The following is a 57671-nucleotide window of genomic DNA, read 5'->3' on the forward strand; positions in this document are numbered from 1 at the left end:
ATAGCGTGAGGGAAACGCCCGGTTACTTTCCGAACCCGGAAGCTAAGCCTCATTGCGCCGATGGTACTGCGAGGGGGACCTCGTGGGAGAGTAGGACGCCGCCGAACAATCATTGAGAGCCGTGGGCCCCGATTTTGGATCGGGGCCCACGGCTTTTTCGCGTTCCGTCACCCGGAGTTCACGTCCACGCACCACCATGCCGGGCATGGGGAACGAACTGAGAGACGCCGGCGTCGTCGCCGGGGACGAGGTGATCCTCCCGGGGTTCGGCGGGGACGAGGCCGCCGAGCAGGTACGCCGCCTGGGCGCGGTACCGGTCGTCGTCGACATCGATCCGCACACCTACTGCATCGATCCGGAGAGCGTCGCAGGAGCGTTGACCTCACGCACCTGCGCTGTCGCCGCCGTCGACCTGTTCGGCCACCCGGCGCCCACGGCCCGGCTGGAGTCGGTCGTCGCCGGCCACCGCGCCCGGCTCGTGACCGTCGGCCGCGACGCCGCCGAGAGTGCCGGACCCACACCGCTCGAACTCGCCGCACGCCGCCGGAACGCGTCCCAACTGAACGCCCGCCTCCGCGGCGTCGTCACCCCTGTCACGGCTCGTGGCGCCCAGCACGCCTACTCGGCGTACGTCGTGCGCGTACCGGGGAACGGACGGCCGGACCGCGACGCCTACCTGCACGCCCTGCGGGCCAAGGGGGTGGAGTGCCACGTACCGGTGAAGGCGCCGGTGCACCGGACGCCGGGATTCCCTCCGGGTGTACGTCTGCCCGCGGCGGAGGAGGCAGCCGACACGTGTCTCGCCCTGCCCCTGCACGCGTCCCTGACGAAGCGTGAGCTCCACCGCATCGTCGCGGCCTGCAACGCGCTGGGCGGCCTGCTGCTGGAGCCCGCCTGCTGACTCCGGCCGATCTTCGCGGGCCTCCTCCTGGTGCGGAGCACCCGGTGCCGTCAGGTATGATCGACGACGTCGACGCGCCCCAATAGCTCAGTCGGCAGAGCGTCTCCATGGTAAGGAGAAGGTCAACGGTTCGATTCCGTTTTGGGGCTCCACGACGAAGGGCCTTCACCGCGCGCGGTGAAGGCCCTTCGTCGTACCGGAGAGCCGGCGACGTTCCCGCCCGTCAGCCGGGAGCGCGCATGGTCAGGATCGCCATGTCGTCCGAGAGCGGCACGCTGGCGAAGTGCTCGACGGTGCGCATGATGCGCGCCGCCACGGCGCCGGCCGTGAGTCCCGTGCACGTGGAGAGCGCGTCGGCGAGGCCGTCGTCACCGAGCATGCGGGTGCCCTCCCGGCGCTCCGTCACCCCGTCGGTGACGCACAGCATCACGTCTCCCGGCTCCAGCACGACGTGCTGCTCGTACAGTTCCAGGTCTTCCATGACGCCGAGCAGCGGCTGCGGTTCGGCCGCCGGTTCGACCGTGCCGTCCGGTCGCAGGCGGAGCGGCAGCGGGTGACCCGCGCACACCACCTCGAGCCGGGCGCCGCCGTCCGGCTGCGGCCACAACTCGCCGTACAGCAGGGTGAGGAAGCGGCTGCGGGCGCCCTCGTCGAGGATCGCGGCGTTGAGACGTTCCAGCACGGCGGGGCCGGCGAAGCCCTCGCGGGCGAGGAGACGCAGCGCATGCCGCGCGAGGCCGGTGACGGCGGCGGCCTCCGGGCCGGTGCCGCAGACGTCGCCGATGGCGAAGCCGTATCCGCCGTCGCGGATCTCGAAGAGGTCGTAGAAGTCGCCGCCGACTTCGTTGCCCTCGCCCGCGGCGCGGTAGATGACCTCGACCTCCATGCCGGGGACCTCGGGGAGGCCCGGGGGGAGCAGGCTGCGCTGCAGGGACTGGCTGATCGCGGTCCGCTCGGAGTAGAGGCGCGCGTTGTCCAGCGCGAGCGCGGCGCGGCGGGACAGATCCTCCGCCAGCTCGATGATCTCCTGGCGGAACCGTTCGTCGGTCGGCTTGCCGAGGACGAGCATGCCGATGACCCGGTTGCGGGCGACCAGTGGCATCACCACGGTCTCGCCGCCCACGGCGGCGGCGGTGGCGAGTCCGGAGCCCGGGGCGGGGCTGTCGTCCCCGCCGAGCGTCGCGCTGCGCAGCGAGGTGCGCAGCGCGGAGCCGTGCGCGGTGTCGGTGGGGGCGGTCCACAGCCGGGCGCCGGGCGCGGGCACCGGGTCCGGGGGATCGACCCTGCCGAGGAGGGCCTTGAGGCTGTCGATGCGCTCCTCGTCCTCGTGCAGCACGTAGGAGAGTGCGGGTTCCGAGCCCGGTTCGGCCACCGTGTAGACGGCGCACCAGGACGCCAGGGTGGGCACGGTCATCTGTGCCATCAGGGCGAGCGTCTGGTTGCGGTCCAGCGTGCCGGCCAGCAGGTCGGACGCCTCCACGAGGAAGGACAGCGAACCCCGGCGCAGCCGTTCCAGTTCGGTCAGCCGGGCCCGTTCCACGGCGAGGGCGATGCGGTCGGCGGCGAACTGGAGACGCAGTGCCTCCTCGTTGGTGTACCGGCCGGGCGACTCGGTGGCGACACCCAGCGAGCCGGTGAGACGGCCCTCGACCTTGAGCGGGACGATGACCACCGCCCGCATGCCGGTGCCCTCCAGCAGCGGCACGGCGCCGGGGACGACTGTCAGGTCCTCGTGCACCGACGGCATCCGGGCCGAGCCGTAGCGGCCGCTGCCCGCTTCGACGGGGACGCGGGCGAACCGCTGTCGCGCGGAGGGCAGCCCGGTCGAGGCGCGCACCTCGAGTTCGGTCTCGTCGTCGGTGGCCAGCAGCAGGTAGGCGGCGTCGCCGTCGAGCATGTCGCGGGCGCGCTCCACGGTGCGCTGGAGCAGGCCGTCCAGGTCGTCCGGGGCGGGTGAGCCGATGAACACCTCGAACGGGTCCGCGGTCTGGCCCTCCCGCCCGTTCTGGCGGTCGCCGTCCCCGCCGTGTCCGCGCGGCGGGGACTGGAGCACGGCCCGTTCGTGGTCCCGCACGAGCAGGCACACGGTGGACGGTTCGCCGTCGCTGTCGCGCACGCGCAGGTGCGAGGCGTAGACGGCGACCGTCCGGCCGTCGGTGTCCCGCATGCCGTACGACCCCTCCCAGCGGGAGAGCTGGAGGGCCTCGGCGATGCCGGTGCCCGTGCCGGGGGTGTGCGGCCAGGCGGCCAGGTCGGTGAGCGGCTTGCCCACGACCTGTTCGGCGGTGTAGCCGAAGAGTTCCGTCGCGTCCTCGTTCCAGGAGCCGACGGCGCCGCCGCGGTCGACCTGGATGACCGCGACGTGCACGCGGTGTGCGGCGACCGGCAGGGCGGCGTCGGGGAGGGCGGGGCCGGCGGCGCGGGTGCCGACGGGACGCTCCGGCAGGTCGAGGCGGAACCAGACGCGCTTGTCGGCCGCCGTGTAGTCGACGCCCCAGCGGGAGGCGAGCGCGGCGCACAGCAGCAGGCCGCGCCCGCCCTCGCGGTCGGGGTTGCCGTGCGGCTGGCCGGCGTCGTGCAGCGGCAGCTCCCGCTCGGGGTAGTGGTCGACGACCTCGACGCGCACGGTGTCCTCCTCGCGGAGGCAGATCACCTCGGCGGAGGTGCCGGCGTGGATGACGGCGTTGGTGACCAGTTCGCTGGTGAGGACGACCGCGTCGTCCACGATCTCTCCGAGGCCCCAGCCCTGGAGGGTGTCCCGTACGAAGCCGCGGGCCACCGCGACGGATCGGCCGACGGGCTCGAAGGTGGCCGCGGCTCGTGCGGTGATCACTGCTCTCCCTGAAGGTTTCTGTTCGCTGCCCGTGTCCGCGGGTGTGCGCTGCGCACCGATCGCCGCCGTCCGCCCCTGCTCGGCGCTCTGCTCTGGCATTCCCCGAGGCCCCTCCGTTGCCTTCCACTCACTCCACCGCCCCGGCCCGGTGCTGCGGGGCGTTGGACAGCCGGATGCCAGGTTACTTACGTTCGCAGGGTGCGCGGGTGCCGGTCGGGGGTGTTTCCCCCCTACTCGGCGCCCGGGCCCGGTGGTGTGCCATGCTGCCGAACTGTTATCGCCTCGTTCCGGCAGGGTGAAACACTGGGAAGGTTCGGAGCACCAGCCCGTTTCGGCGGTCGACCCTCGGGAGGGACACGGTGGAGTCTGGCGCAGCGGCGCGTGGCACCGGCACACGCGCGAAAGGCGGACGCACACGGAAGAGCGGGACGCTCGAGGTGGACGCCGCGGCTGTCAACAGACTGTTGACCGCGTTGACCGCCATGCGGGACGGGAACTTCCGCAAGCGTCTCACCGTGACCGGGGACGGTCCGATGGCGGAGATCGCCGCCGTCTTCAACGAGGTGGCGGACCGCAACCTGCACCTCACCAGCGAGCTGGCACGTGTCCGCCGGGTGGTGGGCCGCGAGGGCAAGCTCACCGAGCGGCTGGAGAACGGGGCCTTCGAGGGCGCCTGGGGCTCGGCCGTCGACGCGTCGAACGCCCTGGTAGACGACCTGGTGCGTCCGGTGTCCGAGGTGGGCCGGGTGCTGACGGCGGTGGCCGAGGGCGACCTGGAGCAGCGGATGGACCTGCGGGTCCAGGGCTCCGACGGCCCGGCGCAGCCGCTGCGCGGCGAGTTCCTCAAGGTCGGCAAGACGGTGAACGGGCTGGTCGACCAGCTTTCGGCGTTCACCGACGAGGTGACCCGGGTCGCCAGCGAGGTGGGCACCGAGGGCAAGCTGGGCGGCCAGGCGAAGGTGCGCGGCATGTCGGGGTCCTGGAAGGACCTCACGGACTCGGTCAACACGATGGCGTCCCGGCTCACCGCGCAGGTGCGGGACATCGCGCTGGTGACGACTGCGGTGGCGAAGGGCGACCTGTCGCGGAAGGTCACGGTGCACGTGGCCGGCGAGATGCTCGAGCTGAAGAACACCGTGAACACGATGGTGGACCAGCTGTCCTCGTTCCAGTCCGAGGTGACCCGGGTGGCCCGCGAAGTGGGCACCGAAGGTGAGCTGGGCGGCCAGGCGCGCGTCCAGGGCGTCGCGGGCGTGTGGAAGGACCTCACCGACTCGGTGAACCTGATGGCGGGCAACCTGACCTCCCAGGTCCGCGAGATCGCCCAGGTGACGACTGCGGTGGCGAACGGCGACCTGTCGCAGAAGATCACCGTGAACGCGCGGGGCGAGGTCGCGCAGCTCGCCGAGACGATCAACGCCATGACCGAGACGCTGCGGACGTTCGCGGACGAGGTCACGCGCGCGGCGAGCGAGGTCGGCACGGAGGGCGTGCTCGGCGGTCAGGCGCAGGTGCCGGGCGCGGCGGGGATCTGGAAGGACCTCACCGACTCGGTGAACAGCGCGTTCCGCAACCTGACAGCCCAGGTGCGGGACATCGCGCAGGTGACGACGGCGGTGGCGAACGGCGACCTGTCGCAGAAGGTCACCGTGGACGTCTCCGGTGAGATGCAGGAGCTGAAGAACACCGTCAACACGATGGTCGACCAGCTTCGCTCGTTCGGTGACGAGGTGACCCGTGTCGCCCGGGAGATCGGCGTAGAGGGCGAGCTGGGCGGTCAGGCCCGTGTGCCGGGCGCGGCGGGCACCTGGAAGGACCTCACCGACTCGGTGAACACCGCCTTCCGCAACCTGACCGGTCAGGTGCGGAACATCGCGCAGGTGACGACGGCGGTGGCGAACGGCGACCTGTCGCAGAAGGTCACCGTGGACGTCTCCGGCGAGATGCTCCAGCTGAAGAACACCGTGAACACGATGGTGGACCAGCTGTCCTCGTTCGCGGAGCAGGTCACCAGGATGGCCCGCGACGTGGGCACGGAGGGACGGCTGGGCGGCCAGGCCCGGGTGGACGGAGTCTCCGGTACCTGGAAGGACCTGACGGACTCGGTCAACTTCATGGCGGGCAACCTGACCTCGCAGGTGCGCCAGATCGCGCAGGTGACCACGGCGGTCGCGCGGGGTGACCTGTCGCAGAAGATCGAGGTCGACGCCCGCGGCGAGATCCTGGAGCTGAAGAACACCATCAACACGATGGTCGACCAGCTGTCCGCGTTCGCCGACCAGGTGACCCGGGTGGCGCGTGAGGTGGGCACCGAGGGCCGGCTCGGCGGCCAGGCCCAGGTGCCGGGCGTCGCCGGGGTGTGGCGCGACCTGACGGACTCGGTGAACGGCATGGCGTCCAACCTCACCGGTCAGGTGCGGAACATCTCGCAGGTCGCCACGGCCGTGGCGCGGGGTGACCTGTCGCAGAAGATCGACGTTGACGCCCGCGGCGAGATCCTGGAGCTGAAGACGACCATCAACACGATGGTCGACCAGCTCTCCTCCTTCGCGGAGCAGGTGACGCGGGTGGCCCGCGAGGTGGGCACCGAGGGCATCCTCGGCGGCCAGGCGGAGGTCAAGGGCGTCTCCGGCACCTGGAAGGACCTCACCCAGTCGGTGAACTTCATGGCGAACAACCTGACCTCCCAGGTCCGGAACATCGCCGAGGTCACCACCGCGGTCGCGCAGGGTGACCTGTCGAAGAAGATCACCGTGGACGCCAAGGGCGAGATCCTCGCCCTGGTGACGACCGTGAACACGATGGTCGACCAGCTGTCGTCGTTCGCGGAGCAGGTGACGCGGGTGGCGCGTGAGGTGGGCACCGAGGGCATCCTCGGCGGCCAGGCCCGCGTGCGGGACGTCTCCGGCATCTGGAAGGACCTCACCGACAACGTCAACCTGATGGCGAACAACCTGACCGGCCAGGTGCGGAACATCTCGCAGGTCGCCACGGCGGTCGCCAACGGCGACCTGACCAAGAAGGTCACCGTCGAGGCCAGCGGCGAGGTCGCACAGCTCGCCGACACCGTCAACACGATGGTGACGACGCTGTCGTCGTTCGCCGACCAGGTGACGCGGGTGGCCCGTGAGGTGGGCACGGACGGCGTCCTGGGCGGCCAGGCCCGGGTGGCCGGTGTGGCCGGCACCTGGAAGGACCTCACCGAGTCGGTGAACTCGATGGCGTCCAACCTGACTGGTCAGGTGCGCAACATCGCCATGGTCACCACCGCCATCGCCAAGGGCGACCTCACCAAGAAGATCGACATCGAGGCGAACGGCGAGATCCTGGAGCTGAAGACGACCATCAACACGATGGTCGACCAGCTGTCGCTGTTCGCGGAGCAGGTGACGCGGGTGGCGCGTGAGGTGGGCACCGAGGGCATGCTCGGCGGTCAGGCCCGGGTCCGCGACGTGGCCGGCACCTGGCAGGACCTGACCGAATCGGTGAACGAGATGGCGGGGAACCTGACCCGCCAGGTGCGCGCGATCGCCGAGGTCGCCACCGCGGTGACCCGCGGCGATCACAACGTGCGCATCGACGTGGACGCAGCCGGGGAGATCCTGGAGCTCCAGGGCTACATCAACACCATGATCACCAACCTGCGCGAGACCACCCTGGCCAACACCGACCAGGACTGGCTCAAGGGCAACCTGGCCCGGATCTCCGCGCTGATGCAGGGCCGTCGCGACCTGAAGGACGTCGCCGGTCTGATCATGTCCGAGCTGACCCCGGTGGTCTCCGCGCAGCACGGCGCGTTCTTCGTCGCGGTGCCCGGCAGCGACCCGGAGGACGCCCGGATCGGCGCCGACCGCATCGGCGCCGGCGACATCGGCGCCTCGGAAGGCGGCCAGGCCTCCTACGAGCTGCGGATGCTGGGCGGCTACGGCTATTCCATGGGCGGCATGCCCACCACCTTCGGGCCGGGCGAGTCGCTCATCGGCACCGCCGCCGAGGAGAAGCGCACCATCCTGGTGGAGAACGCGCCGCCCGGCTACCTGAAGATCTCCTCCGGGCTCGGCGAGGCGCCGCCGGCGCACGTGATCGTGCTGCCGGTCATCTTCGAGGGCCTGGTGCTCGGCGTCGTGGAGCTGGCCGCGTTCCAGCCGTTCACACAGATCCAGAAGGACTTCCTCAGCCAGATCGCCGAGGTCATCGCGACCAGCGTCAACACCATCAGCGTCAACACCAAGACCGAGGTGCTGCTGCGCCAGTCGCAGGAGCTGACGGAGCAGCTCAAGGAGCGCTCGGGCGAGCTGGAGAGCCGGCAGAAGGCGCTGGAGGAGTCCAACAGCCAGCTCGAGGAGAAGGCGGCGCAGCTCGCGCAGACCAACAGCGACATCGAGATCAAGAACCGGGAGATCGAGGAGGCCCGGCAGGTCCTCGAGGAGCGCGCCGAGCAGCTGTCGGTCTCCATGCGCTACAAGTCCGAGTTCCTGGCGAACATGTCGCACGAGCTGCGCACCCCGCTGAACTCGCTGCTGATCCTCGCCAAGCTGCTCGCCGACAACGCGGAGGGCAACCTCTCCCCGAAGCAGGTCGAGTTCGCCGAGACCATCCACGGGGCCGGCTCCGACCTTCTGCAGCTCATCAACGACATCCTGGACCTGTCGAAGGTCGAGGCGGGCAAGATGGACGTCAGCCCGACGCGCATCGCGCTCGTCCAGCTCGTCGACTACGTCGAGGCCACCTTCCGGCCGCTGACCGCGGAGAAGGGGCTCGACTTCTCCGTCCGGGTGTCCCCCGAACTTCCCGCGACGCTGCACACCGACGAGCAGCGGCTGCTCCAGGTGCTGCGGAACCTGTTGTCGAACGCGGTGAAGTTCACCGACGCGGGTGCCGTGGAGCTGGTGATCCGCTCCGCGCGGGAAGACGTGCCGAACGCCATCCGGGAACAGATGCTGGAGCACGGCGCGCTGCGCGACGCGGACGCGGAGCTGATCGCCTTCTCCGTGACGGACACCGGCATCGGCATCGCGGCCGGCAAGATGCGCGTCATCTTCGAGGCGTTCAAGCAGGCGGACGGCACCACCAGCCGCAAGTACGGCGGCACCGGCCTGGGCCTGTCGATCAGCCGGGAGATCGCCCGCCTCCTCGGCGGCGAGATCTACGCCGCCAGCGAGCCCGGCCGCGGCTCCACGTTCACCCTGTACCTGCCGCTGCACCCGCTGGAGTTGCCCCCGCAGGGGTACGCGCAGATCGACGCGGCCCTCGCGCTCACCGCGGCGCCGGAGCCGGTGTCCGTGGAACCTGCCGGGACCTCACCGGCGCAGGGCACCGCCGAGGGCTCCAGGGCCACTGAGGACCCCGCGGGACACGAGGCCGCCGAGGCGCCTGCCGAGGGACCGGGGTCCGCGGAGGGCGTGCCGGCCCGGTCGGCGGAGGACGCGGCCGCCGTCGAGGCGGAGCGGGCCGCGGCATCCCTGGTCCGGCGACGGCGTGAGGCGGCGGCCGCGAAAGCCTCGCCGCGGGCGCTGCCGGCCGGAGAGGAGCCCCAGGCGGCCGAGGCGGGGGGCGGCCCCGGGGCGGACGAGCAGGGCACCGTGCCTGCGGAGGACGACACCGAGACCGCGGACGGCTGGCGCCACAACGGCCAGGACCTGGTCGCCGCCGGACCGAAAGCGGACTTCCACGGTGAGAAGGTGCTCATCGTGGACGACGACATCCGCAACGTCTTCGCCCTCACCAGCGTGCTGGAGCAGAACGGTCTCCAGGTGCTGTACGCGGAGAACGGCCGCGAGGGCATCGAGGTGCTCGAACAGCACGACGACGTCACCGTGGTGCTGATGGACATCATGATGCCGGAAATGGACGGTTACGCGACGACGGCGGCGATCCGGCGGATGCCGCAGTTCGCCGGGCTGCCCATCATCGCGCTCACCGCGAAGGCGATGAAGGGCGACCGGGAGAAGAGCATCGAGTCCGGAGCGTCGGACTACGTCACCAAGCCCGTGGACACCGACCACCTCCTTCAGGTCATGGCGCAGTGGATGAACGCGCGTTGATGTGACACGGTGCGGGGTGGCGGGCCCGGTGCGGGACCCGTCCCGCACCGGGCGGCCGTCGTTCTCGTTCCGGGCGGGGCCGTTGTGAAGTGGTCGGCCATGTGTGGGAACGTGTAAAGCTGGGGAACCTTCCGGTCCCCCCGCGCGTTCTTGCTGGCGTGCACAGTGACATCACGGTGACAGGGTGTGGTGGCCGCCCGGCTGCGGCTACCATGACCGGCACAAGGACGGGCGGCAGAACGGAGCCGCTCCGTGGGGCGGAGACCGGTGGGCTGCCGGGACGAGGAGGACGGGCCATGGTGCAGAAGGCCAAGATCCTCCTGGTCGATGACCGGCCGGAGAATCTGCTGGCGCTGGAGGCCATCCTCTCGGCGCTCGATCAGACGCTCGTGCGGGCATCGTCAGGGGAGGAAGCGCTCAAGGCGCTGTTGACGGACGACTTCGCGGTCATCCTGCTGGACGTGCAGATGCCCGGCATGGACGGGTTCGAGACCGCCGCGCACATCAAGCGCCGGGAGCGCACGCGGGACATTCCCATCATCTTCCTCACCGCCATCAACCACGGCCCCCACCACACCTTCCGCGGCTACGCGGCAGGCGCGGTGGACTACATCTCCAAGCCCTTCGATCCGTGGGTGCTGCGCGCCAAGGTCTCCGTGTTCGTCGAGCTGTACATGAAGAACGTGCAGCTCCGCGAGCAGGCCTCGCTGCTGCGCCTCCAGCTCGACAACGGCGGCGGCCGCGCGGCCGCCAACGGCGCCGGGGCGGCGGAGGAGGGCGGCCGAACCGGCCTGCTGACCGAACTCTCCGCCCGGCTGGCGTCCGTGGAGGAGCAGGCCGAGGCCCTGTCAAAGCAGCTCGACGACTCGGCGGACGCCGCCGCCGTCGCGACCGCCGCCCACCTGGAACGCAAACTCACCGGCCTGCGCAGGGCACTTGACGCCCTGGAGCCGGGCTCCGGGGGTTCCGGCGCCCAGCTCCCCTCGCAGAACTGACCGCCTCCGCCGCCGTGCGGACCCGCGGGCTCCCGTACGGCTGAGGCGCCGTCACGGCGCCCGTGAGCCCGCCCGGTCGGCGTCCCGCCGCCCTCCCGGGCGTCCGTGCCCCGGACCGGCAACTTCTGTAACCTCACCACCATGGCCTCACGTACGCCCGGCAAGGCTGCCGCCGGAAAGGCGCCCGCGAAGAAGCCCGCGGCCAAGAAGGCCCCGGCAGCGGGGAAGAAGGCCGCACCCCGGAAGGCTCCGGCGAAGAAGGCGTCCGCCAGACGCCCCGCGCCGAAGCCCGCTCCGTCACCCACCAGCGGTGTCTACCGCCTCGTGCGCGCCTGCTGGCTGGGCGTCGCCCACACCGTCGGCGCGCTGCTGCGCGGCATGGGGAGAGGCGCCCGCGGCCTGGACCCGGCGCACCGCAAGGACGGCCTGGCGCTGTTGCTGCTCGGTGTGTCACTGGTGGTCGCAGCGGGCACCTGGTCGAACCTGCAGGGGCCCGTCGGTGAACTGGTGGAGATGCTGGTGACCGGCGCCTTCGGCCGCCTGGACCTGCTGGTGCCGCTGCTGGTCGGCGGCATGGCCGTACGGCTGATCCGGCACCCGGAGAAGCCCGAGGCCAACGGGCGGATCGTCATCGGCCTCTCGGCACTGGTCGCCGGCGTCCTCGGTCTGGTGCACGCCGCGTGCGGTGCGCCGGCCCGGGGCGACGGCTCGGAGGCGCTCCGCGACGCCGGCGGTCTCATCGGCTGGGGGTCCTTCACCCCACTCGGGTTCACCGTGGGCGGGGTGCTGGCCGTGCCGCTGCTGGTGCTGCTCACGGTGTTCGGTCTGCTGGTGGTCACGGCCACGCCGGTCAACGCGATCCCGCAGCGGCTGCGTGCGCTGGGCGTGCGGCTGGGGGTCGTCACTCCGCGGCCGGAGGACGGCGAGCGGGACGCCGCGGAAGAGGGCCACGGGACCGTGTCCGGCCGCCGCGCGGGCCCGGCGCAGGATCTGCGCAAGGACCTGTCGCCCGACCTGGCGGAGCAGGAGGCGCTGGACGGGCGCCGCCGCCGCAGGCGTCCCGCGGCGGCGGCGCGGGACGCCGACGCCGCCGGACGGGATGTGCCGTCCGGCGCGGACGAGGAGGCCGGCTCGTCGGCCGCGTGGGACGTCGCCGCCGCTGCCGCCGCCTCACTGGACGGGGCCGTGCTGCACGGCGTGCAGCCCTCGCCGCTGGTCGCCGACCTCAGCCACGAGGTGTCCGACCGGCGGCGGCGCAGACAGCAGGAGTCCTTCGCCGGCGACGCGGGCTCCGGCCACGCGGGTTCCGGCGACGGGCGCTCCGAGGAGCGGGGCGCCGTCGTGCCCGGCGCGCGGGGCACTGCGCGCGAGGACTCCGGACGGACCTCCGTGCCGGACCTCACCAAGGACCCCGAGCCGCCGCGTACGGAGGAGGGTCTGCCCACCCGCGCCGAGCAGCTCCAGCTCTCCGGCGACATCAGCTACGCGCTGCCCTCCCTCGACCTGCTCGAACGCGGCGGCCCCGGCCGCACCCGCAGTGCCGCGAACGACCACGTGGTGGACTCGCTGACCACCGTCTTCACCGAGTTCAAGGTCGACGCCTCGGTCACCGGCTTCACCCGCGGACCGACCGTCACCCGCTACGAGATCGAGCTGGGCCCGGCGGTCAAGGTCGAGAAGATCACCGCCCTGACGAAGAACATCGCCTACGCCGTCGCCAGCCCCGACGTGCGGATCATCTCGCCCATCCCCGGCAAGTCGGCGGTCGGCATCGAGATCCCGAACAGCGACCGGGAGATGGTCAACCTCGGCGACGTGCTGCGCTCGGCGCAGGCGAGCGGCGAGGAGGCGCCGCTGCTCGTCGCGCTCGGCAAGGACGTGGAGGGCGGTTACGTGACCCACGACCTGGCGACCATGCCGCACGTGCTGGTGGCCGGCGCCACCGGCTCCGGCAAGTCGTCCTGCATCAACTGCCTGATCTCCTCGGTGCTGGCCCGCGCCACTCCGGAGGAGGTCCGGATGGTGCTGATCGACCCCAAGCGGGTCGAGCTGACCGCCTACGAGGGTATCCCGCACCTGATCACGCCGATCATCACGAACCCCAAGAAGGCCGCCGAGGCGCTGCAGTGGGTCGTGCGGGAGATGGACCTGCGCTACGACGACCTCGCCGCCTTCGGCTACCGCCACATCGACGACTTCAACGCGGCCGTGCGCAGCGGGAAGGCCCGGACGCCGGAGGGCAGCGAACGGGAGCTGGCGCCGTACCCCTACCTGATGGTCATCGTGGACGAGCTGGCCGACCTGATGATGGTGGCGCCGCGCGACGTGGAGGACGCGATCGTGCGGATCACCCAGCTGGCGCGCGCGGCCGGCATCCACCTGGTGCTGGCCACCCAGCGGCCGTCGGTCGACGTGGTCACCGGGCTCATCAAGGCGAACGTGCCCTCGCGGCTCGCCTTCTCCACCTCCTCGCTGGCCGACAGCCGGGTCATCCTGGACCAGGCGGGTGCGGAGAAGCTGATCGGCAAGGGCGACGGGCTGTTCCTGCCGATGGGGGCGAGCAAGCCGACGCGCATGCAGGGCGCCTTCGTCACCGAGGACGAGGTCCGCGGCCTGGTCGACCACTGCAAGGCGCAGATGACCCCGGTCTTCCGCGACGACGTGATCGTCGGGCAGTCGAAGAAGAAGGAGATCGACGAGGAGATCGGCGACGACTTGGATCTGCTCTGCCAGGCGGCGGAGCTGGTCGTCTCGACCCAGTTCGGGTCGACGTCGATGCTTCAGCGGAAGCTGCGCGTCGGCTTCGCCAAAGCGGGCCGGCTGATGGATCTGATGGAGTCACGTGGCGTGGTGGGGCCCAGTGAGGGGTCCAAAGCTCGGGATGTTCTGGTAAAACCGGATGAACTGGACGGAGTGCTGGCCCTCATCCGCGGGGAGACTGACTCGTAAGGGTGATTCGGGCAACCGTTTCCCGCGTTGATACGTCAAAGCGGAAAGAGGGACGGCTGCATGTTCCACCATCAGGTGGTATGCCCATCCTGATGGCGGACACCGTCCGCCCGCCCGCTTGCCCGACCCGAATGCAGCACCCCTAGACTGAACCTCCAGCAGGTGGCTACACGCTCGAAAGGCTCCCCCGTGTCCATCGGCAACGCTCCCGAAGCCCCCGAAGAGGACCGGCCCTCGGTCGGTCGAGCCCTCCAGCAGGCCCGTATCGACGCCCGGCTGACCGTGGAAGAGGTCAGTACGTCGACCCGCGTGCGGGCGCCCATCGTCCACGCGATCGAGGACGACGACTTCTCCCGCTGCGGCGGCGACGTCTACGCCCGCGGCCACGTCCGCACGCTCGCCCGTGCCGTCGGGCTGGACGCGGACGCCCTGGTCGCACGGTACGACGCCGAGCACGGCGGGCGTCCCGAACCCACTCCGGCCGCGACGCTGTTCGAGGCCGAACGCATCCGACCCGAGCCCCGCCGCCCCAACTGGACCGCGGCCATGGTCGCCGCCATCGTGGCCGTCGTCGGCTTCGTCGGCTTCACGCTGTTCACCGGGGAGGAGGGCGGCAACGGGAGCCAGGTCGCCCAGGAGGAACCGGCCGAGAAGCCCGACGGCGACAAGCCCGACGCCAAACCCGACCAGAAGAAGCCGTCCAAGCCCGAGCCAGAGCCGTCCGAGAGCGCCATCGCCGGCGTCCCGGCCGACAAGGTGACGGTGCGGATGGAGGCCGACGACGGCAACAGCTGGATCTCCGCCACCGACCACACCGGCAAGCTGATCTTCGAGGGTGTCCTGGGCGAAGGCGACACCAAGACCTTCACCGACGACGAGCAGCTCGACCTGGTCTTCGGCAACGCCGGAGCCGTCAAGCTGTGGGTCAACGGCAAGGAGGTCGACCGGCTCGGCGAGGTCGGCACCGTGGAGCGCGTCACCTACACCCGCGGCGACCCCGAGCAGGGCTGACGCACCGCGGTGGCCCGCACCCGGCGACGACCGGGTGCGGGCCGCCGCGAGGGCGCGGCCGGAGCCGCGCGCCGGACGACGTAGGCTGAGGCCATGCCCGAACGCCGTACCGTCGCCCTTGTCACGCTCGGATGCGCCCGTAACGAGGTGGACTCCGAGGAGCTCGCCGGCCGCCTGGCGGCGGACGGCTGGGACCTCGTCGAGGAAGCCGGGGACGCAGACGTCGCCGTCGTCAACACCTGTGGTTTCGTCGAGGCCGCCAAGAAGGACAGCGTCGACGCCCTGCTGGAGGCCAACGACCTGAAGGACCACGGCCGTACACAGGCCGTGGTCGCCGTCGGCTGCATGGCGGAACGGTACGGCAGGGAACTCGCGGACGCCCTCCCGGAGGCGGACGGCGTCCTCGGCTTCGACGACTACACCGACATCTCCGACCGGCTGCGCACCATCCTCGCCGGCGGCGTCCACGCCGCCCATGTGCCGCGCGACCGCCGCAAGCTGCTGCCCGTCAGCCCCGCCGCACGCCAGCAGGCCGGTGCCGGGGTCGCGCTGCCCGGACACGGCGACGCGGGCGCGCCCGCCGACGAGGCGGTCGACGGCGCCGACGCCGCGGCCGCCGCACCGTCGGACCTCCCCGACGGCCTCGCGCCGGCATCCGGCCCGCGGGCCCCGCTGCGCCGCCGCCTGGGCAGCAGCCCGGTGGCCTCGGTGAAGCTCGCGTCCGGCTGCGACCGGCGCTGCTCGTTCTGCGCCATCCCCTCCTTCCGCGGCTCGTTCATCTCCCGCCGCCCCTCCGACGTGCTCGCCGAGACCCGCTGGCTCGCGGAGCAGGGCGTCCGCGAGGTCATGCTCGTCTCCGAGAACAACACCTCCTACGGCAAGGACCTGGGCGACATCCGGCTGCTCGAGACGCTGCTGCCCGAGCTGGCCGCGGTCGACGGGATCGAACGCGTCCGGGTGAGCTATCTCCAGCCCGCCGAGATGCGTCCCGACCTCGTCGACGTGCTCACCGGCACCGACAAGGTCGCCCCCTACTTCGACCTGTCCTTCCAGCACTCCGCCCCCGGCGTGCTGCGTGCCATGCGCCGCTTCGGCGACACCGACTCCTTCCTCGCGCTGCTGGATTCCATCCGGGCCAAGGCCCCGAACGCGGGTGCCCGCTCCAACTTCATCGTCGGCTTCCCCGGCGAGACCGAGGCCGACGTCGACGAACTGGAACGCTTCCTGTCCGCCGCCCGGCTCGACGCCGTCGGCGTCTTCGGCTACTCCGACGAGGACGGCACCGAGGCCGCCGGATACGAGGAGAAGCACGACCCCGACGTGGTCGCCGCACGCCTGGAGCGGCTCTCCCGCCTCGCCGAGGAACTGACCGCGCAGCGCGCCGAGGAACGGCTGGGCGAGACCGTCCGGGTGCTGGTGGAGGACCTCGGCGGCGGCCCGGAGGGCGACGGTCCGGTCGGTCGCGCCGCGCACCAGGCCCCCGAGACCGACGGGCAGGTGCTGCTCACCGGCGCTTCGTGCCACGGCCTGGCGGTCGGACGTATGGTCGAGGCGAAGGTGGTGGCGACCGAGGGAGTGGACCTGGTCGCCGAGCCCCTGGCGAGCGAGAGCGAGGAGGCGACCGGATGACCGGAGTGCCCGCCTCCGCAGCCGGCGGTGGTCCCGTGGCGAAACCCAGGCCGGCGACGCCGGTGCCCAAGGCCGGCCTCTGGAACATCGCCAATATCCTGACCATGCTGCGCCTGGTGCTGGTGCCCGCCTTCGTGCTGCTGATGCTCGCGGACGGCGGGCACGATCCCGCGTGGCGCTCGTTCGCCTGGGCGGCCTTCACCGTCGCCATGATCACGGACCTGTTCGACGGTGAGCTGGCCCGGCGCCACAACCTCATCACCGACTTCGGCAAGCTCGCCGACCCGATCGCCGACAAGGCGATCATGGGTGCGGCGCTGATCTGCCTCTCGGCGCTCGGCGACCTGCCGTGGTGGGTGACCGTCGTCATCCTGGCCCGGGAGCTCGGCATCACCCTGATGCGCTTCCTGGTCATCCGGCACGGGATCATCCCGGCCAGCCGCGGCGGCAAGATGAAGACGCTCGCCCAGGGCGTCGCCGTCGGCATGTACGTCCTGGAACTGACCGGGCCGCTGGCCTCGCTGCGCTGGTGGGTGATGGGCCTGGCGGTGGTGCTGACCGTCGGCACCGGCCTCGACTACGTGCGGCAGGCCCTCGTCCTGCGCCGGGCCGGCATCGATGCGGAGAAGGCGGGGCAGGGCGAACACGGCGGCGGCGCACCGGTGGGGGAGTCCCCCGCCGCGGGGCGGGAACAGAACCGATGACCGCACCGGCGGGGTCCGGGTCCGCGCCCGAGGTCGCCGCCCGGCTGCTGGAGGAGCTGGTCCGGAGGGGAGAGACCGTGGCCGTCGCCGAGTCCCTGACCGGCGGTCTGGTCGCGGGCCGCCTCACGGCCGCCCCTGGGGCCTCCCGTGCCTTCCGCGGCGCGGTCACGGCGTACGCGACGGACGTCAAGCGCGACGTGCTGGGCGTGGACGGCGGCCTGCTCGACGAGCGGGGCGCGGTCGACGTGGAGGTGGCACGCCGCATGGCGGAGGGCGTACGGCGCGTGATGTGCGCCGACTGGGGCGTGGCCACGACCGGAGTGGCGGGACCGGACCCGCAGGACGGCAAGCCGGTCGGACTGGTCTACGTGGCGGTGGCCGGTCCCGGCCACCCCCGTGCACCGGAGCCGCCCGGGGCCGGGACACGTCTCCGTGCCCGGGAGTGCCGGCTGGACGGGGACCGGGCGGACGTGCGGGAGGGCGCCGTCCTCGCCGCGCTGGAGCTGCTGCACGAGGAGACGGGCGGCCCCTGACCGGGGGGATCCGGACCGCCGGGAAAGCGGGCCGGCACATATCCACCGGCCGGATTCGGCGTGCCGACGGCCCCGCAGGGTACGGAACATCCGGGAGCTGCGGGATGTTTGCAGCCCTGAGTGAACACGACATCGCTCCCCGCACGGCCACAGGCCGAGGGGGTACGGTGGAGGCTGAAGGGTGTGGGCCGCCCGGCCGTGTACACGGCAGCCGGACGGCCCGCGACATGGGGAACGCAGAAGACGGCACGCGTTGTAGAGGGAGGAGCACCGATGATTCTGCTCCGTCGCCTGTTGGGTGACGTGCTGCGTCGGCAGCGCCAACGCCAGGGCCGTACCCTGCGCGAGGTCTCGTCGTCCGCCCGGGTGTCGCTCGGTTACCTCTCCGAGGTGGAGCGAGGCCAGAAGGAAGCGTCCTCCGAGCTGTTGTCGTCCATCTGCGACGCGCTCGAGCTGCGGATGTCCGAGGTCATGCGCGCGGTCAGCGACGAACTGGCGCTCGCCGAGCTTGCCGAGTCCGCCGCCAGCGACACGGTACCGGCGCCGATGCGTCCGATGCTGGGCCCGGTCGAGCGGATGCCGTCCGTCACCTCGGTGACGGGCGTGCCGGAGGAGCGCGTCACGATCAAGGCGCCCACGGAGGCCGTGGACGTCGTCGCCGCCTGACCACACCGGCCGGCGCCCGCCACACCGGCCCCGACGCCGGGATGTGCGGGACCGTGTGCCGTGAGGCGCGCACCAGCCCCAGCGGGCTCGGTGCGCGCCTCACGGCTTTCCAGCGCGGGCCGTGGGCGCCGCCGGACCGTCCGGGGCCGTGTCGGGAACGCCGCCGCTGTGGTCGCGCGGGCGCCGGCCGTGGGGGACCATCGGTGGCGCGGCCGACGAACGCCGGGCGGCCGCGAGCCGTGCGGAAGGCGGACGTGCATGGGCATACGGGCGTCGCACCTGCTCCGCGGCCTGTGGTGGCTGGCCTGTGGAACCTGCGCCCTCGTGTGGGGGTACGCGGCGTGGCGGCTGGCCGTACGCCCGGAGGACTGCGGGCCGCTGGAGGCGTCCGTGGCAGCGGGCGGCTGGGGCCTGAGCGTGGTGCCCGTGCACGTCACCGAACGCCGCCCGGCGCGGCGGTTCGCCCGTGGCCTGCCGCCGGCCGGGAGCCGCCCCTCCGCTCAGGCGGAAGGATCGGGCTGGCAGCGCGGGCACCAGTAGGCGATGCGCTTCTCACCCGACGGGCCGAGTTCCGCCGACCGCACGGGGGTGCCGCAGCGGCGGCACGGTGCTCCCGCCCGGCCGTACACGTAGAGCAGCCGGCCCCGCGACCGGTTCCCCGTGGTGCTGCGGGCGCCGTGGACCTTGTTGGCGTCCAGAAGCCGCCGGGCGACCTCCACCAGACGGTGCGGGTCCGGGCCGAGGCGCACCGGCGTCCACGGCGCCGTGCGAGCCAGGAAGCACAGCTCCGAGCGGTACACGTTGCCGATGCCGGCCAGGTTGCGCTGGTCGAGGAGCGCCTCGCCGAGGGGGCGGGCCGGGTCGGCCGACAGGCGGCGTGCCGCCTCGTCCGGGTCCCAGTCCGGCCCCAGCAGGTCGGGACCCAGATGGCCGACCGCCTGCGGCTCGTCGGCCGTGCGGAGCAGTTCGAGCAGAGGAAGCGCGTAGCCCACCGCCGAGACGCCGTCGGTGCCCAGCACCGCGCGGATCCGGTGGCCGGGGCCCCCGGTCCAGCGGGCACCGGAGCGGTAAAGACGCCAGGAACCCTCCATACCGAGGTGCGAGTGCAGGGTCAGGCCGCCGTCCAGCCTGGTCAGGAGGTGCTTGCCCCGCGGCACGACCCCCAGGACGCGCCGCCCGGTGAGGTCCACGGTGGCCAGCCGCGGCACCCGCAGGTCGCTGCGCACGACCATGGCGCCGGCCAGCGCCGTGTGCAGCGACCGCGCCGTGCGCCAGACGGTGTCTCCCTCGGGCATGCGTCCATGCTCCCAGCGTTCACCCCGGACGGGCGGGTCACGCGGCGCGGATGCGCAGGCCGCGCGGCGTCGCGTGGAAGCCCGCGTCCTCCAGCACGCCGCCCAGCGGCGACGACAGCGCGGCGCCACCGTTCACCCGTTCGACGGTGAGCGTGCCCACGGCGCCGCGTCGCGCCGCGTCCCCGAGCGCGGAGGCCGCGGTACGCAGCCGCTCGGTCGCCTCCGGCGGTGCGTCGGGCCCCGCCGGCCAGGCGAGCAGGGTCCGCCCGCCGCGCTCCATGTACAGCTGGAGTTCCCCGTCGACGAGGACCACCAGTGATCCCGCCTTGCGGCCGGGCTTGTGGGTGGCTCCGTCGGGGGGCTCCGGCCACGGCAGCGCCGCGCCGTACGCGTTCGCCGGGTCGGCCGCCGCGAGCACCACGGCCCGCGCGTCGTCACCACGCCGGCGCGTCGAGGGCGCCTCCCCCCAGGGCGCCGCCGTGCCGTGTGGCTCCGCGCCGCGCTCCCGCGCCTGGTGGACGGCACGCAGCCGGTCCACCGCGCCGTCCATGGCGAACTGCGCCGCGCCGAGCCCTTCCACCACGTAGCCGCGGCGGGCCTGGCCGTTGTCCTCGAACGCGGACAGCACCCGGTACGCGGCGGCGAAGCCGCCCTCCACGCCCTCGGCCTGCACGGCACCGCGGGTCACCACGCCGTGGCGGTCCAGCAGGGTGTGCGCCAGGGCGTGCGCGCGGTGCGTCGCGTCGGTCTCCGCCGGCGGGAGCAGCGCCCAGCGGCCGGCCACGGTGGGCGGCCCGCCGCGGGGCGCCCCGGCCGCCCGTGCGGCGGCCCGCACGCCGCCGCCCAGCCCGCCGTACCGTCCGCGCGGCACCGCCCGCTTGGCGCGGTGCGCGGTCGCGCCCGCCGTACGGCCGGAGCCGAGGTGCGCGCGCAGCGGGGCGAGGGTGTCGTTGGTGAGCGACCCGGACCAGGCCAGATCCCAGACGGCGGTGACCAGCTCCGCCTCGGCGCACTCCGGCAGCACGGCCCGTACCTGGTCGGCGATCTGACGGAAGAACAGGCCGAAGCCGCCCTCCAACGTGTCCAGCACGGCCTGGTGGACCGGTGAGGTCTCCAGCGGCAGCGGTGGCCGGCGCAGCAGGGGAGCGGTGTCCGCGAGGTGCAGACAGACCCAGCCGTCCTTGCCGGGCAGCGCGCCCGCACCCGCCCACAGCACCTCCCCGGACGTGGTGAGCTGGTCCAGGAGGACCGGGGAGTAGTCCCGCACCCGGCTCGGCAGCACCAGCTTCTCCAGCGCGGAGGCCGGGACCGGTGCACCCTGGAGCTGCTCGACGGCGCGGACCACCCCGTCGAGCCCGCGCAGGTCTCCGCCGCCGACGTGCTGCCAGCGCGGGAGGAACGCGGCCAGCGCCGGAGGCGGAACAGGCTCCAGCTCCTCCCGCAGAGCGGCCAGCGAACGTCGCCGCAGCCGTCGCAGCACGGCCGGGTCGCACCACTCCTGGCCGATGCCGGAGGGGTGGAACTCGCCCTGCACCAGCCGCCCGGCGGCGGCGAGCCGGTGCAGGGCGCCGTCGGCCACGGCCGTGCCGAGACCGAAGCGTGCGGCGGCCTCGGTGGAGGTGAACGGGCCGTGCGTGCGGGCGTACCGGGACAGCAGGTCGCCCAGCGGGTCGGGCACCGGTTCGGTGAACGCCTCGGGCACGCCCACCGGAAGGGCGGCGCCCAGCGCGTCCCGCAGCCGGCCGGCGTCCTCGACCGCCGCCCAGTGCTCCCGGCCCGCCACACGCACCCGGATGGCGCGGCGCGCGCGTCCGAGCTCCGCGGCCCCTCCGGGGTCGGCCCCGCGCTCCGTCAGCTCCTCGTCGGTGAGCGGGCCGAGGACGCGCAGCGCGTCCGCGACGGCCTCGGCGTCCTTGAGCCGGCGCTCCGGGGTGCGCCACTGCAGCTCCTCCTCGAGCCCGGCCAGCACCTCGGGGTCGAGCAGCTCGCGCAGCTCGGCCCGGCCCAGCAACTCGGACAGCAGGCGGGAGTCCAGAGACAGCGCGGCGGCCCGCCGTTCGGCGAGCGGGGAGTCCCCCTCGTACAGGAACTGGGCGACGTAGCCGAAGAGCAGCGACCGGGCGAACGGCGACGGCTCGGGCGTGGTGACCTCGACGACCCGGACCCGCCGTGCCTCGATGTCGCCCATCAGCGTGCCGAGACCGGGCACGTCGAAGACGTCCTGGAGACATTCGCGGACGGCCTCCAGCACGATCGGGAAGGACCCGAACTCGCTCGCGACCTGGAGGAGCTGCGAGGCGCGCTGGCGCTGCTGCCACAGCGGGGTGCGCTTGCCCGGATTCCGGCGGGGGAGCAGCAGCGCGCGGGCGGCGCACTCGCGGAACCGCGCCGCGAACAGCGCCGACCCGCCGACCTGGTCGGTGACCAGCTGGTCCACCTCGCCCTTGTCGAAGAGCACGTCCTGCGCGCCGAGCGGCGGCTTCTCCGGGTCGTCCGCGAACCCCGCATCCGCTCCGTCCGCGCCCGCGGCGTCCGCGCCCGGCTCGAACATGTCCAGGCCCATCAGGCCCGCGTCCGGCAGACGCAGCACGATGCCGTCGTCGGCGTGCATCACCTGCGCGTCCATGCCGTACCGCTCGGTGAGACGTGCCCCCAGCGCCAGCGCCCACGGCGCGTGCACCTGTGCCCCGAAGGGCGAGTGCACCACGACCCGCCAGTCGCCCAGCTCGTCGCGGAACCGTTCGACCACGACGGTGCGGTCGTCGGGGACGTGGCCGCAGGCGGTGCGCTGCTCGTCCAGGTAGGCCAGCACGTTCCCGGCGGCGAACGCGTCGAGGCCGGCGCTCGTGAGCCGGGCACGGGCGTCCTCGGCGGACAGGCCGCCGATCTCGCGGAGGAACGCGCCCAGGGCGCGGCCGAGTTCCAGCGGACGGCCGAGCTGGTCGCCCTTCCAGAACGGCAGCCGGCCGGCCTGGCCGGGCGCCGGGGTGACCAGCACCCGGTCGCGGGTGATGTCCTCGATGCGCCACGTCGTGGTGCCGAGGGTGAACACGTCGCCGACGCGGGACTCGTACACCATCTCCTCGTCCAGCTCCCCGACCCGGCCGCCGCCCTTCTTCGGGTCGGCGCCCGCCAGGAACACGCCGAACAGGCCGCGGTCCGGGATGGTGCCCCCGGAGGTGACGGCGAGCCGCTGCGCGCCGGGCCGCCCGGTGATCGTGCGGGCGACCCGGTCCCACACCAGGCGGGGCCGCAGCTCGGCGAAGGCGTCGGAGGGGTACCGGCCGGCGAGCATGTCGAGCACCCCGGTGTACGCCGACTCCGGAAGCGAGGAGAACGGCGCGGCACGGCGGACCACGGCGAGCAGGGCGTCCACGTCCCAGGAGTCGACGGCCGTCATGGCGACGATCTGCTGGGCCAGCACGTCGAGGGGGTTGGCGGGGACGCGCAGCGCCTCGATGGCGCCCTCACGCATCCGCTCGGTCACCACCGCGGCCTGCACCAGATCCCCCCGGTACTTGGGGAAGACCACCCCGGCGGAGACGGCCCCCACCTGGTGGCCGGCGCGTCCGACCCGCTGGAGGCCGGAGGCCACCGACGGCGGCGACTCCACCTGAATCACCAGGTCCACGGCGCCCATGTCGATGCCCAGCTCCAGGCTGGAGGTGGCCACCACGGCGGGCAGCCGCCCCGCCTTGAGGTCCTCCTCGACCTGGGCGCGCTGCTCCTTGGACACCGAGCCGTGGTGGGCGCGGGCCAGCAGCGGGGGCGCGCCGCGGCCCGCTCCGGCCTGCGCCATGACCTCGGCGGGGGAGTGCTCCTCGGGGAGCGGTTCGCCCGTCGCGCGCTCGTACGCGATCTCGTTGAGCCGGTTGCACAGCCGTTCGGCGAGGCGGCGCGAGTTGGCGAAGACGATGGTGGAGCGGTGTGCCTGGACCAGATCGGCGATGCGTTCCTCGACGGACGGCCAGATCGACGGCTTCTCCCCGCCGCCCGGCCCGCCCGGCCCGCCCGATCCGGCCGACCCGTCCTGCACCGGGGAGCCGCCCAGCTCGCCCATGTCCTCCACCGGCACCACGACCGAGAGGTCGAAGCGCTTCTCCGACGGCGGCTGCACGATCGTGGCCCGCCGCTGCGGGGAGAGGAAGCGGGCCACCTCGTCCACCGGCCGCACCGTGGCGGAGAGCCCGATCCGGCGGGCCGGCCGGTCCAGCAGTTCGTCGAGGCGCTCCAGGGACAGCGCCAGATGCGCGCCCCGCTTGGTGCCGGCCACCGCGTGCACCTCGTCCACGATCACCGTCTCCACACCGGACAGCGCGTCGCGGGCGGCGGAGGTGAGCATGAGGAACAGCGACTCGGGCGTGGTGATGAGGATGTCCGGCGGCCGGCGCGCCAGCGCACGCCGGTCCGCCGCCGGGGTGTCGCCGGAGCGGATGGCGACCTGCACCTCGGGCTCCGGCAGGCCCAGCCGGGCCGACTCCTGACGGATGCCGGTGAGCGGGCTGCGCAGGTTCCGCTCGACGTCGACCGCGAGCGCCTTCAGCGGCGAGACGTACAGCACGCGGCAGCGCTTGAGGCGGTCCGCGGGCGGCGGGACGGAGGCCAGCCGGTCGAGGGCGGCCAGGAACGCGGCGAGCGTCTTGCCGGAGCCCGTGGGAGCGACCACCAGCGCGTCGGACTCCTCGGCCAGCGCCCGCCACGCGCCCTCCTGCGCGGCGGTGGGCGCGCGGAACGCTCCGGCGAACCATGCGCGGGTCGCCGGGGAGAACGCGTCGAGGACGGACGCCGACTTTCCCTGAGCCATGTCACCCATCGTGCACCCCGGGTACGACAACGGCGTCCGGCCCGGGCCGGGGGTGCGGGATACTCGCGGTATGCGGTTGACGGACTTCTGGCAGCGGATGGCGGACCACTTCGGGGCGGCGTACGCCGACTCCTTCGCGCGGGACCACGTGATGTCCGAGCTGGGCGGGCGCACCGTCCACGAGGCGCTCGAGGCGGGCTGGAACACCAAGGACGTGTGGCGGGTGGTCTGCCGGACGATGGAGGTACCGGCGGAGAAGCGGTGACCCGTTCGGGGTCACTTCTCTCCCGTGCGGCCCGCTCCGCGCTCCTGCCGACCGCCGAAAGACCTCGCTGACCTGCGAATTCTCCGTCGTCCACAGGGAGATGGCGACACTTGACACAAAAATCGAACAACCATTCTCATGGAGTGGTCGGGCCGCTGCGGTACGCGGTCGGGACGGGATTGTCAGTGGCAGGCGCTAGCGTCTGACGACGTGAAGCGATCGACTCAAGCGAGCAACCGGGTGGCACCCATGGCTGGTACGGACCGCGAGAAGGCGCTGGACGCCGCACTCGCGCAGATTGAACGGCAATTCGGCAAGGGCGCCGTGATGCGCCTCGGCGAGCGGCCGAACGAGCCCGTCGAGGTGATCCCCACCGGCTCGACCGCTCTCGACGTCGCCCTCGGGGTCGGCGGGCTGCCGCGCGGGCGTGTGGTCGAGGTGTACGGCCCGGAGTCCTCCGGCAAGACCACGCTCACGCTGCACGCGGTGGCCAACGCGCAGCGCGCCGGCGGCACTGTCGCGTTCGTCGACGCGGAGCACGCCCTCGACCCGGAGTACGCCAAGAAGCTCGGCGTGGACGTCGACTCCCTCATCCTCTCCCAGCCGGACAACGGCGAGCAGGCGCTCGAGATCACCGACATGCTCATCCGCTCCGGCGCCCTCGACCTGATCGTGGTCGACTCGGTCGCCGCCCTGGTGCCCCGTGCCGAGATCGAGGGCGAGATGGGCGACTCGCACGTCGGTCTCCAGGCCCGCCTGATGAGCCAGGCGCTGCGGAAGATCACCGGTGCGCTCAGCCAGTCGAAGACCACGGCGATCTTCATCAACCAGCTCCGCGAGAAGGTCGGCGTCATGTTCGGATCGCCTGAGACGACCACCGGTGGCCGGGCGCTGAAGTTCTACTCCTCGGTCCGGCTCGACATCCGCCGCATCGAGACCCTCAAGGACGGCACCGACGCGGTCGGCAACCGCACCCGCGTCAAGGTCGTCAAGAACAAGGTCGCCCCGCCCTTCAAGCAGGCCGAGTTCGACATCCTCTACGGCGTGGGCATCAGCCGTGAGGGCGGCCTGATCGACATGGGCGTGGAGCACGGCTTCATCCGCAAGTCCGGTGCCTGGTACACCTACGAGGGCGACCAGCTCGGCCAGGGCAAGGAGAACGCCCGTACGTTCCTCCGTGACAATCCCGACCTCGCCAACGAGATCGAGAAGAAGATCAAGGAGAAGTTGGGCATCGGCGTGAAGCCCCAGGACCCTGCCGGCGAACCGCCCGCCGACGCAGCGGTCACGGCTGCGGCTCCCGCTCCGGCGGCCGAGGGCAAGACGGTTCCGGCCCCGGTGTCGAAGACCAAGTCGGCCAAGGCCGCGACGGCCAAGAGCTAGTCCGTGACACGGCGCAGCCACTGGCCGGTGTCCGAAGACAGCGACGGCTCCGCCCCGTCGAGGGCCGGGGCGGAGCCGTCGCGCCGTGCCGCTGAACCGAGCGCGGAACCGAAGGATCCGGTGGAACGGGCACGGGCGATCTGCCTGCGCCTGCTCACCGGCACCCCGCGGACGCGGCAGCAGCTCGCCGACGCGCTCCGCAAACGGGAGATCCCGGACGAGGCGGCGCAGCAGGTGCTGGACCGCTTCGAAGAGGTCGGACTGATCGACGACGCGGCGTTCGCCGACGCCTGGGTGGACTCCCGCCACCACAGCCGCGGCCTGGCCCGCCGCGCCCTCGCCCGCGAGCTGCGCACCAAGGGCGTGGACGCGGCCACCGTCGACGAGGCCGTCGGCCGCCTCGATTCCGACCAGGAGGCGGAGACGGCCCGCGCCCTGGTCGACCGGAAACTGCGCACCACCCGAGGCCTGCCCCGGGAGAAGCGCATCCGCCGCCTGGCCGGGATGCTCGCCCGCAGGGGGTACGCGGAGGGCCTCGCCCTCCGTGTGGTGCGGCAGGCGCTGGAAGAGGAGGGCGAGGACCCGGAGCTGCTGGAGGAGCACCTCCCCGAAGCCTGAGCCTGCGGGAGCGTCGGCGCCGCGGTCCCTGCGGTCCGGCGGCGGCGACCCTGCTCTCCGCCCGTGCGCGGCCCACGTCCGGGGCCCGTCAGCCTCCGGGCCGGTTGCGGGGCACGGTGACGATCACCCGGAGTCCGCGCGGCCGGTTCGGCGTGTACGTGATCTCCGCTCCGCCCGCCGCCAGCAGAGCGCGCGTGATGGACAGTCCGAGACCGGAGCCCGCGACGTTCTGGTGCCGGTTGCTGCGCCAGAAGCGGTCGCCGATCCGCTCGAACTCCTCCTCCGACAACCCCGGCCCTTCGTCCGCCACCTCCAGCCGCACGTCCGGGCCCGCCGACGAGGCGCGCACCGTCACCGCGCCGCCGTCCGGCGAGAACTTGACCGCGTTGTCCACCACCGCGTCCAGCGCGCTCGACAGGGTCACCGGGTCGGCCCACCCCGTCAGCGCGGCGGCACCGGTGACCCGGAGCGTCACCCCGCGCCGCGCCGCGGCCGGTTCCCACGCCGCCACGCGCTCCGCCGCCAGCTCCGCCACGTCCGTCAGCCGCAGGTCGGCGGGCGAGTGCTCGGCCGACGCCAGGTCCAGTAGCCCGTCCAGCACCTGCGCCAGCCGCTTCCCCTCCGCGCGCACCGACGCGAACTCCTCGTTGCCCTCCGGGAGTTCCAGCCCGAGGAGTTCGATACGGAGCAGCAGCGCGGCCAGCGGGTTGCGCAGCTGGTGGGAGGCGTCAGCCACGAAGGCGCGTTGCTGCTCCAGCACGTCCTCCACGTGGTCGGCCATCTCGTTGAACGACCGCGTCAGCCGTTGCAGCTCCGGCGGCCCCCAGGAGGCCGCCACCCTGGACTTGAACCGTCCGGTGGCGATCTCGTGCGTCGCCCGGTCCAGGATGCCCACCGGACGCAGCACCCAGCGGGTCAGCACCAGCGCGGCCGCCACCGCCAGCAGCATCGCCGCGGCCTCGCCGATCACGATCGGCATCCAGCTCTCCACGATGCGGGACCGCAGCGGACCGGTGGGGGAGTCGATGTAGACGACCGCGGCCACATCACCGTCGCGGATCACCGGGGAGGCCACCGCGACACGGCCGTCCTGCCACGGCCACACCTGTGCCGGGTCGTGACTGCGGCGTCCAGCGAGGGCCTCCTGGAACGCCTGCCGCCCCGGCCCCGAGACCGGAACCCGTGACGCCTCGGGAGCGGTGGCCATCGCCTCGCCGTCCCGGTAGAAGACGCCTGCCCTGATGCCGTACAGCTCGTGATACCGGTCCAGTTCGCTGCGCAGCGTGTCCAGCCGCTCGCCGGGTTCGCTCTGCGCGGTGACGAACTGCGCCAGTGACGCGAACCGCGCCGTGTCGTCGATCCGGTCGACCACCAGCCGCTGCTGCTCCGCTGCCGCCATGCTCGCGGCCAGCGGAAAACCGAGCGCGAGCAGTACGCCGGCGAAGAGCACGATGAGGAGGGGGAGCAGACGGGTGCGCATCAGGTGGGTCCGTTGAGGTCCTTGGTCGGGCGGCCTTCAGGCGGTCCAGTCGCCGGGCACGGCGAGCCGGTAGCCGACGCCGCGGACCGTCTCGATCAGGCTGGGCTGCTTGAGCTTGGAACGGAGGGACGCCACGTGGACCTCCAGCGTCCGGCCCGTGCCCGCCCAGTTGGTTCGCCACACCTCGCTGATGATCTGTTCGCGCCGGAAGACGACCCCCGGCCGCTGCGCCAGCAGTGCCAGCAGGTCGAACTCCTTGCGGGTCAGCGGGACCGGTTCGCCGTCCACCGACACCTGCCGGGTGGGCAGTTCCACCGCAACGTCCCCCAGCCGCAGCACGTCGTCCGCCGGGGCCGGCTCGGCGGCGGGCTCCTCTGCGGCGCTGCGCCGGGCGACCGCGTGGATGCGGGCCAGGAGCTCCCCGGTGTCGTACGGCTTGACCACGTAGTCGTCCGCGCCCAGGTTCAGCCCGTGGATCCGGGACCGCACGTCGGACCGCGCGGTCACCATGATCACCGGCGTGGAGGTGAGCGCGCGGATGCGGCCGCACACCTCGAAGCCGTCCAGCCCGGGCAGCCCCAGGTCCAGCAGGACCACCGAGAACGGCGCCCCGTCCGGGTCCGGCACCAGCTCGCGCAGCGCGTCCTCTCCGTCACGGGCATGCACCACGCTGAAACCGTGGCGTCGCAGCACGGCGGAGAGCGCTGCGGCGACGTGGTCGTCGTCCTCGACGAGCAGCAGCCTCATCGACGTCCTCTCCGTTGCGGTCGCGGGGGGTGTGGCGTTCCGGTCCAGCACTGCATCCACGCGGATTCGTGCAGGTGAGTCAAGGGGTGGTCGCGTTGCCGTCGATGTCCGTTATCCAGTCGGTACGCCACCGGAATGTCCCCTGTCACCTGTTTCACGTAGTGTGCTGGGAAGTGGCCGTATCGTTATGCTCAATTTCCCCTCAGATGTAATGACGCTGGTGGCGGCGGGTCACTAAGGTCCTCGCAACCGACGAGGACGGAGCTACACGCCGATGAGCAAACTATCGGTGACCAAGGACGGAGACGCCGGACGCCCGGAGTCGGCGCCGAGCGGCCTGGTCGTCATGGACAACGTCAACAAGCACTTCGGTGCGCTGCACGTGCTCCAGGACATCGACCTGACCATCGAGCGCGGCGAGGTCGTCGTCGTCATCGGCCCCTCGGGATCCGGCAAGTCCACGCTGTGCCGCACGATCAACCGCCTGGAGACCATCGACTCGGGCTACATCGCCATCGACGGCAAGCCGCTGCCCCAGGAGGGCAAGGAGCTGGCCAAGCTGCGCGCGGACGTGGGCATGGTGTTCCAGTCCTTCAACCTCTTCGCGCACAAGACGGTGCTCGAGAACGTGACACTGGGCCAGCTGAAGGTCCGCCGGACGGACAAGAAGGCCGCCGACGAGCAGGCGCGCCGCCTGCTGGACCGTGTGGGCGTCGCCAACCAGGCCGACAAGTACCCGGCGCAGCTGTCCGGCGGTCAGCAGCAGCGCGTGGCCATCGCCCGCGCCCTGGCCATGGACCCCAAGGTGATGCTCTTCGACGAGCCCACCTCCGCGCTCGACCCCGAGATGATCAACGAGGTCCTCGAGGTCATGCAGCAGCTCGCACGTGAGGGGATGACCATGGTCGTCGTCACCCACGAGATGGGCTTCGCGCGCTCCGCGGCGAACCGCGTGGTCTTCATGGCCGACGGCAAGATCGTCGAGGAGGCTACTCCCGACCAGTTCTTCAGCAACCCGCGCAGCGAACGCGCCAAGGACTTCCTGTCGAAGATCCTGCACCACTGAGCGGCGGCGCTCACCGCACGATCACCTGCAACGACGCAACCCCAAGGATGTTCACCATGACCCTCCGCAAGACCAGCATCGCGGCTGCCGCCGCAGTCGTCCTCGCCCTCACCGCGACCGCCTGCGGCGGCGGCAGCGGCAGCGACTCCGAAGACGGCGTCACCATCGGCATCAAGTTCGACCAGCCGGGCCTCGGTCTGAAGACCCCGGACGGCGACTACGCCGGCTTCGACGTCGACGTGGCGACCTACGTGGCCAAGGAGCTCGGCTACAAGGAGAGCGACATCACCTGGAAGGAGGCTCCCAGCGCCGACCGGGAGAACCTCATCGTGAACGGTGACGTCGACATGATCGCCGCCACGTACTCCATCACCCCGGAGCGCAAGGAGCGCGTCTCCTTCGCCGGCCCGTACATGGTTGCTCACCAGGACCTGCTGGTGCGCAAGGACTACGACGAGATCAAGTCCAAGAGCGACCTGAACGACGCGGAGCTCAACCTCTGCTCCGTCACCGGTTCCACCTCCGCGGCGAACGTGAAGAAGGACTTCGCGCCCAAGGCCGACCTCCAGGAGTACGGGACCTACTCCGAGTGCCTGACGGGTCTGCTCAACAAGAAGGTCGATGCGCTGACCACCGACGACAGCATCCTCGCCGGTTTCGCCGCCCAGAAGTCGCACCAGGGCAAGTTCAAGCTCCTGGGCCTCAACCTGAGTGACGAGCCCTACGGCATCGGCGTCAAGAAGGGCGACACCGAGATGCAGAAGAAGGTGAACGACGCGATCCAGAAGATGTTCGACGACGGCTCCTGGAAGAAGTTCGCCGAGAAGCACTTCGGCCCTGCCGACTACGAGTACGGCTCCGCGCCGCAGATCACCGAAGGCAGCTGACGTAAGCACGCGGCAAGGTGGCGCGCCGCCCTGACCGGGGTGGCGCGCCACGTCCGCAACGGCGAGAGCGCGGGAGAACGTGTTCGACTTTCTCAATGATTACGACGTGTTGGGGGCGTTCTGGGTCACGGTCCAGCTGACCCTCTGGTCGGCGATAGGTTCCCTCGTCTGGGGAACCATGCTGGCCGCGATGCGAGTGAGCCCGGTACCGGTGATGCGCGGTTTCGGCACGGTGTACATCAACACCGTGCGGAACACTCCCCTCACCCTGATCATCGTGGCGACCTCGCTGGCTCTGTACCAGACACTGGGTATCGAACTGGGCGGCGGCACCTCGAAGGAGATCAGCTTCAAGCTGGCGATTCTCGGTCTGGTCGCCTACCACGCGTGCTTCGTCTGTGAGTCGTTGCGCTCGGGCATCAACACCGTGCCGGTCGGACAGGCCGAGGCGGCGCGGGCGCTGGGCCTGAAGTTCACCCAGGTGCTGAACCTCATCGTGCTGCCTCAGGCATTCCGCTCGGTGGTGGCTCCCCTGGCGAACGTGCTGATCGCCCTGACGAAGAACACGACGGTGGCGGCCGCTATCGGGGTGGCCGAGGCGGCGCTCCTGATGAAGGAAATGATCGAGTTCGAGAGCGACGTGATCTTCCTGGTCTTCGCCGTCTTCGCCTTCGGGTTCGTGGTCCTCACCCTCCCGACCGGTCTGTTCCTCGGCTGGGTGGGCAAGCGTGTGGCGGTGAAGCGATGAGCAACCTGTCCGTTCTGTACGACGCTCCGGGCCCCAAGGCGAAGGTGCGGAACATCCTCTACACCGTCCTCTTCCTGGCGGTCTTCGCGCTCGTCGCCTGGTGGGTACTGGACACCCTCGCCTCCAAGGACCAGCTCACCCAGGAGAAGTGGGGGCCGTTCGCCACCGACTCCCGGGTGTGGACCACCTACATCCTTCCCGGGCTCGGCAACACGCTGAAAGCGGCGGCGCTCTCCATCGTGCTGGCCCTCCCGATCGGTGCACTTCTCGGCATCGCCCGGCTGTCCGACCACAGGTGGATCCGCACGCCCGCAGGCTTCCTGGTGGAACTGTTCCGCGCCATCCCCGTGCTGCTGATGATGGTGTTCGCCAACCAGGCCTACGCCCTGTACACGGACATCGACTCCGAAGTGCGGCCGCTGTACGCGGTCGTCACCGGCCTGGTGCTGTACAACGCGTCCGTGATCGCCGAGATCGTCCGCGCCGGCATCCTGTCGCTGCCCAACGGCCAGACGGACGCCGCCAAGGCGATCGGCATGCGCAAGTGGCAGCTGATGGTCTTCGTGCTGCTGCCACAGGCCGTTACCGCGATGCTGCCCGCCCTGGTCAGCCAGCTCGTCGTGATCGTGAAGGACACCGCTCTCGGTGGTGCGATCCTCGGGTTCGCCGATCTGATGAACCAGGCGAGCACGATCTCCGCCAACTACGGAGCCAACACGATCGCGACGTTCACGGTGGTCGGGATCATCTACGTCGTCCTCAACCTGATACTCACCCAGTTCGCCGGCTGGATCGAGGCCCGCATCCGGCGTGGCAAGCGCACCACCGGTGCGGTCGTGCACGGCGGGGCGACGGAGGACATGGAGTACGAGGAGCCCGGCACGAAGGCCTGACTCCCCGGCTACCCGGCCGACGGCAACACCACTGCCCGTTCCCCCGCTTGACGGGGGGACGGGCAGTGGGTTGCATACCTGGGGTGATCGTGCACCGGGCTCCGTCAGCGTCAACTCCGCTCGTCTCCGTGGACCGTGAGGGCCGCACGCTGTGGAACCGGTGATCGTCGCCGGCGCGGGCCCGGTCGGGCTGGCGCTGGCTCTGGCGCTCGCGCGCCGTTCCGTTCCGTCCGTCGTGCTCGACGCCGGGGACGGCGAGGTCGTGCGGCGGGCCGCTCGCACCTGTGTGCTGCGCCCGCAGACGGCGGCCCTGCTGCCGGGCGTGGAGACCGCGCGCTGGCGCGTCTGGCGGACCGAACGACGCCGCCAGTGCGTCGAACGGGTGGAACTGGACGACGAGACGTCCTCGCTGCACGTCGAGCAGTACCGGCTGGAGCACGCCCTCCGCGAGGCCCTCGCCGACGAGAAGCTGGTGCGGATCGCCACCGGAAGCCGGCTCGACACCCTCGAGCAGGACGCCGAGGGCGTCACCGCCCACACCCGTGGCCCCGGCGGCACGTGGTGGCGCGGCAGTTATCTGGTCGGCTGTGACGGTGCCCGCTCCACGGTGCGCAAGCTGCTGGGCGTCGGGTTCGCCGGCCGGACGTCCGTCGAGCGGTACGCCGTCGCCGCCGTCCGCACCCGGCTGCCCCGGCCGGACGAGGCGCTGCTGCATCGGGACCCCGGCGGCCGGGGCGGGGAGCTGACCGCCCGGCCGCTGCCGCGCGGCGCCTGGCGCCTGGACTGGCTGCTGCCGCCCCGGGGCGACCTGGTCACGCCGGAGGAGATGCTCGACCGGGTGCACGCCACGCTGGCGTTGCTGCATCAGGGGTCGGCCGACGAGGCGCCCCCGGCCTACGAACTCCTCGACACCGGGGTGTACGCGACCCACCAGCGCCTCGCGCGCAGGTGGCGGGTGCAGCGGGCCTTCCTCGCCGGGGACGCCGCCCACCTGGCCGGGGCGCTGGGCGTGCAGAACGTCGACGAAGGGCTGCGGGACGCGGCCAACCTGGCGTGGAAGCTGGCGCTCGCCTGGCACCACGGCGCGCGCGGCACGGACGCCGACGAGGCGCTCCTCGACAGCTACTCCGCCGAACGCCGCGCCGCCGTGGGCGCCCGGCTGCGCGCGGTCGACCAGGCGCTGCCGTTCGTACGGCGTGGCGGGGGCGGGCTGCGCACGCTGCTGCCCGGGGGCGGCGCGGGCGGCCCTCTGGGGCTGCTGACGGACGGCCACCTCGGCCGCGGGCCGCTCGGCTGCGCGCCCGTGTACGACCGTTCGCCGCTCGCCGTGGACGGCAAGCACGCCGTGCGTACGGACACCGCGCCCGGTGAACCGGTCCGGGACGTGCCGGTGGTCCTGCTGGACGGCTCCCGCACCCGGCTGCGGGAGCGGCTGGGCGGCCGCGGCGGCGACCTGGTGGTGGCGCTCGTCGCGCCGGGGACGGGGGTGTGGGCCAGCCGGCACTGGCTGCGGGCCGGGCTGATGCCCGAACTGGCGGCGGCGGTCGAGGCGTTGCCGCTGGCGGCGGAGCTGGTGGTCGTGGAGGAGTACCCGGGGGCGACGGCACACACCGTGCTCGCGGTCCGCCCGGACGGCCACCTGGCCGGTGCGTTCCACGGGGCGCGGCCCGAGGCGCTGCGCGCCTGCGCGCGCGCCCTCACGGCGGCGGACGCCTGACCGCCCGCCGCCGGGCGGGCTCCCGGAGAAGCCCGCCCGGCGGCCGAGCGGCCTCAGGGTCGGCGGCCGACGACACGCCGTGAACCCGCAGCCGTCGACCCGCAGCCGTGAACCCGCAGCGTCTACACAGCCGTCAACCCGCAGCCGTCAGACGCAGCGTGACGATCTGGAACGGCCGCAGCGTCAGCTCCACCGTGCCGTCGCCGACGAGAGGACCCACGTCGGCGAGCGGCGGGTCCAGGGGCCGTTCCAGCAGGTCGGTCTCGGTCACCGACCGCACCGGGAAGCCCGCCGTCAGCGCCGTCCGCGCCCGCCCGCCGTGCGCCTCGTACAGTCGTACGATCACGTCGCCGCTGCGGTCCTCCGCCAGCTTCACCGCCTCCACCACGACCTGCTCCCCGTCGACGGCGACCAGGGGCCGCACGGACGCGCCGGATCCGCGCACCACACGCTCCGGCAGGTTGATCCAGTGGCCCTCGCGCACGGCGGCGGGCTCGTCCGCGCCGACCGCGAGGGCGTACCGCAGACGGTGGCCGCCCTGGTCGGTCTCCGGGTCCGGATAGCGGGGCGCGCGCAGCAGCGACAGCCGTACGGTCGTCGTCTGGCCGCCGTCCGCACGGACGTCCCGGGTGACGTCGTGTCCGTACGTCGAGTCGTTGACCAGCGCCACGCCCCACACGGGTTCGGCGACGTGGATCCAGCGGTGCGCGCAGATCTCGAACTTGGCCGCCTCCCACGAGGTGTTGGTGTGGGTCGGCCGGTGGACGTGCCCGAACTGGGTTTCCGCGGCGGACCGCTCGGCCTTGAGGTCCAGCGGGAACGCGGCCTTGAGGAAGGTCTCCGACTCGTGCCAGTCCACCTCCGTGTCGATGTCCAGCCGCCGTTCGCCGGACCGCAGGGTGAGCAGCTGCACCACCGACGAGCCGTTGCCGAAGCTGCGCGCCACCCGCACCGTCGCCTCGCCCGGGTCGTTCGCGGACAGCGACACCTCGTCGGCCTCGGTCAGGTCGGTGACGTTGTTGCGGTAGTAGGAGTCGACGTCCCAGGCGTCCCAGGCGGTGGGGAAGTCCGGGTGGAGCTGGAGCAGGTTCGCCGCCCCGCCCGGCGGCACGGCGTCGCGCAGCGCGGCCAGGTAGTCGGCGGCGGAGACGACCAGGCCCCGGTCGTCGATCTCGACACGCAGCAGCCCGTTGTCCAGCACCCAGCCGCCGCCGTCCCGCTCCCGGGCGGTCACCGGTTCGCCGGCGCGGACCGGCAGGGCCGCCCCGCCGCCGGGGACGCCGTTGCGGGCGTGCGGGGCGCCGTTGAAGACGACGTCCTCGGTGCCCTCCCCGGCCAGCGCCCGCTGTGCGGCGTCGATCAGCGCCTCCAGTCCGGCCCTGACGCGCGCGTACGTCTCCCGCGCCTCCCGGTGCACCCAGGCGATCGAGGAACCGGGCAGGATGTCGTGGAACTGGTGCAGCAGCACCGTCTTCCAGATCCGCTCCAGCTCCTCGTACGGGTAGCCGAAGCCGGGGACGCGCAGCGCCGCGGTGGCCGACCACAGTTCGGCCTCGCGCAGCAGCGACTCGCTGTGCCGGTTGCCCTGCTTGGTCTTCGCCTGCGAGGTGTACGTGCCGCGGTGCAGCTCCAGGTACAGCTCACCCGCCCACACCGGCGCGTCCGGGTACTCCTCGTGGGCCTTCTCGAAGAACGCCGACGGCCGTTCCACGGTCACCCGCGGCGAGCCCTCCAGGTCCGCCAGCCGGGCCGCGCGGGCCAGCATCTCGCGGGTCGCGCCGCCCCCGCCGTCGCCCCAGCCGAACGGGGCGAGTGAACGCGTGCCGCCGCCCTTGTCGCGGTAGTTGCGGGCCGCGTGCGCCATCTCCCGGCCGCTCAGGTCGGAGTTGTAGGTGTCGACCGGAGGGAAGTGGGTGAACACCCGGGTGCCGTCGATGCCCTCCCACCAGAAGGTGTGGTGCGGGAAGGGGTTCGTGCGGCTCCAGGAGATCTTCTGCGTCAGGAACCAGCGGCAGCCGGCCAGGTGCACGATCTGCGGCATCGCCGCCGTGTAGCCGAAGGAGTCCGGCAGCCACACCTCTTTCGTCTCCACCCCGAACTCCTCCAGGAAGAACCGCTTCCCGTAGAGGAACTGGCGCGCCATGGCCTCGCCGCCGACCATGTTGGTGTCCGACTCCACCCACATCCCGCCGACCGGTACGAACTGCCCGTCCGCCACCTTCTTCCGCACCCGGGCGTACACCTCGGGCCGGTGCTCCTTGAGCCAGGCGTACTGCTGGGCCTGCGACATCGCGAAGACGTACTCGGGATGGTCGTCCATCAGCGCCACCGTGTTGGACGCGGTGCGCGCGACCTTCCGCACGGTCTCCCGCAGCGGCCACAGCCAGGCCGAGTCGATGTGCGCGTGGCCCACCGCGCTGATGCGGTGCGCGGACGGCCGGGCCGGTGTCGCCAGCACGCCGGCGAGTCGTTCCCGGCCCCGCGCGGCGGTGCCGGGAACGTCCGCGAGGTCCACGGCGTCCAGCGCCTCGCCGAGGGCGCGCAGCAGCTCCCAGCGCCGGGCGTCCTCCAGCGGCAGTTCACGCATCAGCGCATCCGCCACCTCCAGGTCGTGGACCAGCTCCCACACCTCGGGGCGGAACACCGCCAGGTCCATCCGCCCGAGCCGGTACAGCGGGCCGCCGTCCGCGGTGAGCCGGTCGCCCTGGTACGTCGGCGTCTGCGGCGTGTTGAGGACCGGGTTGGACGCCGCCTCGACGTACAGCTCGACCTCCTCGCCGCCCGCGGCCGGCGCGGCGACGGGCGCCCAGGCGTTCCGCGGGCTGAGGCCCTTCACCACCTCGCCGTCCGCGCGGTGCACCAGGCCCTCGCACTGGAAGCCCGGCATGTCCCGGTCGAAACCGAGGTCGAGCAGCGCCTCGACCCGCCGTCCGGCCCACTCCGCGGGCACCCGCCCGGTCAGCCGGAACCAGGTGGTGCCCCAGGCCGGCCCCCATTCCTCACCCACGGCCGCCGGTCCGTACGTCGCCGCCAGCCCCTCGGACACCGGCACCGGTTCGCCCGGCGCCTCCCAGCGCTCCACCGTCAGCGGCACCGGCGAGCCGTGCACGGCGGGCCTGACCCGTTCGTCCAGTACGCGACGCAGGCGGGCTTCGACGGTGCTGCGTTCGTCGTGCATGTCGGCGGCTCCTTCGCTCGGGCGGGACGGACGCGCGGGCCGGCGGGCACCGGCCCCCGCCGGGGTCGTTCGGCGGGCGGCCCCACGCCATCCGTACCCGTCACCGCCCGGTGCCGGAACCCCCGTGCGCGTCCCGCGGCACCGCCGTCACGGTTTGACGGCCCGGTAGTAGCGCTGTGCCCCGGTGTGCAGGCGCAGCGGGTCGGTGTAGATCGCGGTCCGCAGGTCGACCTTCTGGGCCGCGTGCACCCGCTGCCCGATGGTGTCCCGGCTGCGGATCAGCGAACGGGTCAGGGCCTCGGTCACCGCGGGGTCCGCGTCCGCGGTGGTGACCAGGAGGTTGCTCACCGCGATGGTGTCCACCGGCTCGCCCTGCTGCACGCTCGGATAGGCGTCGCCGGGCATCACCGCTGCCCGGTAGTGCCGGGTCTCGGGCTCCATGCGGTGCAGGCGCGGCATGAGCGCGCCGAGCGGCACCAGGCGGATGTGGTCCATGACGGCGAGGTCCTCGATGGCGCCCGTGGGCAGACCGCCGGACCAGAAGAACGCGTCCAGCTCGCCGTTCTCCAGCATTCCGGGCATGACGTCGATGCCCGCCGGGACCGCGTCGATGTCCTTCCCCCGGTCCAGGCCGGCCGCCTCCAGGAGCCGCCCGGCGACCAGGCTGACCCCGGAACGCTCCTCGCCCATCCCGACCCGCAGTCCCCGCAGGTCGCGGGCCTCCCGGACGGGCGACTCGGCCGGGACCACGAGCTGCATGTAGTCGTCGTAGAGCCGCGCGACCGCCCGCAGCCCGTCCCCGCCCTCGCCGCCCTGCTTCAGGTGGGCGGCGACGGCGTCGGACTGGGCGATGGTGAAGTCGGCCTCCCCGGAGACCAGCATGTCGATGTTCTGCACCGACCCCTGGCTCGGCACCAGCTCCATGCTCAGCCCGGGCACGTCCCGCGCCAGGCGCTGCTTCAGCAGCGAGCCGTACTGCTGGTACACCCCGGTGGGCACGCCGGTGGCGAACGTGAGCGTGCCGCGCGGCTGGGCGGGGCCCGCGGGCACCAGCCACCACGCGAGCAGCCCGAGCACCACGAGGAGGGCGGCGCCGCCGAGCGCGCGGCCTCCCGGGACGCCTGGGCGGGGGGCGAGGAAGCGGGATGCGGTCATGACCGCCGCATCCTGCCATCGGTGGGCCGCCGCGGGGGAGTGCGGGACGGGAGGAGGTGCGTCACAGCGGACGGCGTACCCTGGTCGACTGAGATGAGTGCGAAGACTTATGAGCTGCGGACGTTCGGCTGCCAGATGAACGTTCACGACAGCGAGCGGATGGCGGGCCTGCTGGAGGACGCCGGTTACGAGCGTGCCCCCGAGGGCGCCGACGGCGCCGACGTCGTGGTGTTCAACACCTGTGCGGTGCGCGAGAACGCCGACAACCGGTTGTACGGCAACCTCGGGCAGCTGGCGCCCAGGAAGGCCGCCCGCCCCGGGATGCAGATCGCCGTCGGCGGCTGCCTGGCGCAGAAGGACCGGGACACCATCGTCCGGCGCGCGCCGTGGGTCGACGTGGTCTTCGGCACGCACAACGTCGGCAAGCTGCCGGTGCTGCTGGAGCGCGCCCGCGTCGAGCAGGAGGCGCAGGTCGAGATCGCCGAGTCGCTGGAGGCGTTCCCCTCCACGTTGCCGACCCGTCGCGAGAGCCCGTACGCCGCCTGGGTCTCGGTCTCCGTCGGCTGCAACAACACCTGCACCTTCTGCATCGTGCCGCAGCTGCGCGGCAAGGAGAAGGACCGTCGGCCCGGCGACATCCTGGCCGAGGTGGAGGCGCTGGTGGCCGAGGGCGTCAGCGAGATCACCCTGCTCGGCCAGAACGTCAACGCCTACGGCAGCGACATCGGGGACCGCGAGGCGTTCGGCAAGCTGCTGCGCGCCTGCGGACGGATCGACGGGCTGGAGCGCGTCCGTTTCACCTCCCCGCACCCGCGCGACTTCACCGACGACGTGATCGCGGCGATGGCCGAGACGCCGAACGTGATGCCGCAGCTGCACATGCCGCTGCAGTCCGGCTCGTCCCGGGTGCTGAAGGCCATGCGCCGCAGCTACCGGCAGGACCGCTTCCTCGGCATCATCGAGAAGGTCCGCGCGTCGATCCCGGAGGCGGCGATCTCCACCGACATCATCGTGGGCTTCCCCGGCGAGACCGAGGAGGACTTCGAGGAGACGCTGCACGTCGTGCGCGAGTCCCGCTTCGCGCAGGCGTTCACCTTCCAGTACAGCAAGCGCCCCGGCACGCCGGCCGCCGAGATGGACGACCAGATCCCCAAGGCCGTCGTCCAGCAGCGCTACGAGCGGCTGGTCGCGCTCCAGGAGGAGATCTCCTGGGCGGAGAACAAGAAGCAGGTCGGGCGCACTCTGGAGGTCATGGTCGCCGAGGGCGAGGGCCGGAAGGACGACGCCACCCGGCGGCTGTCCGGCCGTGCCCGGGACAACCGGCTGGTGCACTTCGCCCGCCCCGAGGAGCCGGTACGTCCCGGCGACGTGGTCGAGACCGAGGTCACCTACGCCGCCCCGCACCACCTGCTCGCCGAGGGCCCGGCGCGGGCCGTGCGCCGCACCCGCGCGGGCGACGCCTGGGAGCGGCGCAACGCCGAGCCCGAGCCGGCTTCCGCGGGCGGCGGCGTGATGCTCGGCCTGCCCACCGTCGGCGCCCCCGCGCCGCAGCCGGCGTCCGCGGGCGGCGGCTGCAGCGTCTGCTGAGTCTTCGCGCCGCGCCTCCCTGCTGCCGGCCGGTCCGCGCGTCCCCTGCTCGTACGGGCGCCGGGCCGTGTCCTGTGGCGGCGTCCGCCGCGCCGTGCGTCCCACGAGCCGCACGGCGTGCGGGCCGTAAGCTGCCGTCATGCTTGTCGCCGCCGCCGTGTGCCCGTGTCCGCCGCTGCTGGTGCCCGAGGTCGCGGGGGGCGCCGCCCCCGAGATGGACGACGCGCGCGCCGCCTGTTTCGACGCGCTCGCGGTGCTGGCCGCCGCCCGGCCCGACCGGCTGGTCGTCGTCGGGCCGGCGGAGCCCTCCGCGCGGGGCCCGTACCCGCAGGGGGCGCGCGGCTCGTTCCGCGGCTTCGGGGTCGGCCTGGACGTGACGCTGGGCCCCGCCTCCGAAGCGGCTCCGCAGGCGCACGAGCTGCCGCCCTCGCTGGCGGTCGGCGGCTGGCTGCTCGAGCGCACCGCGTGGGCCGGCGCGCCGGTGGAGGGTCTGGGCGTGGGGGAGCCGCTCGCCGGGGCGCGGTGTGCCGAGACCGGGCGGGAGATCGCCGGATCGGCGCCCCGTGTGGCCCTTCTCGTCATGGGCGACGGCACCACGTGCCGCACGCTGAAGGCGCCGGGCTACTTCGACCCGCGCGCCGCCGACTTCGACGCGTCGGTGGCGAGGGCGCTGGGAGCCGCCGACGTGTCCGCGCTCCTCGCGCTCGACGAGGAGCAGGCGTACGAACTGGGCGCGTCCGGCCGCGCCGGATGGCAGGTCCTGGCCGGGGCGGCGGAGGACGCCGGGCTCACCGGGCGGCTCCTGTACGACGCCGCCCCGTACGGCGTGGGTTACCTGGTCGCCGGCTGGTCCTGAGACCGGGGGGTGGCGGCCGGGCGCGGCCGGCACACGTACGGGAGCGGGGGCGGCCCGTCGGCCGCCCCCGCTCCGCTGCCCCGTCGCCCCCGTTGCGCGACGGCTCAGGCCGCGCTGCCACCGCCGCGGCCTCCGGCCTCGTCGCCGCCCTGGCCCCCTTCCTGCGTCCAGCGGTCCATCGCCTCCTGGCCCTTCTGCGTGCCGGTGTCGATCTTGTCGCTGTGCTTGCCGCCGGTGCGCTCGTCCAGAGTGCTCCCGGCCTTCTCCATGCCCTGGTCGGCCTTGTCGCCGTGCTGGCCGAGCATGCCCTTGACCTTGTCCATGAAGCTCATGGCGGTCACCTTTCCTGTGGACTGCTGAGAGTGTGGGGCGCTCGTGATGAAGCGGGGCGAAATCGCCCATATCCACCCTGGGTCATATCCGGGCATGTGACAACTCGCCCGCCGTGAGCGAGCCGCCGCGCGTTTGCGAGACTGGCGCTGTGACAGCTCCATCCCGCACCCCCGAAGCACCGCCGTCGTGCCAGGTCGTGGCCGTCGTCGGCGCCACCGCCGCCGGCAAGTCCGATCTCGCCGTCGAGCTGGCGCGCCGGCTGGGGGGCGAGATCGTCAACGCCGACTCCATGCAGCTCTACCGCGGCATGGACATCGGCACGGCCAAGCTGACCGGGCCGGAGCGGCGGGACGTTCCGCACCACCTCCTGGACGTCTGGGACGTCACCGAGGCGGCCAGCGTGGCCGAGTACCAGCGGCTGGCCCGGGCGGAGATCGAGCGGCTGCTCGCCGCAGGCCGCGTGCCGGTGCTGGTCGGCGGCTCGGGTCTGTACGTGCGCGGCGCCATCGACGTGATGGAGTTCCCCGGCACCGACCCGGACGTCCGGGCCCGCCTGGAGGCCGAACTCGCCGAGGGCGGCTCCGGTCCGCTGCACGCCCGTCTCGCGGCCGCGGACCCGCAGGCGGCGCGCGCCATCCTGCCCAGCAACGGCAGGCGCGTGGTGCGGGCGCTGGAGGTCATCGAGATCACCGGCCGCCCCTTCACCGCGAACCTCCCCGGCCACGAGTCCGTCTACGACACGCTGCAGATCGGCGTCGAGGTGCCGCGTCCCGAGCTGGACGGGCGGATCGCCCGCAGGGTCGACCGGATGTGGGAGGCCGGCCTGGTCGACGAGGTCCGCGCGCTGGAACGGGAAGGGCTGCGGGAGGGCCGCACGGCGTCCCGCGCTCTCGGCTACCAGCAGGTGCTGGCGGCCCTCGCGGGCGACTGCACGGAGGACGAGGCCCGCGCGGAGACCGTACGGGCCACCAAGCGCTTCGCCCGCCGCCAGGACTCCTGGTTCCGGCGGGACCCGCGGGTGCACTGGCTCAGCGGTGCGGACGCCGCGCGGGACGGCCTGACGGGCGCGGCACTGGCCTTGCTCGAACGACCGGTCACAGCCTGATCACGTGATGGCATCGGGACGTCCTGAGCGTGCTGGACGGCCCTTCCGGCGTGCCATCATCGACCATCGTTCGAGTTGTTCAGCAGGAGTGGAGGGCACGTGGCGATGGCAGCCGGCCCTCGTGACGACGAAGAGTCCGCAGTGGAGTACGGGGCCTACCTGGACTACTCCCCGACCTCCGCGGTCCGGGACGAGATCGGCGACGAGGACCTTCCCGACCAGGACCCGCCGGTCGAGCCGCACGAACTGCGGCCCCCGCGCCGGCTACGGCTCTGGCAGCTCGCGCCCATCGTGATACTGGGCGCCCTCGGCTCGCTCATGTTCGCCTTCCCGCTGGCCTTCGAGCCCGGCGGCCGTTCCGGCGCCGTGGTGGCCATGCTCGGCCTGCTGATCTGCTGCTGCGCCGCCGGATGGGGTGTGATCGCCGCCCGGCGCGTCGGGCACGTCTGGCCGGGCCTGCCCGCGCCGGGGTCCGGCGAGAGAGCGAACTGGCGGGTGGTGCTCGCCTACACCGCCGTGGTCGGCACCCTCGCCGCGCTCGCCCTGTGGCGGGTCGCCCGTCTCTCCGGCTGAGCCCGCGCCGCAGCTCGGGCCCCGGGCCGTCCGCACCCCCGCCGTCGGCCCCCGGGGCGCGCCGCGCCCGCAGGCCACGTCTGCCGATACGATCGATGCCGTGAGCACCGCGCAGCCCGTGCCGTTCCTCAAGGGGCACGGCACCGAGAACGACTTCGTGATCGTCCCCGACCCGGACGGCGCCCTCGCGCTGGACGCCGCAGCCGTACGGCGCCTGTGCGACCGCCGGGCCGGAGTGGGCGGCGACGGCCTGCTCCGCGTCGTACGCTCCGCCGCGCACCCCGAGGCCCGGGAGACGGCGGGCGACGCCGAGTGGTTCATGGACTACCGCAACGCCGACGGCAGCATCGCCGAGATGTGCGGCAACGGCGTCCGCGTCTTCGCCCGCTACCTGCACCGTGCCGGCCTGGTGCCGCCCGGCGATCTCGTCGTGGCCACCCGCGCCGGGCTGCGGCGGGTCCACCTCGCCAAGGACGCACCCACCGGGGCGTTCGGGGCCCCCGCCGCCGGACCCGTCACCGTCTGCATGGGCCGTGCCGCGCTCCCCGAGGGCGACGTCACGGTGACCGTCGGCGACCGCAGCTGGCCCGCCCGGCACGTCGGCATGGGCAACCCGCACGCCGTCGTCTTCGTCGACGACCTGGACCACGCCGGGCGCCTGCTCGACCCCCCGCTGGTCACCCCGGCGACGGCCTACCCCGACGGCGTCAACGTCGAGTTCGTCGTCGACCGCGGGCCGCGCCACGTCGCTCTCCGCGTCCACGAACGCGGCTCCGGCGAGACCCGTTCCTGCGGTACGGGTGCCTGCGCGGTGATGGTCGCCGCCGCACGCCGCGACGGTGCCGACCCGGCCGCCGACGGAGCACCCGTCACCTACACCGTCGACGTCCCCGGCGGACGTCTGGTCATCACCGAACGCGCCGACGGGGAGATCGAGATGACGGGCCCGGCGGTGATCGTGGCCGAGGGCGTCCTCGACCCGGCCTGCCTCGCCGGCTGAAGCTCCGTCACGCCAGGGTGAAGCCCCGTCACACCTGCCTGAATCCCCGTCACCCCTCGCCGCTGCACTCCCGGGTGTCGCTCCGTCAGCCGTGTCCGCCGTTCACTTCCGCACAAACGTCGCTCGACCGGGTGATCCCTCTCACTGCCGCCGGGAGGCGGTGAGCAGCACGTGATGGGCTCGGTAGAGTCGGACCCCGGGACGAAACCGGGGTTCACGAGCGGGAGGTGCCCATGGACGCGGTGCGAAACCTACGGAAGCTCAGCCGTGCCGCCCTCCTGAGGTCTGCCACCCGCGGCACGCTGCCGGACGCGATCGAGCACGTCGCGCAGGTGCACCGGGCCCATCATCCCCGCGCCGACCTGGACGCACTGCGCCGCGCCTACGTCCTCGCCGAATCCTCGCACCGCGGCCAGACCCGCAAGAGCGGCGACCCGTACATCACGCACCCGCTGGCCGTGACGCTGATCCTCGCTCAACTCGGCGCCGAGACCACGACACTGACGGCCTCCCTGCTGCACGACACCGTCGAGGACACCGAGGTGACGCTGGGCCAGGTGCGGGACGGCTTCGGCGACGAGGTCGCCCACCTGGTCGACGGCGTCACCAAACTGGAGAAGGTCGACTACGGCGCCGCCGCCGAGCCCGAGACGTTCCGCAAGATGCTCGTCGCCACCGGCAGCGACGTCCGCGTGATGTCCATCAAGCTCGCCGACCGGCTGCACAACATGCGCACCCTCGGCGTGATGCGGCCGGAGAAGCAGGCCCGGATCGCCCGCGTCACCGGCGACGTGCTCATCCCGCTCGCCGAACGGCTCGGCGTGCAGGCGCTGAAGCGGGAGCTGGAAGACCTGGTCTTCGCCGTGCTCCACCCCGAGGACCACCGCCGCGCACAGCACCTGGTGCGCGAGCACACCGCACGGCCCGACCCGCTGACCGCCGTCGCCGCCTCGGTCCGCGAGGTGCTGCGGGCGGCCTCCGTCGAGGCGCAGGTGCTGATCCGGCCGCGGCACCTGCTCTCCGTGCACCGACTGCGTCACAAGCGGGGCACGCTCGGGCCGAGCGACTTCGGGCGGCTGCTGCTGCTGGTCGAGGGGGACGCCGACTGCTACGCGGCACTCGGCGAACTGCACACCTGCTTCGTCCCGGTGATGTCGGAGTTCAAGGACTTCATCGCCGCGCCCAAGTTCAACCTCTACCAGTCGCTGCACACCGCGTTCGCCGACGCCGACGGCAGGGTCGCCGAGGTGCTGGTGCGCACGCACCGCATGCACCGCGTCGCCGAAGCGGGCGTCATCGCCCTCGGCGACCCGCACCGTGCCGCGGGCGCCGCCGACACAACGGACGACGCCGTGGCGGCGGACTGCCCCGACGCGGAACGCGCCGACCCCACCCGTCCCGGCTGGCTGTCCCGCCTGCTGGCCTGGCAGAGCCAGGCCGCCGACCCGGACACCTTCTGGACCGAGCTGCGGGACGAGCTCGCCGAGGACCGTGAGATCACCGTCTACCCGGCCGGAGACGCCGCGGGCGGCACCCCCGCACTGCCCCTGCCCGCCGGCGCGAGCTGCGTGGACGCCGCCTACGTCCTGCACGGCGAGGCCGCCCACCGCTGCATCGGCGCCCGGGTCAACGGCCGTCTCGCCGCGCTGAGCACGGCCCTCCGGGACGGCGACACCGTGCAGCTCTTCCTCGCGTCCCCGCACACGCCCGGCGCGCACGCCCCGGCTCGCGAGTGGCTCACCCACGCCCGTACGCCCGCCGCACGCATCGCCATCCGCCAGTGGCTCGCCGGGCACCCCACCGAGCCGCCCGCCCCGCCACGGCCCGCCGCCCCGGGCGCGCCCGAGGCCCCCGGCCGCCCCGACCGTCCCCGCCGCCGGGGCGGGCCCGTCGCCGAAGGCCCCAGCGTCGTCACCGGCCACCCGGAGACCCCGGTACGCCTCGCACGCTGCTGCACGCCCGTCCCGCCCGACGCCGTCACCGGCTTCCCGGTCCGGGGCGGAGCCGTCACCGTGCACCGCGACAGCTGCCAGACGGTGGTACGGATGGCCGCCGCCGGGCGCCGCCCCGTCGCCGTCCGCTGGGACAAGCGCACCGCAGGCTGCCGCGTCACTCTGCTGGCGGAGGCCTTCGGCCGTCCCCAGCTGCTCGCCGATCTCACCGAGACCATCGCCGCCCAGGGTGCCGCGGTGATCTCCGCCGCGGTCGAGCCGCCGTGCGAACAGCGTGTGCGGCACACCTACACGCTGCAACTCCCCGACGCCGCGGGGCTGCCCGCGCTGATGCGTGCCATGCGGCGGGTGGCGGGCGTCTACGACGTGTCCCGGGCCGTTCACCGGCTCCCGGCGGGCTGACCGCCCGCCGCCCCGCTGTCGGGCCGTCGCCCGGTCGTGCTGCAGGCGGCCGGGCCGCGGTAATCCTGGTGACGCGGGGACGGCGGCGTGTCACTATCGACAGCGACGGCCGGTCACCCGGTTTCCGGGGAATCATCCCGGCATCGCGGGCGTTCCTCCGGACAGAACGGCGGAAGCGCACCGTCCGTCGGCCCACCCGCCTCGACGTAAGGATCCAATGACCCCCTCTTCCTCCCTTCCTGAACCCGGCCAGCGCCTCGCCGAGTCGAACCGCCGCGCCGACGCCCTGATGGAGGAGGACGTCGCCTGGGGTGACGGCGTGGACGCCGCACGTGACGGTGAGCAGTACGACCGCTCCGACCGTGCCGCACTGCGCCGGGTCGCCGGCCTCTCCACCGAGCTGGAGGACGTCACCGAGGTCGAGTACCGGCAGCTCCGCCTGGAGCGCGTGGTGCTCGTCGGCGTGTGGACCTCCGGCACCGCGCAGGACGCGGACAACTCCCTCGCGGAGCTGGCCGCCCTCGCCGAGACCGCCGGCGCCGAGGTCCTCGACGGCGTCGTCCAGCGGCGCGACAAGCCCGACCCGGCCACGTACATCGGCTCCGGCAAGGCCGAGGAACTGCGCGACATCGTGCTCGCCTCCGGCGCCGACACCGTCGTCTGCGACGGTGAACTCAGCCCCGGACAGCTCATCCACCTCGAGGACGTCGTCAAGGTCAAGGTGATCGACCGGACCGCGGTGATCCTGGACATCTTCGCCCAGCACGCCAAGTCCCGGGAGGGCAAGGCGCAGGTGGCGCTGGCCCAGATGCAGTACATGCTGCCGAGGCTGCGCGGCTGGGGCCAGTCGCTGTCCCGGCAGATGGGTGGTGGCGGTTCCGGCTCGGCCGGCGGCGGCATGGCCACCCGTGGTCCCGGTGAGACCAAGATCGAGACCGACCGGCGGCGCATCCGCGAGAAGATGGCGAAGGCGCGCCGGGAGATCGCGGAGATGAAGACCAGCCGCGACATCCAGCGGCAGGACCGCCGCCGGCACAAGGTGCCCTCGGTCGCCATCGCCGGATACACCAACGCCGGCAAGTCCTCCCTGCTCAACCGCCTCACCGGCGCGGGCGTGCTGGTGGAGAACGCGCTGTTCGCCACCCTCGACCCGACGGTACGGCGGGCCGAGACGCCCAGCGGGCGGCTGTACACCCTGGCGGACACCGTCGGGTTCGTGCGCCACCTGCCGCACCACCTGGTCGAGGCGTTCCGCTCGACCATGGAGGAGGTCGCCGACTCGGACCTCGTCCTGCACGTGGTGGACGGCTCGCACCCCGCTCCGGAGGAGCAGCTCGCCTCGGTCCGCGAGGTGATCCGCGACGTCGGCGCCACCGAGGTGCCCGAGATCGTCGTGGTCAACAAGGCGGACGCGGCGGACCCGCTCGTCCTCCAGCGCCTGCTCCGCCAGGAGAAGCGCGCCCTGGTGGTGTCCGCGCGCACCGGGCAGGGCGTCGACGAGCTGCTGGCCCTGATCGACGAGGAGCTGCCCCGCCCGTCGGTCGAGCTGGAGGTGCTGGTGCCCTACACGCACGGCGCCCTCGTCGCCCGCGCCTACGCCGAGGGCGAGGTGCTCTCCGAGGCGCACACCGAGGAGGGCACGCTGCTCAAGGTGCGGGTGCACGAGGAACTGGCCGCCGAACTCCGCACGTTCGAGCCGGCCGGCCAGGCCTGACGCACCCGCCCGGGTGCCGTACCCACGCTGAAGGCCCGGTTCCGGGAGGCCGAACCAGCCTCCCGGAACCGGGCCTTCACGCTGCGTGAGCCGCTGCGGGCCGCTCTGCGGCCCGCAGCGCCCCCGTCAGCTCAGCGAACTGACCGCGTCGAACACCCCTTCGGCCTCGTCGCCCAGGCGGGGGCCGGCCAGCCAGTCGTGGGTGAGCGGCCCGATCGAGGTCACCGACAGCAGACGCTCGCCGTCCGCGCTCAGCCAGCCGCCGCCCGACGAGCCGCCGGTCATGGTGCAGCCGATCCGGTACATCGTGGGCTGCGACGGGTCCAGGGTGAGTCGGCCCGGCCCGTCCGTGCAGCGGAACATGCGCTCGCCGCTGAACGGCGGGGCGGCCGGGTAGCCGTTCGCCGTCAGGCTCTCGATGCTCTGCACGCCGGGCGTGCCGAAGTCGATCTCCACGGCGCCGCCGACGGTCTCCTCCAGGCTCTTGCCGCCGTTGGCGCTCTTGTTCTCCGGCTGCACCTTCAGCATGGCGAAGTCCTGGGGCGCGCCGGCGCCGCCGGTGCTGGCGCCGCTCTCGATCCAGTGCGTGGTGGTGCGGGCGTGCTTGGCCCACCAGATGCCGTGCGGGGAGACCTGGTCCGGGGTCCCCTTGCCCAGCTCGGCGGGTGCCAGGCCGCCGTCGTTGTAGTGCGGCACGAAGACCACGTTGCGGAACCAGCCGCCCTTCCCACCGGCGTGCACGCAGTGGCCCGCGGTCGCCACCAGGTTGGACTTGCCGGGGTTCGCGGGGTCCTTCACCACGGTGCCCGAGCAGACCATCGGGCCCTGCGGGGTCTCCATCAGCACCTTGCCGACGGGCGGCGCCTTCTCCGTGTACGGCAACGGCACCTCTTCGGCCTCGACCGCGGCCGGCTCCGGGTCGGTGACGCCCTCGTCGATCTCGGACTCGTCGACGTCCCGTTCGCTCTCCTCGGCGTCCTTCATCCGGTCCGGGTCCCAGTAGTCCTCGATGATCGGGTTGATGAACTCCCGCGCCTCGCGCAGCCAGTCCTCCTGGTCCCAGTTCTTCCAGGCCCCGTCGCGCCACTTGTCCAGGTCCTGCAGCGCGGCCGGCAGGTCCTCGGGCAGCTTGTCCGGCAGCCCCAGCTCCTCGCGCAGGTCCTGGCCGGGCTGTTCCGCGGTTGCGCTGGGCTTCGGATCGACCGGAGCCTCCTCCGGGCCGCAGGCGGTCGCGGTCAGCGCGAGTGCGGCGGCAGCCGCCGCACCCGCGAGCACGCGCCGTCGGCGGCGTGCCGGACTACCCGTGGATGACATGCGTGAACTCCCCCTGAAAATCGCTTCGCTGTCGCGTGACGCGCCGTCACTGACGGGTCACGGCCCTCGCCGGAGCGGGGCGGCCCCCACTATGCCCGGTCAACGGGGGGACGGTGGACGCAGGGTCCCCGGTTCCGCACGAGGCGCGGCCGTTTCGCCGGCCGGCGGACGATCTCGTCCCCGGCCGTGATCCGACGCCCTCTCGGTCGTTGACAGTCAGGGGACCAGTGGCTCGCGCGCGGGCCGAAGCGACAGCACGGGAGACACCAGTGAACGCGAGCTCCGGACCTGAGCCGACGACGGCCGAGGGCGGCCCTGCCGGCGGTGTGCGGATCGCCGGGCTCGAACGGCCCGAAGTACCGCGCCAGCCACGGCGGTTCGCCGACGACCCGCGCGACGGGGACGTCCGTACGACGTCCGACCCGCTGGAACAGTCCGACCCGGCCGCCGTCGCCGACGCCGCCGGGGCGGAGAGCCTGCTGCGGTGCTGGGTCCGCGAGAACGACCTGCCGGAACCGGCCGACCGTACGCTCCGGATCGCCCTGGAGGCCACCGGAACCGCCCTGTGCGTGCCCGTGCTGCACTGGTCGGCGACCGGGTGGCACCGCTTCGGGCCAGCCCGCCTGGAGGGCGTGCCGGCGGACGCCGAACCGGTCGACGCCGTGCTCCTGGCCGCGCTCCTCGGCCGCGAGGGCGCGCACCGCGCCGGTGGCCGCACGGTCGTCCCCACCGGGGAGAGCGCGGCGCTGGTCGCCCGGGTCGCGGACTCGGTGCGGCGCAGCACGGAGTTCCTCGCCGGCCGCCGTGCCGAGCCGGGACCGGCCGCGGACGGCGATCTCTTCCTCGAGGCGGAACAGTCCCTCGTCCTGGGCCACCCCGTGCACCCCACGCCGAAGAGCCGCGAGGGCCTGTCCGACTCCGAGGCGCAGGCCTATTCCCCCGAGCTGCGGGGCTCCTTCCCGCTGCACTGGATGGCGGTCGACGCCTCCGTGCTCGCCTCCGACTCGGCCTGGTACCAGGACGGGCCGGGCGATCCGGACCGCGGCGGCGCCGCACCCGTGCCCGCCTCCCGGCTCGTCGAACTCCTCGCCGGTGAGGACGTGGCGGCCGCCCTGCCGGAGGGGTGCGCGCTGCTGCCCCTGCACCCCTGGCAGGCCCGGGAGCTGCGGTACCGGCCCGAGGCGGCCCGCCTGCTGGACGCCGGGCTCCTGCGCGACCTCGGCCCCGCCGGCGAGCCCTGGTTCCCCACCTCCTCCGTCCGCACGGTCCACCGGCCCGGAGCGGACGCCATGCTCAAGCTCTCGCTGGGCCTGCGCATCACCAACTCCCGGCGGGAGAACCTCCGCAAGGAGGCGCTGCGCGGGGTGGAGATCCACCGCCTGCTGCGCACCGGGCTGGCCGCCCGCTGGCGCAAGGCCCACCCGGGCTTCGACATCGTCCGCGACCCGGCCTGGCTCGGTGTCGACGACCCCGCCGGGCGTCCCGTGCCCGGCCTGGACACCGTCATCCGGCACAATCCGTTCGGCCCGCACGACGACGCCGTGTGCATCGCCGCACTCACCTCCCCGCGGCCCTGGCCCGGTCTGCCGGGCGACCGGCTGCGCTCGCGGCTCGCCGACGTCGTCGAGGGCCTCGCCGCGCGGACCGACCGGCCGGTGGCGGCGGTCGCCGCCGAGTGGTTCCTGCGCTACCTGGAACGGGTGGTGCGGCCCGTGCTGTGGCTCGACGCCCACGCCGGGATCGCCCTGGAGGCCCACCAGCAGAACACCCTGGTGCTGCTGGACAAGGACGGCTGGCCGTGCGGCGGCCGCTACCGCGACAACCAGGGCTACTACTTCCGCGCCTCCCGGCGCGAGGAGATCCAGCGGCGGCTTCCGGGCGCCGGGGTGGCGAGCGACTCCTTCGTGGCCGACGACGTCACCGACGAGCGCTTCGCGTACTACCTCGGCATCAACAACGTGCTCGGCCTCATCGGCGCCTTCGGCTCCCAGGGCCTGGCGGGAGAACCGCTGCTGCTCGCCGCGTTCCGGCAGTTCCTCCAGGGTGAGACGTCCCCCTCCGGTGGTGGCCCGGTGTCCCCGCTGCCCGCCCTGCTGCTCGGCACGCCCACCCTGCGCTGCAAGGCCAACCTCCTCACCCGCCTGCACGGCATGGACGAACTGGTCGGGCCGGTGGACACGCAGTCCGTCTACGTCACCGTCGCCAACCCGCTCGCCCTCTGAGCGCCGGCCGGCCCCGGACCCCCGAGGAACCCATGGAACTTCCGGCTCCGCATCCGCCGCGGGCAGCGGACTCCGGTTGCGACCAGGTCGCGGACCCGGAGGCCGACACCGTGGACGTCGACCTGTCCGGAGGGCTGGCCGCGCTGGTCGCCGAGCGCGACGCGGGTGCCGGGGCGCCGCCCGCGGGCGTGCCGGGCTCCGGAAACCACTGCCCGGCCCCGGCCGGCACCCGGGCGGAGCCCTTCGGCGCGCGCGGCCCACTCGGTGGGTCCGACCTGCTCGACGACCTCCCGGGCTGGGCGGCCGCGCACACCGCCGCGGGCACCTTCCAACTGGTCCCGGTCCGGCTCGAGCGGGACCTGCCGCTGATCGCCGCCTGGATGAACGATCCGGCAGTCGCCGCGTTCTGGGACCTCGCCGGCCCCGCCGGGGCGACCGCCTCGCACCTGCGGGCCCAACTCGACGGCGACGGCCGCAGCGTCCCGTGCCTGGGCGTCCTCGACGGCGTCCCGATGAGCTACTGGGAGATCTACCGTGCCGACCTCGACCCCCTCGCGCGGCACTACCCCGCCCGTCCCCACGACACCGGCGTCCACCTCCTCGTCGGCGGCGTCACCGACCGCGGCCGCGGCCTGGGAACCACCCTCCTGCGGGCCGTCGGAGACCTGGTCCTGGCGCACCGGCCGTCCTGCCGGCGGGTCCTCGCCGAACCCGACCTCCGCAACGTGCCCTCCGTGGCCGCCTTCCTCGGCGCGGGCTTCCGCTTCTCCGCCGAGGTCGACCTGCCCGACAAGCGCGCCGCGCTGATGATCCGCGACCGCTGACCGTCACCCCGCGAACACTTCCCGAGAAGGAGACCCTCCGGTGCCCCAGCACCCCTCCGCCCTGCGACTGCCCCACGGCCTCGATCAGGACACGTGGGAGCGAGCCGCACGGCGGCTGCTGACGAAGATGCTCGCCGAATTCGCCTACGAGCGGATCATCCGCCCGCACGCCGAGGAGGACGGCACCCACAGCGTCGCCGTCGACCCCGACCTCACGCTGCGCTTCCGCGCCCGCAGAGGCGCCTACGGGCACTGGATCATCGACCCCGACAGCGTCACCCCGGCCCTCGACCCGATCGACTTCGTCGCCCGCGCCCACGACGGTCTGCTCGGCCTGTCCGGCGACACCACCGGCCACCTCATCCGCGAACTCACCGCCACCCTGGCCGCCGACACCCGCCTCGACGCCACCGCGCTCCCCGCAGCAGACCTCGCCGACCTGGGCTACGCCGAACTCGAAGGGCACCAGACGGGACACCCCTGGCTGGTCGCCAACAAGGGACGCGTCGGCTTCTCCGCCTCGGACGCCGCCGACTGGGCACCGGAAGCCCGCACACCGCGCCGCCTCCCGTGGATCGCCGTGCACCGCTCGCTCGCCGTCTACCGCGGCGTACGCGCGCTGGCCGACCCCGCCCGCCTCTACGCGGACGAACTCGGCGCCGCCACCCGGGGCCGGTTCGACGCCATCCTCCGCGCCAGGGGCCTCGTACCCGGCGAGCATCTGCTGCTCCCCGTCCACCCCTGGCAGTGGGAGGAGACCGTTGCGCCCCTCTTCGCCGCCGAGATCGCCCGCGGCACGGTCGTCCCTCTGGAGACCGACGACGACGTACGGCTGCCGCAGCAGTCCGTACGCACCTTCCTCAACGCCGCCCATCCCGAGCGGCACACCGTCAAGCTGCCGCTGTCCGTCCTCAACACTCTCGTCTGGCGCGGCCTGCCCACCGAACGGACCCTGGCGGCCCCCGCCGTCACCGCCTGGGTGCACGGGCTGCGGGACGGCGACCCGTTCCTGCGCGACGAGTGCCGGGTGATCCTGCTCGGCGAGGTCGCGTCGGTGACGGTCCCGCATCCCGTGTACGACGCGCTGCCCCAGGTGCCGTACCAGTACCGCGAGCTGCTCGGCTGCATCTGGCGCGAGCCGCTGCCGCCCCGCCTCGACGCCGGCGAACGCGCCCGCACCCTCGCCGCGTTGCTCCACACCGACCCGGCCGGCCGCGCCCTGACCGCCGAGCTCGTCGCGCGTTCCGGCCTGGAGCCCACCGCGTGGCTGCGGAACCTCTTCGCCGCGCTGCTCCCGCCGCTGCTGCACTTCCTCTACCGCTACGGCACGGTCTTCTCCCCGCACGGCGAGAACGCCATCGTGGTCTTCGACGGGGACGACGTGCCGGTGCGCCTCGCGGTCAAGGACTTCGTCGACGACGTCAACGTCAGCGCCCTGCGCCTGCCCGAGCACGCGTCGATGCCGGCCGACGTCCGCGAGGTGCTGCTCACCGAGGAGCCGTCCTTCCTGCCGCAGTTCATCCACGCGGGTCTGTTCGTCGGCGTCTTCCGCTACCTGGCGCCGCTGTGCGAGGACCAACTCGGCGTGCCGGAACACGTCTTCTGGGCACTCGTCCGGGACGAGGTGCGGCGCTACCACCGCCGTTTCCCCGAGCTGAAGGAGCGCTTCGAGACGTTCGACATGCTCACCCCGCGCATCGAGCGGCTCTGCCTCAACCGCAACCGGCTGCACGCGGACGGTTACCGGGACCGCAGCGAACGGCCGCACGCCGCGGTGCACGGCACGGTGCCCAACCCGCTGCACGGCCCGTGACCGGGGGCCACGCACCGGCCTGACCCGGAGCCACGCACCGTCCGTGACCGGGCGGCGGCGTGGCCGGATCGCCCCGGACCGGGGCCCCGATGTCAGTGGCGCCGCGTAGGCTGTCAGCCCTATGAGCAAGCCTGACCTCTCCGATCTCCTGCACACCGCCGTCGAAGCCGTCGGGGGCACGGAGCGCCCCGGTCAGGTCGCCATGGCACACGCCGTCGCGGACGCCGTCGAGGACGGCAGCCACCTGCTGGTCCAGGCCGGAACGGGCACCGGGAAGTCCTTGGGCTACCTGGTGCCCGTGCTCGCCCAGGGCGACCGCGCGGTGATCGCCACGGCCACCCTGGCGCTGCAGCGGCAGCTCGTCGAACGCGACCTGCCGCGCACTGTGGACGCCCTGCACCCGGAGCTGCGCAGGCGCCCCGAGTTCGCGATGCTCAAGGGCCGTTCCAACTATCTCTGCCTGCACCGCCTGCACGAGGGCGTCCCGCAGGACGAGGAGGAGGGCCTCTTCGACCCCTTCGAGGCCGCCGCACCGACCAGCAAGCTGGGCAAGGACCTGCTGCGGCTGCGCGACTGGTCGGACGACACCGAGACGGGCGACCGCGACGACCTCACCCCGGGCGTCTCCGACCGCGCCTGGGCGCAGGTGTCGGTGTCCGCCCGCGAGTGCCTCGGCGCGAGCCGCTGCGCCTACGGCGCCGAGTGCTTCGCCGAGGCCGCGCGGGAACGGGCCAAGCTCGCCGAGGTCGTCGTCACCAACCACGCGCTGCTCGCCATCGACGCCATCGAGGGCGCACCCGTCCTGCCGAACCACGACGTGCTGGTGGTCGACGAGGCGCACGAGCTGGTCTCCCGCGTCACCGGCGTGGCCACGGGCGGGCTGACGCCCGGCGGTGTGAACCGCGCGGTGCGCCGCGTCGCCAAGCTCGTCGACGAGAAGGCCGCCGACCGGCTGCAGACCGCCTCCGAGGGCTTCGAGCGGCTGATGGAGCTCGCGCTGCCCGGCCGACTGGAGGAGATTCCCGAGGACCTGGGCTACGTGCTGGCGGCCCTCCGGGACGCCGCACGCCTGTGCATCACCGCGCTCGGCGACACCCGCGACCGCTCGGTCCAGGACGAGGACGCCGTCCGCAAGCAGGCGATGGCCTCCATCGAGAGCGTCCACGACGTCGCCGAACGCCTCACGCACGGCTCGGAGTACGACGTGGTCTGGTGCGAGCGCCACGACCGCTGGGGCGCCTCCCTGAAGGTGGCGCCGCTGTCCGTGTCCGGGCTGCTGCGGGAGAAGCTCTTCGAGGACCGCTCCGTCGTGCTCACCTCGGCCACGCTGAAGCTCGGCGGCGACTTCGACGGCGTCGGGGCCTCGCTCGGCCTGGCCCCCGAGGGGCGGCAGGCCCGGCAGGCGCAGGAGGCCCAGGAGAGCGACGAGGAGTCGGTCGAGGACGCCGAACTCCCGCGCTGGCGCGGGCTGGACGTCGGCTCGCCGTTCGACTACCGCAAGCAGGGCATCCTGTACGTCGCCAAGCACCTGTCCCCGCCCGGACGGGAAGGGTCCCGGAGCGACATGCTCGACGAGCTGTCCGAACTGGTGGAGGCCGCGGGCGGCCGTACGCTCGGGTTGTTCTCGTCGATGCGAGGGGCACAGGCGGCGGCCGAGGCGCTGCGCGGCCGGCTGGAGATGCCGATCCTGCTCCAGGGCGAGGAGACCCTCGGCGAGCTCATCCGCACCTTCGCCGAGGACCCGGAGACCTGTCTGTTCGGGACGCTGTCGCTCTGGCAGGGCGTGGACGTACCCGGCGTCAACTGCCAACTGGTGGTGATGGACCGCGTCCCCTTCCCGCGCCCGGACGACCCGCTGATGAGCGCCCGCCAGAAGGCGGTCGAGGAAGGCGGGGGCAACGGCTTCATGGCCGTCGCGGCGACGCACGCGGCGCTGCTGATGGCCCAGGGCGCCGGGCGGCTGATCCGCGCGGCGGGGGACCGCGGCGTGGTGGCGGTGCTGGACCCACGGCTGGAGCGGGCCCGCTACGGGTCGTTCCTGCGGGCGTCGCTGCCGGACTTCTGGTACACCACCGACCGCAACCAGGTGCGCCGGTCGCTGGCCGCCATCGACGCGGCGGCCCGGGCCGAAGGCTGAGGGCGGGCGGCGCAGCGGTGCGTGTGTCGGCGGGGCGACGTGGACACCCGCCGCGCCACGCAGCCCTGCGCCGCCGGAGTGGTCCCGTGGTGCGGGCGCAGCAGAGCCCCGGAACCGGCGCAGGTGTTCCGGGGCTCGTTCAGGGAGTGAGGCTGCGGGCCGTCAGACGCGGCGCAGGACCGCGACGACCTTTCCGAGGATGGTCGCCTCGTCGCCGGGGATCGGCTGGTAGGAGGCGTTGTGCGGGAGCAGCCACACGTGCCCGTCCTCCCGCTTGAAGCGCTTGACGGTCGCTTCGCCGTCCAGCATCGCGGCGACGATGTCGCCGTTCTCCGCCACCGGCTGGCGGCGCACGGTGACCCAGTCGCCGTCGCAGATCGCCGCGTCGACCATCGAGTCGCCGACGACCTTGAGCACGAACAGCTCTCCGTCGCCGACGAGTTGACGCGGCAGCGGGAAGACGTCCTCGACGGACTCCTCGGCGAGGATCGGACCGCCGGCGGCGATCCGGCCGACCAGCGGCACGTAGGAGGCGGACGGTTTGCCCGTGGTGTCCGCGGTCTGGGTGCTGGGGGTGTCGGAGCCGCGGACCTCGTAGGCCCGGGGGCGGTGCGGGTCGCGGCGCAGGAAGCCCTTCCGCTCCAGCGCCATGAGCTGGTGCGCCACCGAGGAGGTGCTGGACAGGCCGACCGCCTGCCCGATCTCACGCATCGACGGTGGGTATCCGCGCCGCTGCACGGAGTCGCGGATCACCTCGATCACCCGGCGCTGCCGGTCGGTGAGACCGGAGCTGTCGGCCCGGACGCCGGGTGGCCTGCCCGGCAACGAGCGTGTGGCCGGTGGGGCCGGCCGATCGGCGCCCGTGCCGTCGCGGTCGGCCGCCGCGTCCTCGTCGGCGCCGAGTGCGGCGCGGTCTTCGGCGGTGATGGTCGCGGTGTCTGCGGTGGTCATGACGGCCCCTCTCGTGCGGTTCTCCCTGTGGCTCAACGGTAGTTGGTTTCGAAAGGTTGCGCCAAACACACGTTCGAGTGAAATATCGGCATTCACCTTTCGTGATCATGCGCCTGCGTGTATTGCGAGGTGCGTCGCCCGCTCCTGGGGCGGGTCCTCCGGTGGCGTGCCGCGACACGCCGGGGCCGCTTCGCCGTGCCCGCCCCGCCGCGGGCGTCCCTCCCGCCGCAGCGTACGCTCGACGCCGTCGCGCGCCACGACACGCGTACCGCCGGGTAGTGCAACGGGCACCAGATCTAGTGGTTAGATTGGCGTCGGCCACCACAAGTTGTGGTCCCGCCGCCTCTCTTGGGGTGAGCGTGGACTATGCTGGTGGCATGTCCCGAG

At 72.9% G+C, this 57671-nt stretch carries 39 protein-coding genes, 1 tRNA gene and 1 rRNA gene; 31 read left to right on the forward strand and 10 right to left on the reverse strand.

The window, feature by feature from the left end; all coding sequences use genetic code 11:
• The 3 genes from rrf to K304_RS0106585 all read left to right on the forward strand — a co-directional run.
• A 5S ribosomal RNA gene (gene rrf / locus K304_RS0106575) occupies positions 1-107 on the forward strand; the annotation flags it as partial.
• Positions 108-205: 98 nt separating this feature from the next.
• Positions 206-901 carry a DegT/DnrJ/EryC1/StrS family aminotransferase gene (locus tag K304_RS0106580; protein WP_027763101.1) on the forward strand — a complete coding sequence of 232 codons (696 nt, stop codon included), beginning with the start codon at positions 206-208 and terminating at the stop codon, positions 899-901.
• Between the two features lie 76 nt (positions 902-977).
• A tRNA-Thr gene (locus K304_RS0106585) sits at positions 978-1053 on the forward strand.
• Between the two features lie 71 nt (positions 1054-1124).
• Here K304_RS0106585 and K304_RS0106590 read toward each other — a convergent pair.
• The gene (locus tag K304_RS0106590; protein ID WP_078528688.1) at positions 1125-3833 is read right to left on the reverse strand and encodes a SpoIIE family protein phosphatase; all 2709 of its coding nucleotides are present in this window, start codon (positions 3831-3833) and stop codon (positions 1125-1127) included.
• 260 nt (positions 3834-4093) lie between these two features.
• Between K304_RS0106590 and K304_RS0106595 the strand changes: the two genes are divergently transcribed.
• The 9 genes from K304_RS0106595 (at position 4094) to K304_RS0106635 (ending at position 18805) form a co-directional block, all read left to right on the forward strand.
• A complete protein-coding gene (locus K304_RS0106595) occupies positions 4094-9778 on the forward strand; it encodes a HAMP domain-containing protein (protein WP_078528690.1) in 5685 nt (1894 codons plus the stop codon).
• Positions 9779-10074: 296 nt separating this feature from the next.
• Positions 10075-10773 carry a response regulator gene (locus K304_RS0106600; protein WP_027763104.1) on the forward strand — a complete coding sequence of 233 codons (699 nt, stop codon included), beginning with the start codon at positions 10075-10077 and terminating at the stop codon, positions 10771-10773.
• A 141-nt stretch (positions 10774-10914) separates the two neighbouring features.
• A complete protein-coding gene (locus K304_RS0106605) occupies positions 10915-13722 on the forward strand; it encodes a DNA translocase FtsK (RefSeq protein ID WP_027763105.1) in 2808 nt (935 codons plus the stop codon).
• Positions 13723-13911: 189 nt separating this feature from the next.
• Entirely contained in the window at positions 13912-14733 is an 822-nt protein-coding gene (locus tag K304_RS0106610; RefSeq protein WP_027763106.1) for a helix-turn-helix domain-containing protein, read from the forward strand.
• Positions 14734-14826: 93 nt separating this feature from the next.
• Complete coding sequence (gene rimO / locus K304_RS0106615) at positions 14827-16362, forward strand: 30S ribosomal protein S12 methylthiotransferase RimO (protein ID WP_027763107.1); 1536 nt, start codon at positions 14827-14829, stop codon at positions 16360-16362.
• A complete protein-coding gene (pgsA, locus tag K304_RS0106620) occupies positions 16359-17066 on the forward strand; it encodes a CDP-diacylglycerol--glycerol-3-phosphate 3-phosphatidyltransferase (protein ID WP_027763108.1) in 708 nt (235 codons plus the stop codon). The genes rimO and pgsA overlap by 4 nt, the downstream gene beginning before the upstream one ends.
• Positions 17063-17599 (forward strand): CinA family protein, encoded by a 537-nt coding sequence (locus K304_RS27650; protein ID WP_051307997.1) that lies wholly within the window; start codon positions 17063-17065, stop codon positions 17597-17599. The genes pgsA and K304_RS27650 overlap by 4 nt, the downstream gene beginning before the upstream one ends.
• Before the next feature lie 273 nt (positions 17600-17872).
• Entirely contained in the window at positions 17873-18265 is a 393-nt protein-coding gene (locus K304_RS0106630) for a helix-turn-helix domain-containing protein (protein ID WP_027763109.1), read from the forward strand.
• 258 nt (positions 18266-18523) lie between these two features.
• Positions 18524-18805, forward strand: coding sequence for a hypothetical protein (locus K304_RS0106635; RefSeq protein WP_027763110.1), 282 nt, complete (start codon positions 18524-18526; stop codon positions 18803-18805).
• Here the strand turns inward: K304_RS0106635 and K304_RS0106640 are convergent.
• Positions 18766-19560, reverse strand: a complete 795-nt coding sequence (locus K304_RS0106640; RefSeq protein WP_027763111.1) for a DNA-formamidopyrimidine glycosylase family protein — start codon at positions 19558-19560, stop codon at positions 18766-18768. The genes K304_RS0106635 and K304_RS0106640 overlap by 40 nt on opposite strands.
• 37 nt (positions 19561-19597) lie before the next feature.
• Positions 19598-24364, reverse strand: a complete 4767-nt coding sequence (locus K304_RS0106645; protein ID WP_037789429.1) for an Lhr family helicase — start codon at positions 24362-24364, stop codon at positions 19598-19600.
• A gap of 70 nt (positions 24365-24434) precedes the next feature.
• Between K304_RS0106645 and K304_RS0106650 the strand changes: the two genes are divergently transcribed.
• The 3 genes from K304_RS0106650 (at position 24435) to recX (ending at position 26630) form a co-directional block, all read left to right on the forward strand.
• Positions 24435-24629 (forward strand): DUF3046 domain-containing protein, encoded by a 195-nt coding sequence (locus tag K304_RS0106650; protein ID WP_027763113.1) that lies wholly within the window; start codon positions 24435-24437, stop codon positions 24627-24629.
• Between the two features lie 249 nt (positions 24630-24878).
• Entirely contained in the window at positions 24879-26012 is a 1134-nt protein-coding gene (gene recA, locus K304_RS0106655) for a recombinase RecA (RefSeq protein ID WP_027763114.1), read from the forward strand.
• Between the two features lie 3 nt (positions 26013-26015).
• Positions 26016-26630: a recombination regulator RecX gene (gene recX / locus K304_RS0106660; RefSeq protein ID WP_027763115.1), complete on the forward strand. Its 615-nt coding sequence runs from the start codon at positions 26016-26018 to the stop codon at positions 26628-26630.
• 88 nt (positions 26631-26718) lie between these two features.
• Here recX and K304_RS0106665 read toward each other — a convergent pair whose 3' ends face one another.
• Together K304_RS0106665 and K304_RS0106670 are read right to left on the reverse strand one after the other, a co-directional pair.
• Entirely contained in the window at positions 26719-28110 is a 1392-nt protein-coding gene (locus K304_RS0106665; RefSeq protein ID WP_027763116.1) for a sensor histidine kinase, read from the reverse strand.
• A 36-nt stretch (positions 28111-28146) separates the two neighbouring features.
• Positions 28147-28857 (reverse strand): response regulator transcription factor, encoded by a 711-nt coding sequence (locus K304_RS0106670; RefSeq protein WP_027763117.1) that lies wholly within the window; start codon positions 28855-28857, stop codon positions 28147-28149.
• Positions 28858-29131: 274 nt separating this feature from the next.
• On the opposite strand from K304_RS0106670, the gene K304_RS0106675 reads away from it, so the two are divergent.
• The 5 genes from K304_RS0106675 to K304_RS0106695 all read left to right on the forward strand — a co-directional run bounded on the left by K304_RS0106675 (position 29132) and on the right by K304_RS0106695 (position 34168).
• Complete coding sequence (locus K304_RS0106675; RefSeq protein ID WP_027763118.1) at positions 29132-29923, forward strand: amino acid ABC transporter ATP-binding protein; 792 nt, start codon at positions 29132-29134, stop codon at positions 29921-29923.
• Between the two features lie 56 nt (positions 29924-29979).
• A complete protein-coding gene (locus K304_RS0106680) occupies positions 29980-30810 on the forward strand; it encodes a glutamate ABC transporter substrate-binding protein (protein ID WP_027763119.1) in 831 nt (276 codons plus the stop codon).
• 79 nt (positions 30811-30889) lie between these two features.
• On the forward strand, positions 30890-31558 hold the full coding sequence (locus tag K304_RS0106685) for an amino acid ABC transporter permease (protein ID WP_027763120.1): 669 nt from the start codon (positions 30890-30892) through the stop codon (positions 31556-31558).
• Positions 31555-32451, forward strand: a complete 897-nt coding sequence (locus K304_RS0106690; RefSeq protein WP_027763121.1) for an amino acid ABC transporter permease — start codon at positions 31555-31557, stop codon at positions 32449-32451. The genes K304_RS0106685 and K304_RS0106690 overlap by 4 nt, the downstream gene beginning before the upstream one ends.
• Positions 32452-32602: 151 nt before the next feature.
• Positions 32603-34168, forward strand: coding sequence for an FAD-dependent monooxygenase (locus tag K304_RS0106695; protein WP_027763122.1), 1566 nt, complete (start codon positions 32603-32605; stop codon positions 34166-34168).
• A gap of 133 nt (positions 34169-34301) precedes the next feature.
• On the opposite strand, the gene K304_RS0106700 is transcribed toward K304_RS0106695, so the two are convergent.
• Both K304_RS0106700 and K304_RS0106705 read right to left on the reverse strand, forming a co-directional pair.
• On the reverse strand, positions 34302-37346 hold the full coding sequence (locus tag K304_RS0106700; RefSeq protein ID WP_027763123.1) for a glycoside hydrolase family 38 N-terminal domain-containing protein: 3045 nt from the start codon (positions 37344-37346) through the stop codon (positions 34302-34304).
• Between the two features lie 147 nt (positions 37347-37493).
• Complete coding sequence (locus K304_RS0106705; RefSeq protein ID WP_027763124.1) at positions 37494-38501, reverse strand: TAXI family TRAP transporter solute-binding subunit; 1008 nt, start codon at positions 38499-38501, stop codon at positions 37494-37496.
• A gap of 93 nt (positions 38502-38594) precedes the next feature.
• Here K304_RS0106705 and miaB point away from each other — a divergent pair, with 93 nt between their 5' ends.
• Positions 38595-40088, forward strand: a complete 1494-nt coding sequence (miaB, locus tag K304_RS0106710) for a tRNA (N6-isopentenyl adenosine(37)-C2)-methylthiotransferase MiaB (protein WP_027763125.1) — start codon at positions 38595-38597, stop codon at positions 40086-40088.
• Positions 40089-40227: 139 nt separating this feature from the next.
• Positions 40228-40944, forward strand: a complete 717-nt coding sequence (locus tag K304_RS0106715; RefSeq protein ID WP_027763126.1) for a class III extradiol dioxygenase subunit B-like domain-containing protein — start codon at positions 40228-40230, stop codon at positions 40942-40944.
• Positions 40945-41048: 104 nt separating this feature from the next.
• Here K304_RS0106715 and K304_RS27655 read toward each other — a convergent pair whose 3' ends face one another.
• Positions 41049-41276, reverse strand: coding sequence for an antitoxin (locus tag K304_RS27655; RefSeq protein ID WP_037789432.1), 228 nt, complete (start codon positions 41274-41276; stop codon positions 41049-41051).
• A gap of 149 nt (positions 41277-41425) precedes the next feature.
• Between K304_RS27655 and miaA the strand changes: the two genes are divergently transcribed.
• From miaA to hflX, 5 genes are all read left to right on the forward strand, one after another.
• Positions 41426-42382: a tRNA (adenosine(37)-N6)-dimethylallyltransferase MiaA gene (gene miaA / locus K304_RS0106725; protein ID WP_037789433.1), complete on the forward strand. Its 957-nt coding sequence runs from the start codon at positions 41426-41428 to the stop codon at positions 42380-42382.
• 105 nt (positions 42383-42487) lie between these two features.
• Positions 42488-42955, forward strand: coding sequence for a hypothetical protein (locus K304_RS27660; protein ID WP_078528692.1), 468 nt, complete (start codon positions 42488-42490; stop codon positions 42953-42955).
• Positions 42956-43055: 100 nt separating this feature from the next.
• Positions 43056-43955, forward strand: a complete 900-nt coding sequence (gene dapF / locus K304_RS0106735; protein ID WP_027763128.1) for a diaminopimelate epimerase — start codon at positions 43056-43058, stop codon at positions 43953-43955.
• A 233-nt stretch (positions 43956-44188) separates the two neighbouring features.
• On the forward strand, positions 44189-46309 hold the full coding sequence (locus K304_RS0106740; RefSeq protein ID WP_027763129.1) for an HD domain-containing protein: 2121 nt from the start codon (positions 44189-44191) through the stop codon (positions 46307-46309).
• A 217-nt stretch (positions 46310-46526) separates the two neighbouring features.
• Positions 46527-48023: a GTPase HflX gene (gene hflX, locus K304_RS0106745; protein WP_027763130.1), complete on the forward strand. Its 1497-nt coding sequence runs from the start codon at positions 46527-46529 to the stop codon at positions 48021-48023.
• A 126-nt stretch (positions 48024-48149) separates the two neighbouring features.
• Here the strand turns inward: hflX and K304_RS0106750 are convergent, their stop codons facing one another.
• Positions 48150-49337, reverse strand: a complete 1188-nt coding sequence (locus K304_RS0106750; RefSeq protein WP_027763131.1) for a hypothetical protein — start codon at positions 49335-49337, stop codon at positions 48150-48152.
• 269 nt (positions 49338-49606) lie between these two features.
• Here K304_RS0106750 and K304_RS27665 point away from each other — a divergent pair, with 269 nt between their 5' ends.
• The 4 genes from K304_RS27665 (at position 49607) to K304_RS0106770 (ending at position 56333) form a co-directional block, all read left to right on the forward strand.
• Positions 49607-51559 (forward strand): IucA/IucC family protein, encoded by a 1953-nt coding sequence (locus K304_RS27665; RefSeq protein WP_106965538.1) that lies wholly within the window; start codon positions 49607-49609, stop codon positions 51557-51559.
• Positions 51560-51591: 32 nt separating this feature from the next.
• Positions 51592-52383: a GNAT family N-acetyltransferase gene (locus K304_RS27670; RefSeq protein ID WP_106965539.1), complete on the forward strand. Its 792-nt coding sequence runs from the start codon at positions 51592-51594 to the stop codon at positions 52381-52383.
• Between the two features lie 40 nt (positions 52384-52423).
• A complete protein-coding gene (locus K304_RS0106765; protein ID WP_027763132.1) occupies positions 52424-54196 on the forward strand; it encodes an IucA/IucC family protein in 1773 nt (590 codons plus the stop codon).
• Positions 54197-54317: 121 nt separating this feature from the next.
• Positions 54318-56333 (forward strand): ATP-dependent DNA helicase, encoded by a 2016-nt coding sequence (locus K304_RS0106770; protein WP_027763133.1) that lies wholly within the window; start codon positions 54318-54320, stop codon positions 56331-56333.
• 162 nt (positions 56334-56495) lie between these two features.
• On the opposite strand, the gene lexA is transcribed toward K304_RS0106770, so the two are convergent.
• Complete coding sequence (gene lexA / locus K304_RS0106775; protein WP_027763134.1) at positions 56496-57284, reverse strand: transcriptional repressor LexA; 789 nt, start codon at positions 57282-57284, stop codon at positions 56496-56498.
• Positions 57285-57671: the final 387 nt, after the last annotated feature.

Source organism: Streptomyces sp. CNS606 (assembly GCF_000426325.1).

Excerpts from the sequence above, each read along its gene's own strand:
- K304_RS0106580 (WP_027763101.1), top strand. The coding sequence starts at position 206 with ATGGGGAACGAACTGAGAGACGCCGGCGTCGTCGCCGGGGACGAGGTG.
- K304_RS0106590 (WP_078528688.1), bottom strand. The coding sequence starts at position 3,833 with ATGCCAGAGCAGAGCGCCGAGCAGGGGCGGACGGCGGCGATCGGTGCG.
- K304_RS0106600 (WP_027763104.1), top strand. The coding sequence starts at position 10,075 with ATGGTGCAGAAGGCCAAGATCCTCCTGGTCGATGACCGGCCGGAGAAT.
- K304_RS0106605 (WP_027763105.1), top strand. The coding sequence starts at position 10,915 with ATGGCCTCACGTACGCCCGGCAAGGCTGCCGCCGGAAAGGCGCCCGCG.
- rimO (WP_027763107.1), top strand. The coding sequence starts at position 14,827 with ATGCCCGAACGCCGTACCGTCGCCCTTGTCACGCTCGGATGCGCCCGT.
- pgsA (WP_027763108.1), top strand. The coding sequence starts at position 16,359 with ATGACCGGAGTGCCCGCCTCCGCAGCCGGCGGTGGTCCCGTGGCGAAA.
- K304_RS27650 (WP_051307997.1), top strand. The coding sequence starts at position 17,063 with ATGACCGCACCGGCGGGGTCCGGGTCCGCGCCCGAGGTCGCCGCCCGG.
- K304_RS0106630 (WP_027763109.1), top strand. The coding sequence starts at position 17,873 with ATGATTCTGCTCCGTCGCCTGTTGGGTGACGTGCTGCGTCGGCAGCGC.
- K304_RS0106635 (WP_027763110.1), top strand. The coding sequence starts at position 18,524 with ATGGGCATACGGGCGTCGCACCTGCTCCGCGGCCTGTGGTGGCTGGCC.
- K304_RS0106640 (WP_027763111.1), bottom strand. The coding sequence starts at position 19,560 with ATGCCCGAGGGAGACACCGTCTGGCGCACGGCGCGGTCGCTGCACACG.
- K304_RS0106645 (WP_037789429.1), bottom strand. The coding sequence starts at position 24,364 with ATGGCTCAGGGAAAGTCGGCGTCCGTCCTCGACGCGTTCTCCCCGGCG.
- K304_RS0106650 (WP_027763113.1), top strand. The coding sequence starts at position 24,435 with ATGCGGTTGACGGACTTCTGGCAGCGGATGGCGGACCACTTCGGGGCG.
- recA (WP_027763114.1), top strand. The coding sequence starts at position 24,879 with ATGGCTGGTACGGACCGCGAGAAGGCGCTGGACGCCGCACTCGCGCAG.
- K304_RS0106665 (WP_027763116.1), bottom strand. The coding sequence starts at position 28,110 with ATGCGCACCCGTCTGCTCCCCCTCCTCATCGTGCTCTTCGCCGGCGTA.
- K304_RS0106670 (WP_027763117.1), bottom strand. The coding sequence starts at position 28,857 with ATGAGGCTGCTGCTCGTCGAGGACGACGACCACGTCGCCGCAGCGCTC.
- K304_RS0106675 (WP_027763118.1), top strand. The coding sequence starts at position 29,132 with ATGAGCAAACTATCGGTGACCAAGGACGGAGACGCCGGACGCCCGGAG.
- K304_RS0106680 (WP_027763119.1), top strand. The coding sequence starts at position 29,980 with ATGACCCTCCGCAAGACCAGCATCGCGGCTGCCGCCGCAGTCGTCCTC.
- K304_RS0106690 (WP_027763121.1), top strand. The coding sequence starts at position 31,555 with ATGAGCAACCTGTCCGTTCTGTACGACGCTCCGGGCCCCAAGGCGAAG.
- K304_RS0106700 (WP_027763123.1), bottom strand. The coding sequence starts at position 37,346 with ATGCACGACGAACGCAGCACCGTCGAAGCCCGCCTGCGTCGCGTACTG.
- K304_RS0106705 (WP_027763124.1), bottom strand. The coding sequence starts at position 38,501 with ATGACCGCATCCCGCTTCCTCGCCCCCCGCCCAGGCGTCCCGGGAGGC.
- miaB (WP_027763125.1), top strand. The coding sequence starts at position 38,595 with ATGAGTGCGAAGACTTATGAGCTGCGGACGTTCGGCTGCCAGATGAAC.
- K304_RS0106715 (WP_027763126.1), top strand. The coding sequence starts at position 40,228 with ATGCTTGTCGCCGCCGCCGTGTGCCCGTGTCCGCCGCTGCTGGTGCCC.
- K304_RS27655 (WP_037789432.1), bottom strand. The coding sequence starts at position 41,276 with ATGAGCTTCATGGACAAGGTCAAGGGCATGCTCGGCCAGCACGGCGAC.
- K304_RS27660 (WP_078528692.1), top strand. The coding sequence starts at position 42,488 with ATGGCAGCCGGCCCTCGTGACGACGAAGAGTCCGCAGTGGAGTACGGG.
- K304_RS0106740 (WP_027763129.1), top strand. The coding sequence starts at position 44,189 with ATGGACGCGGTGCGAAACCTACGGAAGCTCAGCCGTGCCGCCCTCCTG.
- hflX (WP_027763130.1), top strand. The coding sequence starts at position 46,527 with ATGACCCCCTCTTCCTCCCTTCCTGAACCCGGCCAGCGCCTCGCCGAG.
- K304_RS0106750 (WP_027763131.1), bottom strand. The coding sequence starts at position 49,337 with ATGTCATCCACGGGTAGTCCGGCACGCCGCCGACGGCGCGTGCTCGCG.
- K304_RS27670 (WP_106965539.1), top strand. The coding sequence starts at position 51,592 with ATGGAACTTCCGGCTCCGCATCCGCCGCGGGCAGCGGACTCCGGTTGC.
- K304_RS0106770 (WP_027763133.1), top strand. The coding sequence starts at position 54,318 with ATGAGCAAGCCTGACCTCTCCGATCTCCTGCACACCGCCGTCGAAGCC.
- lexA (WP_027763134.1), bottom strand. The coding sequence starts at position 57,284 with ATGACCACCGCAGACACCGCGACCATCACCGCCGAAGACCGCGCCGCA.